Origin of the sequence: Spirochaeta isovalerica (genome assembly GCF_014207565.1) — a bacterium.
In the GTDB taxonomy this organism is placed as follows: domain Bacteria; phylum Spirochaetota; class Spirochaetia; order DSM-2461; family DSM-2461; genus Spirochaeta_F; species Spirochaeta_F isovalerica.
In genome coordinates this window covers 980,418-1,038,088 of record NZ_JACHGJ010000002.1, presented here as the reverse complement: position 1 = coordinate 1,038,088, position 57,671 = coordinate 980,418, and the positions used below count along the sequence as shown (strand labels likewise).

Here is a 57,671-nt window from a genome sequence, read left to right as displayed (position 1 = left end):
CGAGCTGGCGGATATACTGAGAGAGGATTGAAAATGCCTGTAGAGATAAAGCGGGAAACCGCTGAAACGAAAATATTCCTGAAGCTCGATCTGGAAAGCAGAAACAAGCCCGCCATTTCAACGGGTTTGCCTTTTTTCGATCATATGCTTTATGCCATGGCTTTTCACGGGAAGTTTTTTCTTGAGTTAAAAGCCGATGGAGATGTGGACGTTGACCCCCATCATCTAGTGGAGGATACGGGCCTCGTTCTGGGGCAGGCTTTTCTGAAAAGCTTCAGGGACAAAGGGGCAATTAACCGCTATGGACAGGCTAAGATTCCCATGGATGATGCTTTGAGCGAAGTGGTAATAGATGTCTGCAACCGCCCCTATCTGGTTTATAATGTGAGTTATCCTCAGGAAATGTCGGGGAATTTCGCAAATTATCTTTTTAAGGAATTTTTTCAGGCTTTTGTTTCCGAAGCGAAAATCAATCTTCACCTTCTTTCCCACTACGGAGAAAACAGTCATCACATATCTGAATCACTTTTTAAGGCAATGGGAATAGCATTGGAGTACGCATTTCGTAAAACAGGTGCCTCCGGTACGGAAAGTATGTCTACTAAAGGAGTGATTTGAGTCAAATTTTATATATTGATAATATATAAAATCCGCCATATTATACTTGTAAGAGTTTCTGACTCGGATATTTAATTATGAAAAATTACAAAATACCTGAAGAAATTCCTGAAGAGGGATTTCTTAAAATCACCGATGTGAGAAATCACAGTCTGACGGATCATCAGAAAGTCGTATTGATGAGACGGGGGAATGAGTTCTTCAACAAAGGCGATATCGAACAGGCTAAGCGGATTTTTCTGACCATCGGTTACACAGATGGAATAATACGGATTGGCGAGTACTACTATTCCCATAATGAGCCTTTTGAGGCATTTAAAATGTTCAAGCTGGCCCCCGCTCCCCGCAGAGTGGAGAATATGATTGAACAGATGACGAATGTGGTCAGAAACTGGATTGAAGAAAATTAGATAAAATATTTTAAGAAGTATATATAAAAAAAGGATTTTAAAATGATGGATGATTTGTTCGGCAATAAGGCTGATGCGGACCGCAGTGACGGAGAGCTGACACAGGAACAGCTTAACGAGATCAGCGAACTTTCGAAGAAAGGATATCAGCTTCTCAAAGAAGGTCTTCTGGAAAGAGCCGAAGCCTGTTTTTCCGAGATTTTAAGCATGGACCCTTCCAATAATTACGCTCTTGTCGGCATGGGCGACACATTGAGGAAATCCCGTCATTTTCAGGATGCCATCAAATATTATCAGAGCTGTCTTTCCAATCACAGAGGTAACAATTATGCGCTTTTCGGACTGGCCGATTGTTATAAAGCTCTGCATCAATACAATCGGGCAATCGATATCTGGGAAGAGTACCTTATTCACGACGATAAAAATATCACTGTTCTCACTCGTATAGCCGATGCCTACCGGAAAGTTCGAAATTACGAAAAATCCAATGAGATTTATCAGCGCGTCCTGAAAATGGAATCCAACAATTCCTACTGCCTGATTGGTCTGGGACATCTCAATTACGATTTCAGAGATTATGAAAAAGCTCTCTATTACTGGGAAAAAATGCTCGAGCTCAACAAATCGAGAGTGGATATAAGAGTTCTGACTTCCCTGGGGAACTGCCACCGGAAAATGAAAACCTTTGACGAGGGTATCCCCTATTTTGAACAGGCTCTGAAAATGCAGCCCAATAACTTTTATGCTCTTTTCGGTCTTGCCGACTGCTACAGAGGACTTCACATTCCCGATGAGTCTGTTAAGTACTGGAACCGCATTCTCGGGCTTGATCCAAGGAATAAAGTAATTCTCACAAGAGCCGGAGACGCATACCGCAATATGGGCGAACAGGAAAAAGCTCAGGAATATTACACGAATGCTCTCGATATCGAATACGATATCTATGCTGTTCTCGGTTTAAGTCTTATAAATAGAGATAAAGGCAATTACGAAGAATCAGCGACGACCATACGCAATATTATAGATAAAGACCCCAAAAACCCCCGCTTCTACCTTGAATTAGCCGATGTTTACCGCAAATGGGGAAAAGAGAAAGATGCCGTGCAGGTGCTTTCCGATTTTCTTAAAACAGGCAATAAAAATCAGGTAATACAGGATATGTATAATGAACTGAAGGGTAGATAATCCCGCAATATAAAAAAACCGCTACTTTCAGACTGTAGCGGTTTTTTTTATTTCCATTGAACAGGAGTTTATTCCAGGACCGCCTTGATCCTGCGGACGCCGCGGGAGCTGGACTGTTCTTTTTTAATTACGAATTTACCAAGCTCGGCAGTATTCTCCACATGGGGTCCTCCGCAGACTTCCGTTGAGAAATCCCCGATAAAGTAGACTTTCACCTGCTCATCGTATTTTCCGGAGAAAAGAGCTCTGGCTCCAAGAGCTTTCGCTTCCTCGACTGTCATTGTTTTCATGGAAACAGGCATTTTCGCCTGAATCACTTCATTGACCATGTCTTCTACTTTTTTAATCTCTTCATCTGTCATCTTATCGTGATGAGAGAAATCGAATCTGAGACGGTCGGCATTGATATTGCTCCCCTTCTGGGCTACATGATCGCCAAGTACGGTTTTGAGAGCTTCATGAAGGAGGTGAGTCGCCGTATGATAGCGGGTGGACATAACAGAATTATCGGCCAGTCCGCCTTTGAATGCCTGCTCGGCTCCCTTTTTGGATATTTCCTGATGTTTCTTATAGGCTTCGTCAAAACCTTCGCGGTCAACAGTCATGTCATGTTCCGCCGCCAGTTCTTCGGTGAGTTCAAAGGGAAAGCCGTAAGTATCATATAATTTAAATGCCGTTCTGCCCGGCACGACTTTTTTCGGGTTTCTGAGCAGATTGGGAAGAAGCTTCTCGAACTCATGCTCCCCTTTTTTCAAAGTACTGTTGAACTGGGCTTCCTCGATGGCAAACTCGCTGATGATCAGATCGCGGTTGCCTGCGAGTTCTGGATATACCTCGCGGTACATCTCAATAATGACCTCAGCCAGTTTTCCGAGGAACTGACCCTCGATGTTCAATTTTTTCCCGTGGCGCACGGCGCGGCGGATCAATCTTCTGAGAATATACCCCTGCCCGAGATTGGAAGGCTTCACGCCCTGGGGGTCTCCCATTATCATCGTCGATGCCTTGGCATGATCGGCGATGATTCTGAACGAATTATCCAGAGATTCATCATCTTTGTATTTAACACCGGCCATTTCACCGATTTTATCGAGGATAGGAGTAAAAAGTTCCGTATCGTATACAGAGTTTTTGCCTTGGAGCATGGTAATTGTCCGTTCGACACCCATTCCCGTATCGACGCATTTGCGGTCCATCAGTTCATAGGTCCCGTCCTCTTTCTTGTTGTACTGCATGAATACATCATTCCAGATTTCGAAATACTTGCCGCATGAGCAGCCGGGACGGCAGTCTGCACCGCAGGCTTCTTTTCCCGTATCGATGAACATCTCGCTGTCGGGACCGCAGGGACCTGTCGTGCCGGCGGGACCCCACCAGTTATCCTCTTTGGGTAGACGGTAGATTCTCTCTTCCGGTATTCCGAGACCTTTCCAGATTTCAAAAGCCTCATTGTCTGCCGGAGCGTCGTCGTCGCCGGCGAAAACCGTCACGGACAGCTTATTCACATCGAGCCCGAGGTATTCGGGGGAAGTGATAAATTCGTAGCTCATTTTCAGAGCTTCCTCTTTGAAATAATCGCCGAGAGACCAGTTTCCCAGCATCTCGAAAAATGTAGCGTGGGTCGGGTCTCCAACAGACTCGATATCCTGTGTCCGGATACATTTCTGAACATCGGTCAGTCTGGTCCCGGCGGGATGGGGTTCGCCCATGATGTAGGGAACCAGGGGATGCATCCCTGCCGTCGTAAAAAGAACCGTGGGATCATTTTCGGGAATGAGAGATTTGCCGGAAATCTCCTTGTGTCCGCGGGAGACGAAAAAGTCAATATATTTTTTTCTCAATTCATTAGCTTTCATAGACCAGATCATACAACGAAAGCCCTAATTATTCAATTGAGAAGTACATAACTACAAATAATCATCTTCCTCGCGAAGAATGATAAAAGCGCCCTCTTCTTCCCGTTTTCTCAGAAGTTCGAGAAACTCTCTGACTTTAGCTTCGGCATCGCTCTTTTTCACTTTTCCGAGAAGATCGTTTTCTTCATCGATAAGAACCTGCTGTCCCGTCGAAAGGGACTGGCGGATTTTTTCCCGGACTTCGCTGTCCACAGCCCGAAGCATCATGGCGATATCCCTGTCTTTGAATTCGATTAGAATTTTCTGAAGATCATTCCTGTCCATATGGAGCACAGTGTCGATTGTGAATAGCTTTTCTTTAATCTTGCGACTGATTTCCTCGTTCTCTTCCGCCAGAGTTCCGAGTATTTTCTGCTCCTCTTCGATATTCATATATTTCAGTATGCCGGCCAGCGCCGAAGTGCCGTCGATTTCCGTACTGTCCACTTCCCCCTGAGTGCGGATTTTCTCTTTCAGAGAATCCTCCATGCCGGTTATGACTTCCATGGAGATCGATCCCCCTTTTGCAATTCTCTTAATAACAGCCGCACCGATACGGCGGTCCAGGTGACTGATAACCCGGGAAGACAAGGCCGGATCGAGATAGCGCAGTACCAGGGCGACAACCTGGGGGGACTCGTCTTTAAGCAGAAGGATCAGCTGATCGAAATTCAGATCATTGAGAAAAGAGAAGGGACCTTCCACTATTTCCGGAACGGCTTTTCTCAGATATTTTTCAGCTTCTTCCCTGCCGAAGGCTTTGGTGAGAATTTCCGATGCGGCGTCGGCACCGCCGCGAACACGAACGGCGTCCTTTTCCCTGTCGAAGCCGAATTCTTTAAGTAACCCTTCCGCTTCCACTTTATCGACTCTGCCGGTCCGGCTGATCTCTGCGGAAATGGTTTCCACCTCTTCCGGAGATAGATGTCTGAGAACCTTAACAGCTTCATCTTTCCCCAGAAGGAGGAGAAATCTGGCTATTTTGCTGTAATCGGGTTTTTCTTTCGTCAATTTAAGGAATCCGGTCCTCTCTCCGGTAGGGGTTGCTTGTTTTTTTTCAGCCTCCCCTTTTACGGATTCCGTCCGGTAAGCATCTATTGCACGTCTTCGCTTGTCCATAATTGTTATTATACAGGGAAAAAGATATATTTACAGCATGAACAGACTGCTCAAAAAGATCAGAGAATTCGGACTGATCATTTCTCTTGAAAATGTAGAAAGTAATAGCATAATCCCCCTATCCCGCTTATTGAAAAAAGCCCACCTTCCCCTGGTACTCATTCCTTATAAAAGCAGTGAAGAGAAGGACATGGTGAAAGCAGCCAATGAAAGCGAAAATCTCTTTATCGGCTCCGACTGTTCCTCTTCACCTGCAGCTATAGGAAAGTCTTTTGCCTCAGGAGCCCATTTTGCCGTCTGTTCCGTTTTCGAAGATGAAGAGCTCCTCCAACTGAACGGGAAGGGGCTGGATTTTTTCATGCGGATATCGTCACAGGATGAGTTGTTTAGGGCTGTAAAATACGGAGCCCGGGCTGTAATAATCAACAGCGATACTCCGGATTATTTAAATCTGATCCAAGCCGTCACCGAAAGACAGATCCCCTTCTTTCTCGAAGGAATCCTGGATGAGGGGAAGCTCCGTCAATGGCAGCTAATACCATTTTTCATTGCATGGATATCACCTCTACCCCGACCGGAAATGATAGAAGATATTGAAAATCAGGCTTTCTCCCTTATTCAGAAACTACTGGGCATACGGTTCCGGTCACTTTCTCTGACAGCTGACTCGGAGAAACTGAAAGAAGCGGCTGTACTGGCTTCCCTTTCCGCCATTCCCTTGATCAACAATGCGAAACGGGACTGCCTGGAAATTGAAATATATGATATGGACAGGACCATATCCCATTTGAAGTGGCGCAACATTTACATGGATCCGCTTACAGCAGAAATGAAGGGGGAATCTATCCTTTCAACTGAATTATATGAGGAATTTCTGGGCTGGCCTGTCAGACTGACTGCCGCGAAGAGACTTTTTCCTGCAGGATAAAACCTCCCGTGTCGATTATATTAGATATATGAAGGTTCAATTTCTCATCACAGCCTTAGTTCTGCTTCTTTCTCCCCTGTTTTCGCAGGAAATGAAACTCTATGCGCCTTTTCCATCCCGCCTGGAAGCCGTCACTTCCGGTTCAGACATTGTTCTGACATGGAAGGATGCTGTCGATGTCGATGAGGGAACCTATGAAATTTTCAGAGCCGATCGGGCTCTGACGGCCGACAACCTCTATCTGGCGGAAAAAATCGGCACAGTACCCGGCGGAACACAAACGTTCAAAGATAAGCCCCCTTCGGGAGCACAGGTTTATTATGCGGTTTTTGTAAACGATTCGACCCAGGTTTACAAAATCTGCATTCCCTATAGAAACGTTACCATATCCCCTGTGAGCATTGAGGAATCCGATATTGAAGAGACCAGAAGCACAGTCATTTCAAATCTGACAGCACAGATTTTTGATAGCGACGTCGCGATTTCCTATGATTCATCTCTGGAAGAGCGCAGTATCATCCTGTTCCGCAGCACCTCAGTAATCGACAGTTATGACAAAATAATAAAATCAGTGCTCATCGGTGAAGATTCGGGATCCCAGACTTCCATAATAGACAACCCCATTGCCGGCCTGAACTACTATTATGCCGCGATCGATGCCGCGCTTTACAGATCAGGCAGCAGGAATCTTCTGTACTCCGGTAACTATACGACAGATCCGGTGCATATAAAATTCTCTCATGAAATAACAGAAGACAACCGGTTTGTAAAATCCGCCATGCCCCTGCCTCTCCTCAAGATATCATCTGATCTTAAATCGGGGGAGAAACTGGAGGAGCGGAGAAATACCGACTATGACAGGACTCTTGAACCCGAAACGCTGAATCAAATCAGAAGGATGATAGAACGGGAGAAAACAATTCCTGATCAGCCGGAGAAAACTGTTCTGGCCTACAATAAAAATATCAATCCCATTGTGACATCATATTTTGCCGGCGGTTTATATGAAAGATGCGCCGATGCCCTGGAACCTTTTTTATCCAGCCTGAATGATAGGGAAACTCGGGAGCAGAGCCATTTCTACAGAGGGCAGTGCTTCTACTATCTCGGTCGATACAATGAGGCTTTACTCGAATTAATCATGGTTGAAAAAACTTATTACAGAGAAACTGAGCCCTTTTTCAATGCGATTTACCGGGAAATTAAAAGAGATTAGAACCCGGAGTTTTTCTTCCACTCTTCAAAACGTCTCTGCTCATCATCAGCTGCATTATTATCCGCCTGAAGAGTTTCTTCGAAAAGCTTCCTTTCATTTTCCAGCCAATCGTCCCACTGGGTAGGAGTTTCCAGAAGATAATTGATCCGGTTTGAACTTTTATCAGCTCTGCTGTTAATGATCAGGGTGCCTGATTCATTTCTCTGGGCGCTGTAACGGCTCCCGTCGGAACGGACAAGCTCTCCCCCCGATTCACGGCCATTTGAGAATTGCCCTATATAAACATCGCCGTTTCCGTAATGGTATTCGCCTTTACCATGGAAAAGACCGTCTTTGAAGTCACCGATATAATAATCACCGTTCTTAAGATCCATTCTGCCCCGGCCTTCGGGCTCGAGCTCTTCTGCCTGTCCCTGGTACTGACCTTTACTGTAGGCGAGATTTACCGATTGAGACTCTGCCGTTTCCAAACGGGGAAAGACTCTTTTCGCCCATTTGAAACGGGATTTCCAGTATTTCTCATCTAGGTCTGTCAGAACCACACCCCGGACAGGACCGGCGGAAACAGCCTGGATAAGTGTATTCTGACCGATATATATGCCGACATGGGTTATTTCAGACCGATCGCTTCCCGTCGCGTAAAAAACGAGATCCCCGGGGACAATATCATCCAGGTCCACAGTAGAGCCGAAATGGGCTATAGACGATGCATTTCTCGGTAAATCGGGTAAAAATGGTTTGTAGAGATAATTAACAAGGCCGCTGCAATCAAATCCAGAAGGATTGGTGCCGCCGTAACGATAGGGAGAACCCACGAGAGCCGAACCTCTCTCAACGATATCGCGTCCTATATCAACGGAAAAGCACAAAGAACTCCCCCATAAAAACAAAGCTATAAGGGATGCTTTTTTAATCAATATCAACTGCTCCTGTCAATCCTTAGGGATAGAGATACGTTCCAGACTTCATCTTTCAGAAGTGAGAAAGTCCAACGGGGAACATAGCAGGAACACTGGTAGTTTCTTTCAACTTTTCCCCCCTCTCTGGAATAAGTATATAGCGGAAAGGTCCACATTTCAGCGGGAGAGGAAACAGAAAGCGTAACATCGGTGTTATTATCGCCGTCAAAGGTCAACATCTGCTGAACCGATTCGTGGCTGATGCTGTCTTCCGGGACCTCATCTTTATATTCATCATCTATCCGGTAGAGCTTGGGATCAGGGTCGCCGTTTTTATTAAAGGCGATATTGACTTCGCTGCCGAAACAAAGCTCGGCCTTGTGCAGACTGAGGTTCTTTATCTGATAATCCACGTCCACTGAAGAACGCTTGAAAGTAAAGCGCTTCTGAAGCTCGATATTATATTCATAGCCGTTCTTCACAACCGATCCGGTATGGACAAAGGTCACTTTTCTCTGTTCCCGGTTATAATCAACAGCTTCGTAAAGCGCATTGGTAAAAGATCCCTGTTCTATGTAACTCATCTGGCGGAAATCTTCTACACTGTTGCGCTCGTCGAAGAAATGATCAACAAAAGCGTAGCGTCCGTATTTGTCATATCCCTCGTCTCTGATCGTCTCATTGTGATAGGGTTCGGGATAACGGGACATGGTGTTCAGATAATTCCAGCACGACGCGATGTGATCGAACTCAAAGAGAACGGCTCCCCTGCTGTGAACGTAGGCATTGGTAACATGGCCCTGATAGAGAAATTCTTTCTCGCCGTCCATATCGTAATCTATGGAGCTGAGAGAGGTTTTGAAGATCCCCTTCTCCCGAGTTATTTTCTCTCCCTCGATGAGGGAGCTGTATGCCTTATGCCGGACATTGGCATTGTAAATGCCGCCCTGGTTACCGTGCCAGAAAGCCAGATTATTCTGCCCTTTCCACAGCTCTTCCTTGGCAGCCTTCTTTCTGTATTTGTCCCCTCTGACCTGATTGGCCAGAACGCTGACATGCATCATTTTGGAATAGAGGAAATTGCTCTCTTTGTATTTGCTCAGAAATTGACGGAAAAAACCTCCGTAGATCCATCGGGGCTCAATGCCCGACTCAATCAGCTCATTAGTCAGCGTATCGTATTCGACCTGCCGATCAGCCGGAAGAACCCATTTCATAATTTCGCCATAGGAGGTACAGGGGAAATAGGCCTTATTGAAAGAATTCCTCGTCTGACGGACATACCGTCCGGGATGGACAAGCTCTATGTTCTTCCGGTTGTTTCTCAATTCATTGAGAAAACTTTCCAGCCATTGGTGATTGATGGACAGGGAATGACCGTTTTCATATCCGATCTGACGGCCGTTGGGAAAGATGACGACCACTTTGCCGTCTCCGCTGTTGTCACTGCAGATATCTTCAATGATCTTGCGGGGAACGATTTTGCCGAATCCCGACATGATGCGCCGGGAGATAGGAAAGACAGTTATGGTTTTACCCTGGTCTTCTGTAATGGCCGGCATATAGAGTTCATCATCGCGGAAGCCGGCTGCTTCGAAATGAGTATCGTCCAGGAAAGTATAGTCTATTCCGCTCGAGCGGAGCACAGAAGCTAGCTGAGGTTCCCATATCCGACCGGGAAGCCAGCACCCCCGGGCTCTTTTGCCGAATGATTTCCGAAGATAAGTGGTCATCAATTCGATCTGACCGACACGGTCCTGAGCGGGAATCATGGAGAGAACGGGTTCGTAATACCCGCCTCCGAGAAGTTCGATCTGCCTTTTATCAATCATCTCTCCGAGGACCGTGTTGAACTCGGGATGATGTTTTTCAAACCATTCGAGAAGCGGTCCCGAGTAATAGAGGACCGCCGAGATTTCAGGGAAATTGTACAGAAGAGTCAGAAAGGGTTTATAGGCTTTCTGATAGATCTCTTCGATCTGCCCGTTGTCGGAGCCTGGAGAAATACTGTTATGTGTTCCGAAAATCAGTCGTACTTTTTTCATTACCCCGAAATTTACAAAATGCCGGAACGGTCTGATTCCGCTCCGACATGAGATTTAAACAGTAAAAATCGCCTTTTTACTTTTCATCAAGAACGATGATACTCTTGGTTGGACATTTCCCGGCTGCACCAGCGCGACCAGGTCCTCTGTCATTATAACCTACAATCGAAAGATTATCTGTAATTTTATATCCCGCATCGGGAAATTTCCTGGCGCAGATCTGACAGCCGATGCATCCGACGCTGCAGTTTGCCTTCGTATCCTTACCTTTATCTTTCGAGTTACAGGCGACGATGACATCAGCATCTTCGGGGATCATCTTAATAACGCCGGTCGGGCAGACTCCAACACATTTTTCACAACCGATACATTTGTCTTTGTCGACCCAGACAAGCCCCTGATCATCGTAGTCGATGGCATCAACGGGGCAGACCTGCATGCAGGAACCAAGTCCCAGACAGCCGTACTGGCAGCTCTTATCCCCTCCGAAAAGTATGGACGCGGCATTGCAGTCTTTAAGACCCTGATATTTATAACGCGTCTCGGCCGTCCCTTCACCGCCCCGGCAGTGGACCTGGGCTACCATTCTGGGACCGGAAGTATCGACTTCCATTCCCAGCACCCGGCCTATCCCTTCGAGACAGGCCGCTCCTCCGGGCTTACATTTGGTAATATCACTGTCGTTACCGGCGGAAAGGGCTTCCGCATAGGGTTCGCAACCGGCATAACCGCAGGATCCGCAGTTCAGTCCCGGAAGATACCCCATAAGTTCTTCGACAGTTTTATCTTTTTCCACTCTCAGTTTTTTTGCGGCAATGGCGAGCCCGAAGCCCAGGGCACTCCCCAGAAAAGCCACGGAAATGAAACCGAAGAGCGTTCTCAGTATTAAATCAAGCATATTTTCCTTATCCTATGAGGTTCGCGAGCAGGGCTCTGTCAAAGGCCATGAAGGCAAGCGCCATCAGACCACCGGAAACAAAGGCTATGGGAGTCCCTTTGAGAAAGCGGGGAACATTTTCCTTGTCCAGTTTCACGCGGATAGCCGACATGAGAAAAATAGCCAGCAGAAATCCGATACCGCCGGCGAATCCGGCTGTAAAACTTTCGAGGATATTGTATTCCTCTCTCACATTGATGAGGGCGATACCCATAACGGCGCAGTTTGTCGTGATAAGGGGCAGATAGATTCCCAGGGCTTTGTAAAGCGCGGGGGAAAACTTCTGAACCGCCATTTCGACAAGCTGAACCAGCGAAGCGATAACCAGGATAAAGGCGATAGTCTGAAGGAACTCCAGATTAAGCGGCACGAGAATCCCGTGGTAAATAATCCATGTTACCAGAGAGGCCATGGACATGACAAAAGTTACAGCAAAACCCATCCCGACAGCAGAGTCCGAATCCTTGGAAACTCCGATAAAGGGACAGAGCCCGAGGAACTGACTCAGGATCATATTGCTGATAAATACGTAGGTTATTATTATTCCGATATAGCTCATGATCAGTCCTCCTTCTTCCTGCTTTTAAGCCAGTTGAATCCGGCCATGAGAAATCCCATTGCCAGAAGCGCTCCGGGAGAGAGGCTGAAGATTCTGGCCGGCGCATCGATAAGTCCGGGAATCTCGATAACACCGTCAAAGCTACCCATGGGGAACAGTGTGATGGTTCCCGCGCCGAGAACTTCTCTTACCAGAGAAATAACCAGCAGTCCGATGGTAAATCCGATTCCCATACCCAGGGCGTCGATTATGGAATCCTTGACGCTGTTCTTCGAGGCGAAAGCTTCCGCCCTTCCCAGGATGATACAGTTTACAACGATGAGCTTGACGAAAACTCCCAGACTGGCGGAAAGAGCCGGAACGAAAGCCTGCATAAGCATGTCGACGATAGTTACGAAGGAGGCGATGATAACGATATAGGCGGGAATGTGCACTTCATCGGGAATAAAATCCTTCAGAAGCGAAACCATGATGTTTGAACCTATAAGAACGAATATGACTCCGGCTCCCATACCGATGGCGTTCACCACCTGAGTGGAGACGGCCAGTGTCGGACAGAGACCGAGAGCCAGGACGAAAATGGGGTTTTCCTTGAACAACCCTTTCAGGAAATTGAACATCAGTTTTTCCCTCCCAGTAATTTAACATAATCGGAACCGAGCGCCAGAGCCCGGGAGATTCCATTGAATGTAATGGTGCTTCCCGAAACCGCTTCGGCATCTGAGGCGACAAGAGCTCTTTTGCTGACCGGAAGAGGTCTGGCATCAGAACCGGTATTCATAAACATGTTGTAATAGGCCGAATCTTCCGCTTTTTTTCCGAGACCGGGTGTTTCGTTGTTTTCCATAAGTTTGGCTTTGACAAAAGTCCCGTCATTGAGAAATACGGCGAGAATCACCATTTTACCGCCGTAACCGCTTCCGTCCAGTTGAAGGATATATTTGGTGATTTCGCCGTTTTTATCTACAGGGTAGATGGAGGTGATGAGCTCTTTCTCATCAATATCTTCTCCTGCTGCGATCACACCGTGAGCGGCGAGAGAAGCCATAAGCTTCCCGTGAAGATCGTCGCTGTTGGCGGGGAGCTGAAGCTCTCCCACATGATCGCCATCGGAAAGCTCCTTCAATGCGACCTCTTTCTCGACTCTCTTTCTTTCGATAATAACCGGCTCGGTGACAATGTTGACTACACCGAGAACAAGAGAAGCAACGGCGCAGATAATAGCGAGCCGCAATGTCATTTGCATAAGTTTGTTATTCACCGCTCTTCTCCTTTACCTCTCCGTATCCGAAGCGTTTGATTTTTGTATATCTGTCGATTACGGGGACGAAAATATTCATAACGATAATGGAAAGGGAAACGGCTTCGGGAAGGGACCCGAAAATCCTGATCAGGAATGACAGGAATCCGCACCCCAGTCCGAATATGATGTTGCCTTTGCCCGTAAGCGGCGTTGTAGCCATATCGGTTGCCATATAAAGGGCTCCGAGCATAAGTCCGCCGCTGAGAATGTGAAACAGAACGTCTCCCGTGAAAAGCCCCGTTCCCATGCGGACTCCGCCGAACATCCAGATCAGGAAGGCGAAAGATCCGATATAAGCTACAGGGACATGCCAGGTCAGGATTTTACGGGCCAGCAGAACCAGAGCTCCGAGGAGGAGCAGCAGGGCTGAGACTTCTCCGATAGAACCGGGAATGTTACCGATGAAAAGATCTTTATAGGTAACGGGAAGCCCTTCGGACTGAAGGTATTCGATCGGTCCGCTCACATTGAGAGAGGTGGCGAAGTATGCCGATTTCAAAGATCCAAGAGGTGTCGGTCCGGTTACCGCGTCAGCTCCGCCCGTAATGGGAAGAAGCCATTTTGTCATAGGTCCTGTCCATGAAAAGAAGACGAAGACACGACCAGCCAGAGCGGGGTTCATCCAGTTGGCTCCCAGACCGCCGAAACTCCATTTTACAACCACAATGGCGAAAACAGAGGCGACTACGGGAATGAACAGGGGAACCTGCGGCGGCATATTGTATCCCACCAGCAATCCTGTCAGAAAGGCAGAGCCGTCGTTAACCGTGACTTCCCTGTTGATAAGCCCGAGAAGAGCTTCGGCCGCAACTGCCGCGATGATGGAAACGAGAATAACCACGAGTGCGGACATTCCGAAAATATAAACGCCCCAGATCCCGGCGGGGACAAGGGACAATACGACAGTCCACATGATTTTGGCCGTTGAGTCGGCGCTGTGGATCTGGGGACTGCTGCTGACTGTCAGTTTTTTTGTATCAATCATTTATTAGCCCCTTTTTTCTGCATCATAATGGCGCGCAGCTGATTTTTTCCCATGCGGAAGGACTGAACCAGAGGGATGTGGGCCGGACAGACAAAAGCACAGGATCCGCATTCCACGCAGTCGAGAAGTCCCATGTCCTGAGCTTCCTCGAAAAGGAAATTCAGGGAATGTTTGTTAATATCCGAAGGATTGAGTCCCATGGGACAGGCCTGGATACAGCGCCCGCAGGAAATGCAGGAAGTCTGCTTCGCCGCTTTCACTTCTTTCTTCGTGAGAAAGAGAATACCGCTGGTTCCCTTGGTAACGGGCGTATCGAGATCGAAGACGCCGAATCCCATCATGGGACCGCCGGAGATAACCTTGGCTGGCTCTTCAATCAGACCTTCGCACTCCTCCAGAAGCTGGCGGTAGGTTGTTCCGATTTTGACCCGGAATGTTTCCGGCGCCTTGACGGCTCCGCCGCTCACAGTGACGACTCTCTCTACAAGGGGTTTTTCAAAAACAAGAGCTTCGTAAACCGAGTAAATGGTTTCCACATTGAGAACGACCATTCCAATGTCGAGAGGCAATTTTCCGGAAGGAACTTCCCTTCCCGTACAGGATTTGATGATATTCTTTTCAGCTCCCTGCGGATATTTGGTTTTTAGAATATCGATCCGCACATCGAGATCACTTTTCTCCACCGCTTCGGCCATGACTGCGGCCGCTTCGGGTTTATTGCTTTCGATAGCGAATATAATCTCCCTGGGAGTCAGGAGTTTTTTGAGGATTTTCAGACCTTCGAGTATCTCTTCAGCTTTTTCCAGAATCATATTCTGGTCCGACGTGAGATAGGGCTCGCATTCCGCGGCGTTAACCAGCAGATAATCGCACTTTTTCCCTTCCGGGAGAACTAGTTTCACATGGGTGGGGAAAGTCGCCCCGCCCTGACCGGCCAGTCCCATAGAGGAAATTCGTTCGATGATCTCTTTTTCGCTGAGTCCGGTCCAGTCGCTCTGCTTCTGGGTCTTGCCCATCCGCTTGAACTCGCCGCCCAGTTCGATGACGACAGCCCGGGATTTCTTTCCGTGGGGAAGATAGATGTCTTTAATCTCAACGACTTTTCCCGGAATGGAAGAATGGACAGGGACGGAGACATAGCCGGTCGATTTGCCGATCAGCTGCTCCTCTTCGATCGTGTCGCCGACATTTACGATACATTCAGCCGGAGCTCCGATGTGCTGGGACATGGGAATAACGGCGTGAGTGGGAAGCGAGGCATTACGGATAGGCCTGTTTCCCGTACCGGAAATGTTATCAGGCGGATGAACCCCGCCTTTGGGAAATGTTTTAAACTTACTCATGCTACCTGTTCATTTCTCCTTAATAACTTTTTACGTACGCTGAACGATGTATTTTGGGTATTTTTTCTATTGCTGAAATACAACAGCAATAATATTAACATGAAATGAGAAAATTTAAGAAGGGAAAAACCGCTGGAAATCGGCTGATCCTGTTTTTTTTCGACAACTGCCGGTCCTTCTGTAGAAAAAAGGAGGCTCGCCGGATTGTCGTTTTTCAGTAGCGAAACCTGATTCACGAACCATTTTTCGTTATAATCAGCAATGATTTCATATGTTTTCGAAACTACTGTCCCGTCTGTTTCATATAGGGGATAAAGAAGCGGATTTGATGATGACGGATACTCCCAGGTGCTTCTGTAAAGGAAACCCTCCTGGTAGGCTCTATGGGTAAGATACTCGGCGGCGGATGTGATTCCGCCCTTTCCGAAAGTCGTTTCCGTGGAAGTGAGAGTCCATTCCCTACCATCGTGAATATCGGGAAGGGGAATGATGGCGGCTTTCGGTTCATAGCTGTCGAAAGAAAGCAGAAAAGCGGTGGTAATAAACAGAAAAAGAGCTGCCGATCCTATTGTGGTAGAGCGCGGCGCCGCTGCGTGTTTCGATTTTTCCGCCATTATCGTAACCGGTTCAAAGAGCTGATGCTCCGGTTTGGAAAAGCGCAGTCGTCTTGTGCTCCCTTTCGGTTTGTCCGGTTTCAGGCTATTTACCCTTTTATCGAAAAGGGAGATCAATGATCCGGATACGCCGAGAATGAGAAGAAGAAGATATATAAGTGTTTCCGGTCCGATCAATGTCGAAGCGACACCGGCAATAATCAGCGGCAGAAATGGCCGCTGCCTTATCGAAAAAAGATAATGTACAGCAAGCGCTGTCAGAACCGCGCTAAAGCCGTAGAGGTAGACAAAAGGGAACCACCCGGCCGTTCCGGCTGCAGCGGCGAACCGCCTGTCCCGGTTCAAAAACAAAAGAAGCATAGATGCGAGAAGATAAAAAGATATGGGCAGGATGTATTTCAGAGGAGAAAATCCCCCCATCAACCATTGATCCGATGAACCGCCGTAGGCTTTTTTCAAAAGGAAATAGAGCGCATAGGGGGAGAGCCCCTCTTTTTCCACATATACAAGTTCCCGGCTTTGATCATCGACGGTTCCTTCAAAGAGTCCGGCAACGTTCCTGAGATAAGGATCGAAACGGGGATCATCTTTATCGAAGCGGGTACCGACTTCGCTTAAGGGGAGAGAGACCATCGCCGGGATATCATTGTAGAGAACGACCGATCGACTCAAGGATAAAAAAGAGAGACCTTTCTCCTCGAGAATCTGTTCCGCTGTTTCAGAACGGGAGGTCATGATTGTGTAATAGCGATTCCAGTAATCACCGCTCCGGAGATCCATCTTTGCGATATAGACAAAAGAAGCAACCAGACAGGCCGCTATAATAATGAATGCTCCATAGGGCAGAAAACGCCCCTCTCTTCCTGTACTCTCCATCAGAACGGAATTGTCCTTTACCGGCGGGCTCTTTGTCAAGAGAAAGAGCCCGGATTGACACGGGGGCTGTCGAGGTAATAAAATTCTACTCAGAGTGAATAATGAAAAATACGCCTCTTTTACGGCGGGCAGCAATGACAAAGGCCGACGGGCCGACCGGATAATCAGGCAATTTATCCCGGAACGGTCTCTGGGGGGACTCTACAAGGCCTTCCGGAAAGGTCTCATAAGGGTGAATGGCAGGAAGATATCACCGGACTGCAAGATTCAGGAAGGAGATTCTCTGGAGATATACAGAGCTCTTCTGGATGAAAAAGCACCTTCCGTTTCAAAAGACAGCGCCGGAAACGCCCCTTCATTGAATATTTTATACGAAGATGATGACCTTCTGGCTCTTTCCAAACCTGCGGGGATTCTGGTTCACGGCAGCGGAAATTCTCTGGAAAAAGATGTCCGGAATTATCTTAAAGACAAACTTCCCCCTTCCCTGGGATTCAAGCCCGGTCCTCTTCACAGACTGGACAGGAATACGTCGGGTCTCATATTTTTCTCTAAGTCCCTTGAAGGAGCCAGAAGGTTCTCTGAAGACCTGCGCAAAGGCTGTTTTAAAAAATACTATCTGGCTCTTATCGACGGAAAGCTCAAAAATAAGGCAGTCTGGGTCGATAATCTCCAGAGAGACGGAGAAAAAAAAGTCAGTTCCGTAGAAAAAGAGGGGGAGCGGGCCCGGTCCACATTCTATCCGGTGAAAACCGGAGGGGACAAGACTCTCGCGCTGATTCTCATTGAAACGGGACGAACCCATCAGATCCGGGTTCAGGCTTCCCATCACGGGCATCCATTGTGCGGAGACAGGAAATATGGCGGCAGCCCTTTAAAAGAAGGGTATCTGCTCCACAGTTTGAAAATGGTTCCGCAGAAGGGAAGCTTCCTGGCCGAAAGAGACTATCCTGAAGCGCCTCTGCCCCGGAATTGGGAGAATGCCATCAAGAAAGTTTTTCCATCGGTGACGCCCGGACTTCTTATGAAGGAAATAAACGGTTTTTTGGAGGACCAGTGAGCGCAAATCAGGAAGAGAAAGGCAAAGTGACCCGTCTCCTCAATCAGGCGAAATGGATGATTATGGGAGTGAAGGTTTTTGCGCTGGTCGGAAAAAGCGGAACAGGAAAAAGCTTCCGGGCCCGTCTGGTCGCTGAAAAATTCAATATTCCCTATATCATCGATGACGGTCTGTTGATCCACGATAAAAAAATCATCGCCGGCCGTTCGGCCAAAAAGGAAAAGGAGTACGTCAGCGCCATAAAAACGGCTCTATACGACGATCCCCATCACAGGGCCGATATGATCAAAGCTCTGGAAAAAATCAAGCTGAAGCAGATACTGCTGGTCGGGACCTCTGAAAAAATGGTTGTGAAAATAACCGAAAGACTGAACCTGCCGCCTGTAACGCGTTTCATCCACATAGAGGATATAGCCTCTCAGGAAGAGATTGAAAAAGCGATTCATTCGCGCCACTCCGAAGGCAAGCACGTCATTCCCGTTCCCAGCATCGAAGTCCACAGAGATTATGCCCACATTCTGTCCGACTCGATCAGGGTCTTTTTCAAGAGAAACTGGCGGTTCGGCCTGAAAAAAAAGAATCAGGCCCAGATTTTTGAAAAGTCAGTGGTTCAGCCTGCATTCCAGAAAGAGGACAGGGGCAAGATCCAGATTTCCGAAGCCGCGCTCAGCCAGATGATCCTCCATTGCGTCGATGAATTCGATGCGGCGATTCTGGTGAAAAAGATTACTGTGAAAAAAGACCGGGCCGGGTATAAAATTAGTATATCGGTCGAAGCGGCTTACGGAGAGCAGCTGAGCGGCAAGATTCACGATCTCCAGGCATATATACTGGACAGGATAGAGCGATTCACCGGTCTGATGATAGACCGTGTGGAGATTCGTATAGATAAAATCAGAAAGGAATGATCCAAGGAGAACATCATGAAAAAAATACTGATCCCTTTATTGTTGATGGCGGCGGTACTGGCCTACGGCCAGGACAGGACGTACACAGTAGAAACAGAGCACTACAATGTGGAATCCCACATCAGCAGCAGCCATGCCGAACTGATGGGCGCCCAGCTGGAGAGTTTTTACAGCATTTTCAATGATGTATTCCGTTTCGGCAACCTGGAAAACAAACTGAATATCAAGATCCTTCCCAATCTCAGCACCTACCAGAGCTTTACAAGAACTCTTACCGGAACAGCCTATGACAGCTATGTTTACATCCACCATCAGAAAGCTTCGGAAAGAGAATTGCTCATCTACGAAGGAGCCGAGGAAGATCTGATTTTCGCTCTGGCCTATCAGGCGAGCATTCAGTTTCTCATGAACCATGAGGAAAATCCGCCGCTGTGGATAAGAGAAGGTTTTTCCGTGTACTTCTCCAAAAGCTCCGGCCCCGAGCTGGAGAGGAAGTTCGCCGCTCTCAAAGACAGCGATGAGAGAATTGATGCGTCTCAGCTTGTGAAGATGACAAACCTGGAAGCATCGGAAAACTTCACAGCCTTCCGCACTGAAGCCTGGGCTTTTGTCTCCTTTCTCATGAGCACCGACAACAAGGAGTACACCCGCTTTCTCTACGATACCATATCCGCACTGAAAAACCCCGACTTGAAAGAAGTGGCCGTCAGCGATGACATTCAGGAAGGTTTTGACGACTATCTCGAAGGGTTCCTCAATGCGCAGGAGCTGCTCAATCTGGGAATATCCTATTATAACAAAGATGAAACAGATCTTGCGGATCAGACTTTCAGAAAGTTGATCACCATAAGTCCGGAAAGCTGGCAGCCGCTCTATTTCCTCGGACTCCTCTCCTACGATGCAGCCGATTACACCGAAGCAGACCAGTGGTATACAAAAGCTTCGGAGAAAAAAGCGCCTGAAGCGCTTATCGCCTATGTGATGGGCTTGTCCGCCTGGAAAGACGAGAGGATAGATGAAGCCAAGGGACTCCTGTCCAAAGCGGCGAGGCTCGATGCAGCCAAATACGACGAAAAGACAAAAGACATACTGGATTACCTGCAGGGGAATTACCCCGATACGGATCCGGTGACGATCCCCTGATGAAAAGAGCCGCGCGATGCGGCTTTTTTTTTGGTTCCAGCTAATGGGAAACGGCAAGGGATAACATATAGTTCCAGGGATTATCCGATGCCAGATCTTCCGGCCAGTTTCCCCCCGAAAGAATATCGAATTTTCTCGACACTTCAAAGGAAAGCCCGATTTTCCGCTGGAAGAAGAAGGGAAAAAAGATACGGGTTCCTCCCCCCAGATGTACCGTCCAGCTGTTTTTAATATATTCGGGAGTCAGGACCGTGCTTTCCAGGATATAGAACTGATCCTGATTAAATCCCGAACCGACCAGCAAAAAAACATCGAGACGGAAAGGCCCGAAGCGTAACTCCAGCCCCTCCTCGAAGCCGGCAGTGATCTCGGAAAACCGCATACCTTCGGGAAAGTTTACTGAACTGTCAGCCCATCCGGCAATGGCTTTGTAATAGGCGCCGCTGTAGAGAAAGGGCAACGGATCATCGGTTAGAAACTGTTTCATGACTTTCACACCGTTTGCCAGATGGGTAAAAGCCAGAAGCTGAAGTTCCATAAGGGCGTTTTCCGGAGGAGCGTATGAGGGCTTGAGAAACTGGATTCCCATTGCCCCGGTTCCCCATTTATTATTGAAAAACATTGTTTTCTCAATCAGAAACGGCCAGAAATCCAGCTCTGAGGAAAGGCGGAATCCCTTTTCCTTATCCAGAAGAGCATCGTAGGTTTTAGAACCGCTTTCCCCTGCCTTATAGCCATAGCCGAACTCCAGACGGAACGGGATAAAATCGGGTGGCAGAACGATGCCCGCTGCGGCGTAGCCGTTATAGCGGAAAGGATAATGGAGTTCCTGCCTGATAAGAGCATAGGGAGTCAAAAAAAAGGGGATGGAGATTTTCCCTTCAACGGGGAGAGTGACCTGAATCATGGAACCGTCATATTCAGTGGGTATGGACCGGCTGATATCTACATTTTCGTGCCATCCCCCCTGCACTTCATATCCGAAAAAATCTCCGAAAAGAGAGAAGGTTAAACCGGTCTCCAGCACAAGGGAAAAGCCGTCATGATTCATGAGAGGAACGGCATAGGCTCCGGAAAGCGCCAGCCTGTCGACACGGGAGGACCCGGCTTCTGTCTCATCGCGATCGGTGAGAATGCCATATTCCAGACCGGCGGACCAGCGTTCTCGATCCAGATCGAAGCGGAAGGAGTTGGTCTCCCAGTCATCCCACTCGGGAACGAACCCCCACGTAAAAGCATCGTTATAGAAACTGAATATCTGTGCGGATAGGATGCTACCGGTAAAAATGAGAAGGAGAATGAGTAGGGATCTTTTCATAATTCAATTATAAATAACCGAAATAAGAGTTTCAACGATGAGGGATTTATTTAACCGATGAATAAAAATCCAGAGTTCGCTTAATCGATTCTTCAAAGGGAACTGCGGGAGAGTATCCCAGCTTTTCCACGGATTTGCGGTTGGAGAATGCCAGATCCTTATACATGATCCTGATTCTGTACAAAGTGAGAATCGGAGCGGATTTAATCCGGAAAAGTTTATAAATACCTACGAGAAACGCCGTCAGGGGAAGCATGGCCCAGTAGGGTGCGGACAGACGGGGAGCTTTTACCCCAAGGGCATCGGCCCAACGGGAAACCCAATCCTGCCAGCTCATGTTTCCATCGAGAATATTAAAGTTCCCGACTGGTTATAGCTGCTGATTAACCGCTCGATGCCGCTGCAGAGGTTTTCGACGTATACGTAGGAAATCAGTTTTTTCCCTTTATCGATAAACCCGAAACGCCCTTTGTCAATTTCTTTGAGCACATTGATAAAAGTATTTTTGTCATAGGGGCCGTAAATGACAAACCCGGGGCGGATGACATTGGCCACGAGGCCCTTTTTCCTTCCCTTTTCAGCCCATTGCAAAACAAGATCCTCGCCGATTTTTTTTGTTTCGCCATAGGGGAAATTACGCATATCCGCAGGAGTGCTCTCATCGGAGTAGTTGTGGCCGTTCATGGCATGGACCTTGTATTTACCTGTAGAACTTAATAGTTTAACAAGATTGCTCCCGAGAAATCCGTTTGCGCCGGTAATGAGTATATTGGGAACTGACATTATAAAACTCCAAGATAGAAAAGACTGCAGAAAACATCCGTGGATATTCCTGTTATGATATGAACCAGAAATGGATAGAACCACGATTGGGTTTTTTCCGCGATATAACCGAGAAGCAACCCGGCAAATGCCGCACCGGCGATTTCCGGAAGCGGTTTGGTCGCATGAAGCGCCGTCGTGAGAACCGTTACGAAAAGAATGCTTCTCCAGCCGCCCCAATACCGGCTTAAACCGAGCTGTAAAACTCCTCTGAAGAAATACTCATAGGGTATGTAATAAAAGAGGACATAGAGGATTTCATAGAAGATAAAGAACGACCAGCTGCTCAGAACCTCTTTTGAGAGAGGATAAGTCTGAATCATGGAAGGATCTTTCGCATTAAAGTAAAGGATGATGATGACCGGCAGGTAGGCCGCTGTAATAATCAGGCCTGTTTTGCGCTTCCCCGGGGTCAGTCCGAAAAAGCCAAAGGCCTTTTCTATCGGAACAGGTTAACCAGAAAGGGGGAAAATGAAAAGACCCGCCGTAGTGAAGGCGAACCCCCATAAAACATTAGGTAAACTTCTGAGGTACACATCAGATGTATTGGAATAGTAACCGATGAAATCCATACCGCTCAATGCAAAGACAATAGAGGCGGGTACGGTTATTATCAGTATTTCTTTTAAGATAGGCTTTTCTGTTGACTTATTCATCATTTAATTCGTGTTCGCTGTTGTGTTTTTATCCCGTTTTGTGCGGGTGCGGGTCCGCTTGGCCCGGCGCCTGTCGGGATGTTTGACATAATTTCTTCTGGGCATGGATATATTTTTCACTTTAAAAATAAGGCGCACAGCCTCTTCGATATCCCGGTTGGGGGCGATCATGGGAAGAATGACTTCTTTCGCCGCCTTAACCACATCCATATAATCAAGCTCGGGATTTTCGAAAATCCCGTCGGCATCAAGCGACGGCTGAACAAGGCGGCGTATCATTCTGGAGCGGCGCCTTTCCCCTTTGCGGTTGATATTCTCATCGAGGCGCCGGAGAGATTTAAAGAAAGTCTTATAAAACTCCCTGCCGCCCTTTCCGTGAAATCTCTCTTCAATTTCCGGCAGTAGGTAGTGAAACATATCCATTTCCACCGCTTTCTGCATTATGCTCCAGCTGTGTCCCGATTGCAGGATTTTAAAAACTTCTTCGCTCAGCCGCGAGATGGAACAGGACATGAGAAGGGGCGCTGATTTCTTTATGGCCCGCTTCAGTTTAAAGGATATTCTCGAACCGGTCGTTACGGTATATTTGAGGGCCCGGACCATGCGGACCGGATCATCGACAAAAGTGGTTTTCAGGGGGATGATGCTCACGATTCTCCCCTTCCTGATATCTTTGACACCCCCCACATAATCGATGACCTGCTCTTCCTGGGGAGAGTAAAAAAGGGCGTTGAATGTGAAATCCCTTCTGAGAACATCTTCCTCGATTGTGCCGTATATATTCTTTCTGTCCGAAGCTTCGACAGAGCGGAACGTCGCCAGTTCCAGAATTTTTTTATCGGAATAGTAGAGATGGACCAGTTTGAACCGCTTTCCGATTATCCGTGAATTGCGGAAGATTTTTCGGACTCTTGAAGGTTCGGCATCGGTAACCAGATCGAAATCCTTAGGTTCCCTTCCCAGCAGCAGGTCTCTCACGGCCCCGCCGACGATATAAGCCTGAAAACCTTCTCTCCGCAGACGGCCACATGCTCTTATGGCATCGGGGTCAACCTTGTTTATGGGGATGTTATGTTCGTCTTTTGTGTAGATTTCCGCTTGCTTGACAAGCTTGCCGTTCTCATTCTTTGTGTACCTGATAAGCATGATTCCCTATCATCCGATTTATCCCCCTTTAAGTCAATGGAATGCCGTCGGGAAGCGACTTGAATCTGTTCTGAAAAAAAGGCATGATAGGGTTTTAATCGCTGAATGAGGTATGAAGTATGTCAAATAAAATCGAACCCAGAATTCTGAAGGGATTCAGAGACTTTCTCCCGTCCAAAGAGATAGAAAGAAAGAGAATTATCGGTATTCTGGAAAAGAACTTTGAGAGTTTCGGATACGTCCCCATAGACACGCCGGTGCTCGAATACACGGAAGTCCTCCTGGGAAAAGGCGGCGGCGAAACGGATAAGCAGGTTTACCGCTTCGAAGATAACGGAGGCAGAGATGTGTCCATGCGCTTCGATCTTACCGTACCTTTCGCCCGCTATATGGCCAAAAACCGCAACGACCTTCATCTCCCGTTCAAGCGATACCACATCAACAAAGTGTGGCGCGGCGAAAACACCCAGAGGGGCCGGTACCGCGAATTCATGCAATGCGACTTCGACATCGTCGGAATCGATACGGCTTCGGCCGATTTCGAGATTCTCATGATGATGCATGATTCGATGAAGGCAATCGATGTAAACGATATTACGATCCACTTCAGCCACAGAGGTATTTTCAATCGTCTTCTGGACAGATTGGAAATATTAAGCAGTTCCGTCGACATTCTGAGGATCGTCGATAAGCTGGGAAAGATCGGCGAAGAAGAAGTCATGGCGCTTTTGAAAGAGCTGACAACAGAGTCGAATGCAAAAGAAATTCTGGATTTTATCAAGCCCGCGGGAAGCGATGAGGAATCCTTGGCTAAAATGGAAAGAGCCGCGGGTGGCACCTCGGATGATACAGAACGGCTGAAAACAATATTCGGATATATAAAAGAATGCGGAATGGAGGATTCGTTCAAGCTGGACCCCTCCATAACCAGAGGCCTCGACTACTATACAGGGATCGTCTATGAAACATTCCTCGATGAGCTCCCGGGAATCGGTTCCGTATGCTCCGGGGGCCGTTATAACAATCTGGCCAGTCTTTATACGAAAGAAGAGCTGCCCGGCGTCGGAGCCGCAATCGGACTGGACAGACTGCTGGCCGCTCTCGAAGAGCTGGGAAGAGTCTCGGAAAAGCAGAGTGTTACGGATCTGCTGATCCTGGCACTTGATGAAAAACTTTACGGACATTACCACAATCTTTCCCGGCAATTCAGAAAAGCGGACATTAATTGTGAAGTGTTTCATACAAAAAAGAAGCTTAACGCTCAGTTCAAATACGCCGAAGCCAAAAGCATACCCTTTGCTCTGATCTGCGGAGAAGATGAGTTCTCCAGCCGGACCGTCAATATTAAAGATCTGGACAAGAGGGAGAACTGGAACGGCTTAACCGTGGACGAGGCCATTGCGAAATTATCGGAAAATAAAAGATAAATAATTATCTTAATAAAAATCTCATCGGGAGCCGCCTTGTAAAGCACTCCTGATTGAGATTATATTTAAAATTGCTATTATACATTTCTTCAGGAGTTTTCATTCGATGAGAAAGGTACTCGAATTCTCACTACGACATTCCCTGCTGGTTATTACAGTCAGCGTACTGCTCACTCTCATAATGGTTTTCGCCGCTTCGAAGATTCAGATGAATTCCGAAGTGAGCGCTCTGATGCCCGATACCAATCCGGCCAGTGATCTTCTGAAGAAATACGACCCCGAAGAAAAAGAGAAAAACGCCTTTTATATGGCGCTTGAATTTAAAGACGGCATATCCATGGAAGCGCTCCAGACCTATGAGAAAGTCATCGGTGAGATTGTCGATCTGGTCGGCGGTTACAGCGACAATATATTTACGGCAACAACTTTTTTAAAGGAAGGCGGAAGGCTGGCCCCCAAGCCCCTCGTCCCCAAACAGAGGGCTCCGGAAACCGAAGAGGAGTTCCAGCTGTTCCTCTCTCATCTCGATGATGACATTTTTTCCAAAAAGATTTTTTTCAGCGGCGGCGGAAAAATCCTCAACACGTTTTTTTACCATCCCTTAATCGTAGATACGAAAACTGTTACCACCGAGTATTATATAATCACGAAACAGCTCGATCCCTATTTCACGACATATACGACCGGAAATCTCTTCTTTATGGAGAACACGAGCAAATACCTGTCCAAAGATCTGGTTATCCTTCTAACATTTTCGATCATTGTCATCCTCGCCTTCTTTTTCCTGGGTTTCCGTTCGAAACGGGCCATATTTCTCCCCATGGCCATTGTCATTATGGGGACAATCTGGTCGCTCGGAATAATGGGAATACTGGGGTACGAGCTCACGGTCATCAGCGTGGTCATTCCCACCCTTGTCCTGACAATAGGCACCTCCTATACGATACACATCCTCAATCAGTATTATCACGATGCAGAACTGGAGCACCGGGACAACCAGTGGATCATCGAAGCCTCGCTTCACGTCAATAAAACGGTATTGATGGCATCCTTAACAACCATTGTCGGCTTCCTCAGTCTGCTCTTCACCTCCATAGGAGCTTCGCGGGAGTTCGCTATTTCAACAAGCGTCGGCATTGCAATAAGCGCTTTTCTGTCTCTCACCTTTCTGCCGGCCGCCCTCTCCCGGTTCAAAAGTCCGGAGCACCACCAGAAAAACAGGGTTCAGAACGGCCGTTTCACCCGCGCCATGAGCATGGTGAGCCTTTTCGTCAGCCGCTTCAGAATTGTGTTTATCGCTATTTTCGTCATTATTATTCTCCTGTTTTTCTATACATACCCCCGGGTTACCCATCAGTCCGATTATGTGAGCTATTACCCTCAGGAGGATCCGATCGTAGTAGGGCTGAAGTTCATGATGGAGAATTTCGAGGGGGGGCAGAGACTGAACCTGACCATTCAGGCTCCGGAGGACCAACCCAATTATTTTCTAGATTACGAAAACCTGAAAAAAGTTTCCAATCTGGAGGAAACACTGAAAGGATACGATAATATTATGAATATCTCGTCCTTTCCCAGCGTAATTAAAGATTTAAACCGGATGATGAGCGATTCCTATGCCATTCCAGAAAAACGGGGACTGATTCTTCTCCTGTCCAAATACTTCAAGGTGCTAAACCAGGCCACGGAAACCGGCATCAGCAGCAATATGGTCAATAATGATTTCACACGGATCAATCTGACCATTATGATTTTCAACCACGAAAACCAAAGATTTCTTTCAGAAAGCGGCTTGAGGTCTCTTGTCAATTCCATAAACAGAGAAGCGGTGGAAGCGCTGGGCAGCGATATGACTTTCGACCTCTGGGGATCGGATCTGGAGTACCTTCAGCTGGCTGAAACCGTATCGACGGATCAGATGAAGTCCACTGTAATTTCCATCATTATGGTCCTATTAATTGCGGCCTTCTTCTTCCGTTCCCTCCTATATGGTGTTCTGACTCTCATTCCCCTTTTATCAGGGATCATGCTCAATTTCACATTTATGGTTTTTACGGGAATTCCCCTCGATGTCACCACCATGATGGTGACCAGTGTCGCCATCGGAGTGGGAGTGGACGACGCGATCCACTACCTCCTTCAGTTCAGAAAACAGCTGCGGCTCGGCGGCACAATCGACGAAGTGCTTGTGCGGTGCGGAAAAATTTCGGGTCGGCCCATAGCTCTGACCACAATTTCCATTGTAGGAGGACTGATGGTGCTGGCTCTGGCATCATTCAAGGGCATTCTCTATTTCGGAGTTCTGGTTTCCTTTACACTGACCTGCGCCATGATCGGCACGCTGATTATTCTTCCGTCGATTCTTTCGCTGCTTGTCAGTCTGAAGGTTATTAAAAACTGATCAAAGCCAATTGTTCTCACGGTACCACTGAAGAGTGGATCTGATACCTTCGTCAAGAGGGATCGAAGCTTCAAAACCGAAATCCCTCTTTGCCTTTTCGCTGGAACAGACGATAAAAGGCTCTTTCAGCTCAAGAAGCTTCTGATGATTGAGAATCGGTTTGCTGCCGCTTATCCTTGAATACATTTCACTTAATGAAGAGGCTATTTTCAATAGGAAATAGGGAATGACAACGTCAAAAGGCCTCTTTCCCATAGCCCGGATAACGGTTTCGCCGAACTCCTCCTGCCTCATGGGTTTTTGGTGAGCCATGAAATACACTTCCCCGGCGGCTTTCCCGGACAGGGCGGCAGCTGAGATTCCCACGGCAAGATCCTGTACATGTATGACGCTTCCCACTTTATTCCGCTCTCCCAGAATGATATTAATCCCCGTGCGGCTCAACTTGAAACTGGCAAACATGGCGTAATCCCTCGGCCCGTAAACCGCTCCGGGGCGGATAATCGTAACGGGGAGCTTATCCTTAAAACCCAGAATATATTTTTCCGCTTCGAATTTGCTTTTTCCGTACCAGGAGAAAGGGGTGCAGTCATCGCTCTCTGTCATGGGTTTCCCCGTCGAAGAGGCACCGGCTGCGATAATGGTTGATACATAGACGAAGCGCTTTATAGACTTTCGGTGACGTAAAGCCGCTTCAACCATATGGGCGGTGGAACGGATATTCCCCTCGATATACTCCTTTTCCGATCCGGCGAAGAGCGTCCCCGCCAGATGAAATACATATCGGCAGTCTTCCATGGAACGGGCTATATCGTCGGGATCCATAAGGTCGACCAAATCGGTTTCCACATCCTTCCCTTCGAGCCAGCGCAGACTGGATGTCTTTCTGACAGCACATTTGACTTTAATCCCTTTCCTCAGCAGATCATCGACCAGAGTGCTGCCCACAAATCCCGTTGCTCCGGTTACAAAAGCCCGATCCATTTATCACCTCTCCCATTTTCAATTGTACAGATCGTACCATCGGAGAGGTTTTTTGACAACAAGCAAAGGCTTTTGCTTAATCCGGTCCGAACTGTTAGAATTGAATTATGAAACCAAAAGATTTACCTGTCTATAAGCAGAAAGATAAAATACTCGAAGCGCTGGATCAGAATCAGGTTATAGTCGTCGAAAGCCCGACTGGTTCCGGAAAAACAACGCAACTACCGCTTATTCTCCACGAAGCGGGATATACAAATTACGGGGTCGTCGGCGTCACACAGCCGAGACGTATTGCCGCCGTATCGGTCAGCGAGTACATAGCCGACCAGCTCGGAACGAAAGTGCCGGGAATCGTAGGCTACAAAATGCGGTTTGAAGATGAAACGATCTTCGAAACAAAACTGAAAATCATGACCGACGGGATTCTTCTTCAGGAAATGAAGACCGATCCCATGCTCAGAAAGTATTCGGTCATGATGGTTGACGAAGCCCACGAAAGAAGTCTCAACATCGACTTTATTCTGGGATTGTTGAAAAATGTCATCGCCAACCGCCCCGAATTCAAAGTCATCATATCTTCAGCCACTCTGAACACCTCGGTGTTCTCCGAGTACTTCGACGGCTGCCCCATAGTGAGAATAGAAACCCACCCCTACCCCGTTACGGTTCTCTACGATCCGCCGGCCTCTGATGATCCGGAGGAGATGATCGGGAAAATCGTTTCCATAGTAGAGAGAAACGTTCAGGAAAAAGGGGATGTTCTTATCTTTCTCCAGGGTGAGAAGATGATCAAGGACACAACCGCCGCGCTCATGTCTTCGGCAGTAAAACGGAAGTTACATATACAGCAGCTTTACGGCCGCCTCGGCAAGGAGGAGCAGGAAAAAGTTTTCCTCAAAGCTCCACTGGGAAAAACGAAAGTAGTCGTTTCTACCAATATCGCCGAAACAAGCGTCACGATCGACGGAATCACGGTCGTGATTGATTCGGGATTGTCCAAGCAGAATTTTTACAATCCCTCGACCTTCACTTCATCTCTGGTCGAGACCCAGATATCCCAGGCTTCCGCCAATCAGCGCCGTGGAAGAGCGGGACGGACTCAGCCGGGAATGTGCTTCCGGCTCTACGATAAGGATAGTTTCAAACAGCGTCCTCTTTACACCCGGGAGGAAATTTACCGGACCGACCTGGCGGAAGTCGTCTTGAGAATGGCGGAAATCGGAATCCGCGATTTCTACTCCTTCGACTTTATCAATCCGCCGGGGCGCAAGGGGATTATCGGCGCCGTGGAAACGCTGAATCTTCTTGATGCGCTGAATGATGATAACAGCCTCTCCACCATCGGTGAGATGATGGTGAAATTTCCCCTTATGCCCCGTCATGCCAGAATGATCGTCGAAGCCATAATGGTAAGGCCGACGGTCCTCCGGGAAGTGATCATCGCCGCGACATTCCTCTCGACGAACTCCCCTTTTCTCCTGCCTCAGGGAGAGGAGCTGGAAGCGAGGAAAGCCCATCATCGTTTCCGCCGCGAGGGCGGAGATTTCACATCCTATCTCAATCTTTTTGAAAAGTATCAGGAAAGCGATCGCGGGGAAAAATTCTGCGAACGGAATTATCTCGATTTCCGGACGATGAACGATCTTATCAACATTGAGAATCAGCTGGAAGAAATTGTCAGCGACATGGGCGTACCTATCACCGACGGCGGTTCCGTTGAGGATTTTCTCACGACCTGTGCCAAAGGGCTTATTCAATTCGTTTGCGTCCGTTCGGGAAGAGGCGTTTATAAAAGCCTTACGGCGGAAAAAATAATTATCCATCCCGGCTCGGTCATGTTCAGGGAAAATCCCCGCTACATCGTTGCCGGAGAGATTGTCAAAACTTCGCGAACCTATGCCCGCTCCGTTTCTCCTCTGGAAAAAAACTGGATTTACAAAATCAGCCCGGACCTGGCCGACAATATGGTGATTCAGGAAAGAGGCGGAAGCAAAGCCAGAAAAGAATTGAGCAAGGGTAAAAGGGATACAACCTGGGAAATCAATATCGGTTCGACAGTATTCAAACTCGTTCCCGATAAAAGCAAAAACAAAAAAGTGGCCATGATGGACTGGGAAAAGCTCCACAAAGCCCTGAAGCCTTATCCGCCCGATCAATTGCCAGATTACGGACAGCTCAAAGGCCGTCTCTTTTATAAAGGCACGGAATTGATGACCGTGACACGGATCAGTACGATTCTCAAAGCCGCGAAGATGATTAATCCCGCAAAAGATATCATCAATAGTTTTCCAAGAAAAAACTACCGGATTGACAATAATCAGCACCTGGAGGAACTCTCCAATCAGATTACCGATATACTCAAAGCTGTGGACGGGGGAAAGAGAAAGAAGAAAACTCTCGGATTTCTCACTCTCATGACAGACGGGCAGGGCACCTACTGGTTCAAAAGCGGCCGGCAGCTCAATGCCGCGCTCAATGAAAGCCTCGCCTCGCTCGAACTTCTGGCCGACGAAGTATCGGAAGAAACAGATGAGGTCATCTGGAAGCGGATCAATAAGGCCTACCGCTGGCTCGATCAATGGTTTATGGAATAAAAATTTGACAGCAGAATAAAACCGTGTAATCCTTTTCTATATTACTAAACGTCGTTTAGTAGAATAAACAGAATTCACACAATAGAGGATTTATGGTTGCTGTACAAGAAAATGAAATAAATAAAGCGGCGGAGCCTCGCTTTCTGACAGGGTCACGGAATCATGCCGTTCTGATAATCCACGGTTTTACCGGTTACCCCGGAGAATTTTACGAACTGGCCGAAGAGCTGAACAGCGAAGGTTACACCGTGTCTCTCCCCCTCCTGCCGGGTCATGGAAGAAACGTAGAGGCGTTCAGAAAAACAAACTGGCGTGACTGGCTGAACCACGTGGAAGCCGAATATGAAGCCCTGGACGCGAAATACGGGAAAGTATCCATCGTCGGATTATCTATGGGCGGCGTCCTGACTCTCTTACTCTCATCGCGCTTTTCTCCCGACCGGATCGCCCTTCTCGCTCCGGCCATGGCTATCAAAGACAATATTTTTTACCTGACCCCATTCCTCCGTTTTTTCCTGAAGAAAACATCAAAGGACTGGAAGCCGGAAGAAGGTGACAGCGAAGATGTCCGCCGTCTCGGCGTGGAATACTGGTCTACCAATTACATCAACCAGATTGCAAGCTTGAGAAAACTTCAGATAATGGCGGGGAAAAGATTGAACAAAGTCCAGGCCCCGGCGCTGATCATGGTTTCCGAAACGGATGATACGGTCCCTCTTAAGGCGGCATCCATCATAGCAAAGGGCCTGAAGGGAAGAGAAAACAGGACAATCCAATTGACAAACAGTCCCCATGTCCTGGTATCCGGTCCGGAAAAGGAATATGTGAAAAGGGAAGTCATAAAATGGATAAAAGGAGAAACACATAATGAATAAACAAGTGGAAACCCTCCCTATGGGAAAAAAGATAATCTATGCTCTGGGACAGCTGGGCTGGTCTCTCGGATCCTTCGGCGTCATGAATCTTCTCTATTACTTTTACGATTCCAACAGCCAGGGCGACGGTACGCGCATGTTTCCCCTCTATATCGGATCGGCAGCCGTGCTGGGGATTATCGCTTCGCTCAGCCGCGTATTCGACGGCATCACCGACCCTCTCATTGCCGGGCTGTCGGACAGAAGCGGTTCAAAATTCGGCAGAAGACGGATTTATATGGCTCTGGGCGCTTTCCCCTTTGCCCTGATATCCATATTGATTTTTCTTCCCCCATCCGCATCGGCTACAATAAATACGGCATGGTTGTTTGTCTTTACCTTTCTCTTCTACCTTTTTATGACAATGTATGTCACACCTTTCTTCGCTCTTTTGAGTGAACTGGGGCATACACCTAACGAAAGACTGCAGCTCAGCACCATGATTTCCGTAACCTGGGCCATCGGCTTTATGATAGGGAACGGAACATACGCTATACAGGGAATGCTTGAAGGATCGGGAATGCAGCCGGTAAAAGCTTTTCAGACAGTCCTTATAATCTTCGCCATAATATCTACCGTTCTGATGTACCTTCCGGTCCTCTTCATTGATGAAAACAGATACTGCGAGAAGAGAAGCTCAAAAGAGGGATCTTTCAAAGCTGTAATCAGCGCCTTTAAAAACCGGGATTTCCTTTTCTTCACCCTCTCGGACCTCACTTACTTCCTGGCTCTCACCTTCATCCAGACGGGAATAAGCTTCTACATCATTCAGCTTCTGGAGCTGCCTAAGGAAATGGCTTCGACTCTTATGTCCGTCCTCTTTCTTATGAGTTTCCTATTCTATGTTCCTGTCAGCCTGGTTGCCAAAAGAATCGGAAAGAAAAATCTACTGATTATTGGGTTTTATCTCTTTATCTTCAGCTGGCTCTTCCTCTCCTTCTGGGGACTTCTGCCTCTATCCACAACCGCGCAGGCTTTTATCGCCGTGATCTTCGCGGCTCTGCCCATGGCCATCTTCGGTATTCTGCCAAACGCCATTGTAGCCGACATAGCTGAAGCGGACGGTCGGAGAACAGGAAATTTCAAAGCGGCCGTGTATTTCGGCGCAAGAACTTTCATGAGCAAAATGGGCGCTTCCGTCACTCTGCTCATCTTTCCTCTATTAAGCCATATGGGCGGAACAATGGACGGGGCGCCCACGATTTTGGGCATAAGAGCCACGACATACGCGGCCATGGCTTTTCTGATTCTAGGATTGTTTCTCTTTTTGAAATATGATGAGAAATCAACACTGGATCTGCTGGAAAGCGAACCGGAAGGCGAACCGGCCTGATCTGAGAGAGGGAGAGACCATTGGCCAGCAAAGAAAGAATCGAAAGGGAAAAGGTACAGCTGAAGGAGATGCGGGAAAAAGATATTCTCGAAGCATCGGAGAAGCTGTTCCTGGAAAAGGGATTCGCCCGTACGACGATCGGAGATATCGCCCGGGCCTGCGAGCTGACCAATGGCGCCATCTATCTCTACTTCAAGAACAAAAGCGAGATTATCCTTATCATCATGACCAGAATCAGCCGTAGTTTCGGTGAGCTGCTTGAAAAAGCAGACGATCCTTCGGCTTCGGGAATCGTAAAAGCGGAAAGGCTTCTGGGAGTGTACAAGCACTCCTACAGGGAATACCACAATTACCACGTTCTGGACGGCCAGTTCAATGTCATGTTTGATAAGGAATATCCCGATTCACCCTATCTGACTGATTTTTTCCGGGCGAACAGCCGTGTTCTGGAGATTTTTACGGAAATGTTCCGGAAGGGGTTCTCCGATGGCTCAATCCGTTTTCCCGGTCAGGTATCAGCTCCCGATCCGGAACAGTCGGCCCATATGTTTCTCAACGTGCTCAACAGCTATGTGGAGAAACTCAGCCTGCGAAAAGAGCTGATGGAAAAAGAGCAGAACATATCGATGGATGAGGAACTGAACCGGTTTGTCGATTACCTGGTGGCGTCACTCCGGTCCTGACCGGATTCAGAACTGCTTTGTTCTTAAAAGTACCAGCGTACAGGCTTCCTGAACCTGTATACCTTTGTCCAGAAAGATCTGTTTGGCTGCTTCCGACTCGGTCCCGGGGTTGAAAATGACCCTTTTGGGATTGACGGCGAGAATCTTGTCCGCCATCTTCTCTACCATCATACCGTTGACATAAAGCGTTACCGTATGAATCTCATCTTCTATCTCCGAGAGGTCCGCTGTAACGGAGATACCGTTTACTTCCTTTACGGCCGGGTGTACGGGTATGACATTGTATCCGTTTTCCATAAGCATCGTGACAGCTTTGTTGGAATATCGTTCAGGTTTGGGACTTGCGCCGAGAACCACAACATTTTCAGACATTTGAATCTCCTCAGAATATTTGCATCCGTTCTATATATATAACAATTACTATACTAATATATAATCATTTCCCCTTTGAAAGTAAAGCTATATAATCAGTTTCATGACCCCGATCAGCATCACCAGAAAAGCCGCAGGCCGATTTCTCATAACCTACCAGGGACTGGACCGCTATGATAAATCAGGAAGAGAGCAGGCTGTATTAAACTACATGAGAAAAGTCGGCTCCATTCAGTTCGACCCGCTGGATATCTGCGGGCGCAACGCCGAACTCGTCCTTCAGGCCAGAATCAGAAATTTCAAAGCCGATGATCTGTACAGGCTCCTCTATAAAAAAAGAAAACTGACCGAAGGGTGGGATAAGGTCATGTGCATCTACAACATGAGCGATTACCCCGCCTTCAAACGGAGAAGAGACAAAGATCTGGCTTTCTTCAACAGCGAAGCGTGCCGGGAAATCCGAAAAATCTCCGGAAGGATAAAAGATGAGATAAAACAGAGCGGACCTGTTTCCTCTCTTGAACTGGATATTCACGGCAAGATCGACTGGTCCTGGGCGCCGGCGAAGCTATCCAGGGCGGCTCTGGAAACGCTTTTCTTCTCGGGCCAGCTGGCCATAGATAACCGCGTTAATACGCGAAGGGTCTATGATCTGGCGGAAAATATCATACCACCGGAATATATTGACTCTCCCGATCCCCATCCCCGGGAAGAGGATTATCATGACTGGAGAGTTCTGCGCCGGCTTAAAGCCATCGGCCTTTATTATGACAGGAGCGGAGACGGTTGGCTGGGGACGATAAAGAAAAAAGAAAGAGACGCGGCTTTTGCAAGACTGGCGAATAAAGGAGATGTTCTCCCTGTCGAAGTGGAGGGCATGGCCTGGAACTTTTATATCCCCTCTTCTGAAGAGGAAAATCTTGAGAAGATAATCAAGGGAGACCGCCGTCTATCCCGGAATGTCCGTTTTCTTGCGCCGCTGGACAATTTTATGTGGGACCGTTTCCTGATTGAACAGCTTTTCGGCTTTACCTACAGATGGGAAGTGTATAAACCTCAGGATCAGAGGGAATATGGCTATTATGTTCTTCCGGTTCTCTATGGAGACAAATTCATCGGAAGGATAGAACCGGTAAGAACAAAGAAAGACAATACTCTTGAAGTAAAAAACTGGTGGTGGGAGCCGGGAGTCAGGAAAGACAGCAGGATGATGTCTTCAATTGAAAAGGCCCTGGAAGAGTATGTCCGATTTCTCGGCGCCGAAGCCCGGATCTCTGAAATAATGGATCGCATCGCTCACTCCTGAAGGAGTTCCCGGGCTGCTCCCTTTTCATCGAGCTTGAACCGGCTGACCATATAGCGGAGCCTTTCGGCCATTTGCGCCAGCTCCTCCGCTGCCGCTGCCGTTTCTTCTGTGAAAGAGGAACTGTCATGGGTCAGCTTGTCGATTTCATGGACTTTTACATTGACTGCGCTGATACCTTCGGTCTGATGCAGGCTGACCAGGGATATTTCCTTAAGGACTTCCGAAACGGTCCGGACCTGATCGACGATCTGATTGAACTGCTCGGAGGTGACCCGGGCCAGCTCGTTGCCTTTTTTGATCTCTTTCAAGGTCTGCTCGATTATATCCGATGTTTCCTTTGCCGCCCCGGCGCTTTTCACTGCGAGATTCCTCACCTCATCGGCCACTACGGAAAACCCCTTACCGTATTTTCCCGCCCGCGCTGCCTCCACATTGGCGTTGAGCGCCAGAAGATTGATCTGAAAGGCGATGTCATCTATCACTTTGATAACTTTTGACACCCGGGAGGAGGATTCGGAAATGGAGAGGAGTGCGTCAAGAAGCCTGTTCATTTTGACATTTCCCTCTTCGGCATCGACAACCGACCGCTCTGCCATTTCATTGGCCTTCTGTGCCTGCTCTCCGTTTTCCGATGTCTGTTCATTTATTTTGTCCAGGGACATGGTGACATCTTCGAGAGACTGAACCTGATTGATAACTCCCGCCGAAAGATTCTGGCTCGCTTCGGCGATCTGCTGGGATCCCTGAGAGACCTCGCGGACGATGACCGCCACATCGGTGATCATAGCGTTGAGAGACCTTTTCATTTCCAGGAGAGAATGCCCCAGATGGTCCTCATCCGATGCCAGATCTATCTCCGCCGAAAGATCTCCCGATGCGACTTTTTCAATAGCTTCCGCTTTGGCTTTCAGTCTGGAAATCATATGGGAGAAAGATTCCTGGAGCATGGCGATTTCATCATCGACATTCCGCTTCATGGTACTGACATTGAAGTTGCCTCCGGCGATCAGAGCCGATTGCCTGGCCATATGTCCGAGAGAGGAGATAATGCCCCGCATAAAGAAAATAAAGAGGACTATGCCCAGAACGATCAGTCCGGCGGCCATAAAAAGGATAATGAAGCGGGTTCTGTTGAGGCCCCGAAGGAATTCTTCATGATAGGCGCTGGCTCCGACATACCAGTCCAGCTCAGGGATGTATACCGAGCCTGCAATTTTTGTACGGGCCGCCCTCTCTCCCTGGTTTTTCCAGTCATAGTAGTGGATATAGTACCGGCCTTCGCCGAGTGGGCGGGTTCTGTTGAGAATATCCTGAATAAAGAGATTGCCGTCGGAGTCCTTCGCATCGTGGATATCAACACCATCGGATGCCCTGTCTTTGGAAACGACATATTCTCCCTTGCTGTTCAGTACCCAGATATAGCCTGTTTCTCCGATGACTTCAGCGGCTATCATGCTTTTGATTTTTTCAAGAAGATCCGACCTGGTATCGGAGCTGAGGAAATCGCTGTAATAGGAACCCGCACCGATAATGAGGTCGAGCGGTGCTAAATAGGAAATCGCCGCCACTTTCATTCGCGCTTCACTCTCTCCTTCATTGAGCCAGGGATATTCTATCAGATAGATCTCACCTTCCTTCAGCTCTATACCTTCCCGGACCATTTCCTGTATGAATAGGCGTCCCGACGAATCCTTTGCCTCCCAAAGGCTCTCGCCATCGCGGCTCCTTCCTTTCGATACGACATAATTCCCTTCCCTGTCGAGAACGAAAACATAGCCCGTCTTCCCGACCCTGATACGGCTGATCCGGTCATAGGCATCTTCAAGAAAGTCTTCCCCTCCAGCAGCCGCCGCCTGCCCGATCAGCATCGCCGCTACCAGAGAAATAGCCGAAACCTGTTCTTCGATCAATTCCCGTTCTCTGGTCAGGGTGTTCTCCACCTGTTCGAGATTGGATGTGATATAATTTTTCCAGATTAGAGCGTCTTTACCCAGATTCTCTTCGATCTGGTTGAGAGTTTCCTTCCGGAAGGATGTGAAACTGAAAAAGCTGATCGCCCCCAGAGATAAAGCGAGAAGTACGAAATAGAGAAGCGAAATCTGCCAGAGGAGTGAAAATCTGATTTTCCTCATTCGGGACCTCCGCCGAGACATCAATTGATTAATTATTATCAATTTTAAAGTTTTTCCCAACCTTTTTCCTCGTTTTGCGAATAATAGAAGTATATGAGTGATGATTCAGTTCAGGACCTGTACAGAAAATGGCAGAATAAAAAGAGCGAAACAGCCCGGCAGGATTTTTATTCCGCTGTTTGGGTCCGGTATCATTCCAGGCTCCAGGTCTATCTTTCCCCCTGGCTGGGAAAAGGAGCCGAGTGCGAGGACAGAGTCTCAGAAATTCTCCTGGGAGCCTTTGAGCGGATCGAAACCTACAACAGCCGCTATGCCTTTTCAACCTGGATCTACAGTCTTGCAAGAAAGAGATGCATTGACGGACTGAGGAAGAAAAGAATTGTCACGGAAGAGCTGACAGCCGATCACGGAGGGGCGGGAGAAACGCCTGAATCGCTGTTAATCAAAAGCGAAGAGAAGCGCCTTATCGGCGAAGCGGTCTCCCGGCTTTCGGCTGAAGATAGAGAACTGGTATTCCTCTATTTCTACGAAGAGATGAAATACAGGGAAATCGCCGGAATCACGGGTAAGCCCCTCGGGACTGTGAAATTCCGCATGTCGGAGATAAGAAAGCAGATGAAAAGCGAATTATCGGGGAGTTTTGTCTGATGGATGATATGAACAAAGAGTTTAGAGCGTTTTTTGAGGATGAAGTGGCGTCGAGGAAAACTCCTCCGCTGGCAATGCCGGCATCTTCTCCGTTCAAACGAAAGAAAATCGGAGAAAATATCTTTCTGGCCGCCTGTATAATTGGCAGCCTGATTCTTATAGCTCAACCGGCCATTTATGATAACAGACTGCGTAGAAGCAATATTTCCATGAGCAGATATGAAGCCTTTAAAGAAGATTTTCCGCGGATAATCTTTGAAGGATCATTATATTTTCAAGAAAAACAAGGAGTCGAAAATGACTAAACTAAAATTCATTATAGGCATTATATTCATGCTGTTATTCATTGGATTGGTGATGATATTGGCTGGTAACTCGATATTGTTAATCGTGGATATAGCATCCTTTGTCATTACTGTCGCTGTTCCCTATATTCTGGTATCGCTGATCTATTCTCCCAAAGAGCAGAACCGCATGGTTTCCGGGATTCTGTCCACCCTCCCGGCAGATAGACAGTTATTGAAAAAGGGCATTGCCTATTTAAACAGCTTGAAAACACTTATTGTACTGACGGGACTTTTAGGAACTCTTCTGGGGACAATAAGCATTCTTGTCAATCTGGAGAATCCCGATGCACTCGGACCCAATTTTTCAGTAGCCTTAATCACAGTCCTTTACGCCATAATGTATGTGATAATAATCATCGAACCCCTGAAAGCATCAGCCGAAAAAAAGCTGGTCTCAGAGGAATAAATAAAAGTTTTTATTAAGAGATTCTGGCATTTTTCCTGTTGTGCTTTAAAATAACATCATGAGTAATTTTGATGAGCTTCACGACAGGAAAAACAGCCATTCAGTAAAATGGAATGCGGAGTTTTTAGATAAAATGTTCGGGAAGGGGGATGTTCTCCCCTTCTGGGTAGCCGATATGGACTTCCGGGCTCCGGAAAAGCTCATATCGAATCTGAAGGAAAGAGCGGAGCACGGTTTTTACGGCTATGAGTTCCGCCCCGACCACATCAAGGAAAAAATCATAGAGTGGTGCTACCGCCGCCACGAATGGGAAATTGACCCGAAGAACCTGACTTTCGCCCCCAGCGTTCTAAGTGCCATTTCCATTCTTCTCGAGCTGGAAAGCCGTGAAGGCGACGGAGTCATAATCCAGCCTCCTGTCTATTATCCCTTTGAAGAGACCATCATCAATTCAAAGCGCAAACCTGTATATAACAAGCTTATCGAAGAGAAAGGCTTCTACCGTATGGATTTTGATAATCTGCGGGAGTGCGCCGCCCTTGACGATGTGAAAATCATGATTATCAGCAGTCCCCATAATCCCGTGGGAAGGGTCTGGAGTGAAGCGGAGCTGGTGGAAACAGCCACAATCTGCGAAGAAAACGGCGTTCTGCTCATCAGCGACGAAATCCATATGGAGTTTGTCTTCGATCATCTGTTCTTTCTGACGACGGCTCAGCTCGAGGAAAAGCTGCGGCGCAATACGGTTCAGCTTTTCTCGGCGGGAAAGACTTTCAACCTTTCGGGAAACACAATAGGAATAGCCCATTTCAACGACAGGGATCTTCAAAGCCGTTTCAACAGTTTTCTCACCAGGTTTCACCTGAATGGCGTAAACGTTTTTACCACTACGGCTCTTGAAACTGTTTTCACCGAAGGAGAATCCTGGTTTGACGAGTTGCTTCTCTATCTGGAAGATAATCTGGATTATGTGGAAAGCAGACTGAAAGAGGAGCTTCCCGAAGTGAAACTGTTCCGTCCTGAAGGGACCTATCTACTCTGGCTGAGTTTTGCAGAGTTCGGATTCAAAGGAAGAGAACTGGAAAAACTGCTTATGGAAAAAGCCTCCCTGGCCCTCGATCCTGGACGCTGGTTCGGCGAGGACTATGCGTCCTATGCCAGGCTTAATATAGGATGCAGCCGGAAACTTCTCGAAGAAGCCATGGACAGGCTCATAGGCGTTTTCGGCGGGATAAAAAGTTAATAGGCGTCCAGAAGTCCTTTTCTGTAGACATAGCTGGTCAGCTGGGCGCTGTTGGCCAGCCCCATCTTCTTCAGAAGCCTGGTCCGGTATGTGCTCACCGTTTTGACGCTGAGATTGAGCTGATCGGATATTTCGGAAACCGACAGCCCTCTGCCGATCATCAGCAAAACCTGAAATTCTCTTTCCGATAGAGCTTCATGGGGATTCTCACCCACATCACTATTGAGATTTTCCAGCATAAGCTGACTGACCGTGCTGTTGATATAGGTGCTGCCCCCCGCAACAGTTTTAACCGCTTCCACCAGATTTTCCGGAGCCACGGCTTTATTGAGGCACCCCGAAGCGCCCAGCTTCAGCGCCCTTAAGGCGTACTGCTCTTCAGGCTGGATGCTCAGTATCAGAACAGGGAGTTTCTCATAACGCTTTTTCACATCGATGAGGATATCCATCCCGTCGCGGTGCGGGAGGGAAATGTCCAGGATCAGAACATCGTACTTTTCCTTTTCCAGAGCGGACAGCACGGCGGCTCCGTCATCCACCTCATCGAGAATCCTGACCGGCAGATTATCCCTGAGTATCTGGCTCAGCCCCCTGCGGATCAGGGGGTGGTCGTCAGCGATAAGAATCTTAAGCATGGCTTTAATTCTCTCCTTTGCGCTTCATGGGGATTGAAACCCGGACCGTAGTTCCGCCCTTCTCATTGACGGATATGCGGCACTGCCCGTTGAGATACCGGCACCTTTCCTTGATGCCCCGGATGCCGAAGGACCGCGTCTTTTCCAGAGCCTCTTCAGCGATACCGCACCCGTTGTCGGCTATTTTCAAAATTGCCGATTCGCCCCGGACAGCCAGATAGACATTGACGCTGTCGGCACCGGAATGGCGGATCACATTGGTCAGCACTTCCTGGCAGATCCGGAAAAGGGCGGTTTTGATCTCCTCGTTCTCCACGACCATTCGCTCTTCGATATCCCTGTTAATGGTAATGCCCGTATGGGAGGAGAAATCCCTGACCAGCCATGAAACAGCCTCGCCGGTGCAGAGATTGTCGAGAACCTTCGGTCTGAGCCTTGTGGAGAGATCCTTTACCGATTCCAGGCTCATATTGACAAGGCCCAGCATGGAGTCTCTCTGTTCGGATCCGTTGCGGTAGATCTCCATCTTCAGAGCCGAAAGAGTCTGGCCGAGCTGATCGTGCACTTCCCGCGCAACCCAGGTCCGCTCCTCCTCCCGGACATCCTGAATGTGAATGGAGTATTCCCTCAGTTCTCTGTTTTTCTCTTCAAGCCGGTTGAGCCTCGATCTGACTATCAGATAGACCGCCAGGGCAACAGAGGCGAGAAGAATGATGAAAAACAGAGGGGTTTTCCACCAGGGGGGCAGAACAGTAACAGGAAGAGAAGCGCCTTCGTCATTCCAGATCCCGTTGTTATCGGCTCCCTTAACCCGAAAGATATAGTCTCCCGGCGGGAGATTGTTATAGACCATGCTGTTCTGGTTTTCAAGACTGGTCCATTCCTTCTGTAAGCCTTCCATTAGTACGGCATAGCGGTTTCTCTCGGGAGCGGCAAAATCCAGAACGGCAAAGTGGAATGCCAGGATGGAGTCGCCGTGGGGAAGAACGAGAGGCTTTTCCGAACCGATCGTGAGAGATTCATTCATAACCTGTACATCGGTAATGACCACAGGGGGAATGGAACGGTTAACTTCCACCTTCCGGGGAAAGAAGCGGTTGATCCCTCTCGGCCCGCCGAATACCATTTCGCCCGAGTGGAGAAAAACAGAGGCGTTTATGGAAAATTCATTGCCGGGAAGACCGTCCGACTCCCCGAAATTGAGTGTATCCCCCGTGTCGGGGTTAAAACGGGTCAGTCCTCTGTCGGTGCTGATCCACAGATATCCGTCACCGTCTTCGAGTATGGAAAAAATATTGTCGCCCGCAAGCCCTTCGTTTCCTGTGTAATGAGTGAAGGTCTCATCTTCGCGGTTCATCAGATTGAGCCCGCCTGCCGCCGTCCCGATCCAGAGGCGCCTCTTCGAGTCTTCAAAAATCGTATTGACGCTGCTGTCGCTGAGGCTGAGAGCCCGCAGGGGATCGCGGGAATAGCGGACGAAGGTGCCCGATTCGCGGTTATACCGGTTCAGCCCGCCGTCCCATGTTCCCACCCAGAGGACCCTGTCTTTATCTTCATAGATGCAGCGGATGGAATTGCCGTTTAATGTGCTGTTTTCCTCGGGTATGCTGATGTAGCGGGAAAAAGATCCCGTCCTGGTATTCCAGGCGTTGAGGCCGCCTCCTTCCGTTCCGATCCACAGCGTCCGGGTGCTGTCCTCCAGCAGAGACCAGACCGTATTGCTCCCAAGGGAATCGGGGTTGTCCGGTTCGTAGAGAAAAGTGTCGACTTCCCCGGTCTCACCGTCAATTCTGTTGAGCCCGCCGCCGTCGGTTCCGACCCAGAGATTGCCCGCGCTGTCTTCCAGCAGAGCGTATACCTGATCGTTCGAAAGCAAAGCCCGGTTCTTTTCTATTACGCCCTTTTCCGAAAGGCTGTATAGCCCTCCCCCGTCGGACCCGATCCAGATTCTCTTTTCCGAGTCTTCATAAAGAGCCCGGACATTTTCGATCTCCCGGTTTGTGAAACCGATCGTCCGGGGATTGAAGCGGTTCACGCCGCCGTCCCGAGTCCCGATCCAGACCAGTCCGTTGCGGTCTATGAAAATATGGCGGATCTTATCTTTACTGAGACTGTCGCTATTTCCCTTCTCATGCCTTATGGAAGAAAGGATGTTTCCCTCACGGTCTATAATGAATATCCCCTGCCCTTCCGTACCGATCCACAGATGGCCGTCGCGGTCCTCCCGGATGGAACGGACAGAATAATGAAGCGGATCTTCCAATTCGGGATTTGCCACAACGCCGAAGGTCCCCGCCCCGCGGTTGAAGAGATTGAGACCTCCCCCTTCAGTACCGATCCAAAGATGGCCCGCCGAATCCTCCAGAATGGTTCGCACATTATCGGAACTGATGGAAAGCGAATCGGATTTGTCATGTCTGAAGTTGACGAAGCGCCCCTCTTCTTCCATAAAAGCGAGTCCGCCGCCCTGCGTCCCGACCCAGAGACGGCCCTCAGAATCACAGAGAAGCGAGCGGATCACATCGCTGTCCAGGGTCTGTCCTCCATCGGAGGCACGGAATATCCGGAAATTCCTTTCCTCTTCATTAAAGAGGTTAAGCCCGGCGCCGCCCGTACCGAACCAGAGCCGGCCTGAAGAATCCTCGCATATAGCATAGACATTATTGCTGCTTACGCTCGTTCTGTCCCCGGCATCATGGCTGAACAGGGTGAAATCATCGCTGTCGCGGTTGTAGAGATTCAGTCCCCCTCCGTCCGTCCCCACCCAGAGCCGACCTTTCGAATCCTCATGGAGATCAAAAATAACGGGACTGCTGATGCTTCCCGGAACGCCCGGCTCGGGTTTATAGGTCCGCACCTCCCGACCATCATAGCGGCCCAGGCCGCTGAAGGTTCCGAACCACATATATCCGGTGGAATCCTGTTCGATTCTGTAGACAGAATTACTCGACAGACCGTTTTCGAGAGTGAGTTTATAGAAGCGGTAGTTCTCGGCTGCAGCGGTTGAAACAGAAAAGAGAAAGAGAACCGGAAGGATGAGACAATACCGGAGACTGTTAATCATGGCAATACTATATCAATCTGCAGGGCGGTTAGCAAATGTTTTCGCAATAAAGGGTTATTTCCCGTTGGCTCTGTAGGACAAACACTTACAAAATAATCAGCATCCCTCTTACTTTCAGCTTTTCGGGGCGGGTTTACTATAAGTCAGTTAACCAAAACAAGGAGAAATCAATGAAAAAGACTTTGCTGCTTTTTACAGCACTTTTGATTCTGTCTCCCCTCGCGCTCATGGCTAATGGCCAGCAGGGAGAATCAGGCCAGACTGTTCAGTACCCCAAAGGGAATCTGGATTTCGTCGCACCGAGCGGCGCCGGCGGCGGCTGGGACCTGACCATAAGGACGACAGCCAAAGTGCTCAAAGATACAGGACTCGTCAGAGTGCCCATGCCTGTCAGAAACAACCCCGGCGCCGGCGGTTCCGTCCATCTGGCCAGCCTGCAGGAAAAGAAAGGCGATGACAAAACCATCACTGTTTATTCATCCCCGCTCATACTGACCAAACTCGCCGGAACAACCGATCTGGATTACAATAACGTAACCCCCCTGGCCAGACTTATCGCCGATTACGCCGTATTTGTCGTTAAGGCCGATTCGCCCTACAAGAGCATCAATGATGTAATGGATGCTCTGAAAAGCAATGTCAAAAGCGTTAAAATCGGAGGAACCTCTTCAGCCGGTTCAATGGACCATCTCCAGTTCCTCATCATGGCCAAAGCGGCAGGCGTTAAAAACCTGAAAGAGATCGACTATGTCAGCTTCGACGATTCCGGAGCAGCCCAGGTTCTGGGCGGCCATATCGATCTGTTCTCGACAGGACTGTCGGAAGTTCAGGGACTCATCCAGAGCGGAGACCTGAGAGCTCTTGCCCAGACAGCTCCCCACAGAGTGGGAGAAGGCGTTGTGGCGGAAATCCCGACCTGCATGGAAGCGGGAATCAATGAGACATTCGTCAACTGGAGAGGACTCTTCGGACCTCCCGAAATGCCAGAATACGCAGTTGATTACTGGCGCGAGACTCTTGGGAAACTGAGACTGACTCCCGAATGGGAAGCGGCCAGAAAAACCAACGGCTGGGATGATGCCTATATGGACGCACCGGAATTCAGCGAGTTCCTGGTCCAGGCGGACAACAATTTCAGAGATATTCTCAACGAAATCGGAATGCTGCAAAACTAATCCACAGGATTATCGGGAAAACCGCTGCCCCTGTTGCCCGGAGGCGGCGGTTTTCCCTTTCATATCAGGAGCCCAAAATTGAATATTTCATTGTTATCAGGAATTTTAGCTCTCCTCATCGGCCTTATTTATACGGTCATGACATTTCTGCTGCCCGAAGCCTCTATCGGACGTCCCATGGAACCGAAAATCTTTCCCATGGCGCTCGGTATGCTTATGATCATACTCTCCTCTATTCTGCTGGTTCAGGAGACAAAAAAAAGCAGAAAAAGTGAACAGCCCGCCGGAAAATTCACTATTGATTCAAATCTGAAGAATATCGGACTGACATGTCTGTTTTCCATATTGTACGCCATTCTCTTTGACAAACTCGGCTATGTCATTTCGACAATCCTCTTTCTGGAAGGTGAACTTTTTCTCTTCAACGGTGCTAAAAAGTGGAAGATCAACAGCATCGTAGCCGTTGTTTTCAGTCTGTTTATTTACATCCTCTTCTCAAAGCTGCTGGGCGTTTATCTGCCCATGACGCCGGGAATCTGGATTTAAGGAGCTTTGTTTATGGATTCATTAATGTATCTGCTTAACGGTTTTTCCGTCGCCTTCGCTCCCATGAACATCATGTGGGTGACTATCGGAGGCATTCTGGGAACCATTATCGGAATGCTTCCCGGTCTGGGGCCTGCGACCGGCGTGGCCGTGCTTCTCCCCCTTACATTTACCATGGGACCCGAAGCGGCTCTCATTACCATGGGCGGGGTTTATTACGGCGCCATGTACGGCGGTTCCAGAGCTTCAATACTTATCAATACGCCCGGTGACGGCGCCGCTGTCGCCGCCACATTCGACGGATACCCCATGACGCTCAAAGGCAAAGCCGAAGCGGCTTTAGCCATCTCGGCCATAGCCTCCTTTATCGGCGGCATTTTCGCCACGCTCGTTATGGTCGCCGTCGCCATGCCGGTAGCCCGTTTCGCCCTGAAGTTCGGCCCCGCCGAGTACTTCCTCCTTTTCCTCTTCGCCCTATCGGCCACGGCCTCCATGTCCAAGGGAGACAGAGTCAAGGGCTTTCTCTCCATGGCCCTGGGTCTTATGGTAGCCACGATCGGCATCGACGCCCAGTCAGGAGTCAAGCGCTTCACTTTCGGCATACTGGAACTGCAGAGCGGTATTGATTTCCTGGTCATCATAATTGCCGTTTACGCTCTGGGCGAAGTCTTCAAAAGCTTTCAGAATATCGCCGAAGGAAAGAAAAAGGTTCAGAAGGAATTCGGCCGTATCTGGATATCGAAGGAAGAGTGGAAACGCTGTGTATGGCCTATCCTGAGGAGTTCACCTCTGGGATTCTTTATCGGAGCCCTTCCCGGTGCCGGCGGAACAATGGCAGCTCTCATGTCCTATAACAATGAGAAGAGCCTTTCCAAACATCCCGAAGAGTTCGGCGAAGGGGCGATCGAAGGCGTGGCTGCTCCGGAAGCCGCCAATAACGCCGCATCGGTCGGAGCCATGATTCCCATGCTGACACTGGGGATCCCCGGTTCGGGAACCACTGCGGTTATGATGGGCGCACTGCTGATGCTCGGACTCCAGCCGGGACCCATGCTTTTCCAGCAGCAGTCCACTGTCATCTGGGGACTCATAGCCAGTATGTTCATCGGCAACATCATTCTCGCCTTCGTCAATATTCCCATGGCCGGACTTCTTGTGAGGGTTCTGGCGGTTCCACCGAAAATTCTCTACCCCATAGTTCTGGGACTGGCCTTCGTGGGAACCTATGCCATCAGCTATAGCGTCATGGACTTCTATCTGCTCATAATCTTCGGTGTTGTGGGATATTTTCTGTCCAAAGCCAAGATACCGGCGACTCCCATGATTCTGGCTATCATAGTGGGCAACAATATGGAACAGTCCTTCCGGAGGGCTTACAAGATTTCAGATGGATCGCTCAGCATATTCTGGAGCTCTCCTCTGGCCATTGCCCTGATTATCATAACTGTCCTTTCGGTCATTCTTCCCATTATCGGAGATATGAGGAAAAAAAGAGCAGCAGGAAAAGGTCAGACTGCCTGAAAACTGGAAGAGAGTGCCATAGGGCACTCTCTGATTTATTTTAGAATCGGAAAACGATTTCGGTACTTTTTTTAATTGAAATCTACGAATTATGATTTATACTTCCATTTATATTAAAGCTGAGGAGAGAATTCTGGATTTAAGAAGCATTTCTCTAAAAAGCAAAAAAGATGTAGGAACATTTACTGAGTTTCTGAACAGCCGGGACCTTGAGATGGATGAAGATATCGACTATGCCATCGTTCTGGAAGAAAATGATAGGATTATCGCTTCCGGAGCCATGTCCGGCCCCGTCCTTAAATGCATAGCTGTCGACAGAAATTATGAAGGTGAAGGTTATATCGGAAAAATAGTCACCTATCTGCTTCTGAAAGCCCACCACGAAAATATCGATAGTCTTTTTCTCTTTACCAAACCGGAAAACGAACCGGTTTTTTCCGATCTGGGCTTTCATCAGATAGCGAAGGTCGACGGCGAAGCCGTTCTCATGGAAAATATGAAAAACGGCCTGGAAAAATATCTGGATCATCTTTCGGAAAAAAAAGTGTCGGGAGACAGAATTGCCTCCATCGTCATGAATTGCAACCCCTTTACCAAGGGGCATCTCTTTCTGATTGAAAAAGCCGCTTCGGAAAACGATCATGTCCATATTTTTCTTCTCGATGAAAACCGGTCGCTTTTCCCGGCCGATGTGAGAATCGATCTGGTACGGAAGGGGACTTCTCATCTGGATAATGTGACAGTCCATCATTCGGGGCAGTACATCATTTCAGCCGCGACATTCCCCTCCTATTTCCTTAAGGACTCGAAGAGAATTATCGATGCCCACGGCAGAATGGATCTGGCGCTTTTTTGCGACAGAATCGCCCCGGCTCTCGGGATCAACCGCCGCTATGTGGGAGAAGAACCTCTCTGCCCCGTAACAAGCCACTACAACGAACTGATGGCGGAGATTCTGCCTCCTGCAGGTATTGAGCTCATCGTTGTAAAAAGGAAAGAGCAGGATGACGATGTTATCAGCGCCTCCAGGGTCCGGAAGCTTATAGCCGAAGATGACTTTGATGCCATATCGGAAATCGTCCCGCAGACAACTCTTCAATATCTGAAAAGCCCGGAAGCCCAAGCTGTGATAAAAAGGATTAAAGGATTACATAAATGAGAATTGTGAAAAGAGGAATCGCCGGTACGTTGGAATCCAGCGATGTCATGATAACCGTTTCGGAAAATACAGAAGGCGGCATTGAAATCGATCTGAAAAGCATCGTGGAAAAACAGTTCGGCAAACAGATCCGCCGTGTCATCAGTGAAAAAATGGACGAACTGGATGTGAAAGACGCTCTGGTCGAAGTTAACGACAAGGGAGCGCTGGACTGTACGATTAAGGCGCGGCTGGAATCGGCAGCCTACCGCGCTGCGGGAATACAGCATGTCCGCTGGGAGGATAAATAGATGGAAAAGCTTCGCAGAACCATGCTCTATGTTCCCGGTAATAATGCGGGAATGGTCAAAGACGCCCATATCTACCGGTCCGATTCAGTAATGTTCGATCTCGAGGACTCGGTATCCCTTACCGAGAAGGATTCAGCCAGGCTTCTCATTTTCAACGCCTTGAAAACGCTGGACTACGAAGGGATAGAAACAGTCGTCAGAATTAACGGACTCGATACGCCGTTCGGCGAAGATGATATCAAAGCGATGGTCAGAGCCAGACCGGACATAATCCGGATACCCAAAGCGGAAACCGCCGATGATATTCTGGAAGTGGAAAAACTGATCGAGCGGGAAGAGAAAGCAGCCGGCGTCGAACCGGGCACCATAAAAATGATGGCCGCCATAGAGGGACCGCTGGGAGTTATCAACGCTTATCAGATTGCCACTGCGAGCCGGCGGCTTGTGGGTATTGCCCTCGGGGCGGAAGACTACGTAACCAATATGAAAACTAAGCGTTCCCCCGAAGGAACAGAGATACTCTATGCCAGAAGTGCCATTGTTACAGCGGCCAGAGCAGCCGGGATATATGCCCTCGATACGGTTTATTCCGATATCAACAACGAAGAGGGATTTATTGAAGAGGTCAAGTTGATTAAACAACTCGGATTTGACGGTAAATCGGTCATATCCCCCCGTCAGATTGCTCCTGTACATCGGATCTACACTCCCGAACAGAAAGAGATTGATTTTGCCGTCCGGGTTATCGCAGCCATTGCCGAAGCGGAAGAAAAGGGCTCGGGTGTCATTTCCCTCGATGGAAAGATGGTTGACAAACCCATTGTCGACAGAGCGCAGAGAGTACTGGCCATGGCCAAAGCTTCGGGAATTCTGATAAGTGAGGATGAAATCTGATGCCTTTAAATGCAGTAAAAAGAGAAATACCCCAATCCCTGCCGGGATTTGATGTCATAAAACCGTTCGAAGGGGCTTTCGAAAACACCCCTCTGGTCAGGAAGGAAAAAGGGATCCGCAATGTTCCCAAGCTGAACAAACTGGTTGAAACAGTGGAACAGGCGGTTCTGAAAACAGAATTGAAAGACGGTATGACCATATCGTTCCATCATCACTTCCGCAATGGAGACTATATTCTCAATATGGTACTGGATGTCATTGCCAATCTGGGAATCAAAAATCTGACACTGGCTTCCAGTTCCCTGACCGATGCCCACTCGCCCCTCGTCGGGCATATCAAAAACGGCGTGGTGACCCAGATCTATACGAGCGGCCTGAGAGGAGAGCTGGGAGAGTTTATCTCCAACGGAGGCATGGAAAATCCGGTGCTCATCCACAGCCACGGCGGACGGGCCCGCGCCATCGAAACGCGGAAAATCAGTATCGATGTGGCCTTCCTCGGCGTTCCCTCCTCCGATGTCTACGGCAATTCGAACGGATACACGGGCAAATCAGCCTGCGGCTCCCTCGGTTATGCCAAGGTCGATGCCGAATGGGCGAAAAAAGTGGTCCTCATAACCGATTTTCTCGTGGAATATCCCAATACGCCTTTCAGTATCCACCAGGATCAGGTGGACTATATCGTCAAAGTCGATTCGGTTGGGGATCCCAACGGAATCAGCACCGGAGCAACGAGAATGACAAAGAACCCGAGAGATCTGCTCATTGCCCGCAACGCCGCCGACGTGATTGTTTCATCGGGCTATTTTGAGGACGGTTTCTCTATTCAGACAGGTTCGGGCGGCGCCTCGCTGGCGACGACCAAGTATCTTCGCGACTACATGATCGAGAGAAATGTGAAAGCGAGCTGGGGTCTGGGAGGCATTACCAGCCAGATGGTCAAGCTTCATGAAGAAGGGCTGATCACCAAGCTTCTCGATACCCAGAGCTTTGACCTCGACGCCGTTAAATCCATTGCCAACAACCGCTACCACACGGAAATTTCCGCGTCCTATTACGCCAATCCTCTGAATAAGGGGTGCGCCGTTAACAAACTGAATGTGGTTATACTCAGCGCTCTGGAAATCGATGTGAACTTTAATGTCAATGTCCTGACCGGATCGGACGGAGTTTTGCGCGGCGCCTCGGGAGGCCATTCCGATACGGCCGTCGGTTCGGGCCTTTCCATTATAGTGGCCCCTCTGATCCGCGGCCGGACAGCTACGGTCGTGGACAACGTCCAGACCATAATAACGCCGGGCGAGACCGTCGACGTGCTGGTTACGGACCGGGGAATAGCCGTAAACCCCAGAAGACAGGATGTTCTGAAGAGGCTTCGGGAAACCACCCTCCCCCTCTACACAATAGAGGAGCTCAGAGACAAAGCCCAGAGAGTGGCGGGAACCCCGGAAAAAATCGAGTTCGAAGAAAAAGTCGTCGCTCTGGTGGAATACCGCGACGGCACCATTATCGACGTTGTTCACCAGGTCAAATCGTGACTTTTAACAGGCCGGAGGAGCGGATCGCTTCTCTGGCCGTGGAAGCCATGCTCCATGAGGCGGCGGCCGGTCCCAAACCGGGACTGGTCGACCGCTATAACAACGGCGCTCATAAGGATATGGATCTTTTTACCTTCTGCAGCAGCGCCGCGGTTCTTCACCCCTATTTTTCCTCTATGACAGAAACAGGCTTTCATTTCACCGGTTCTGATCTGTTGAACCTTCTGCGGCAGATCCGGCCCATAGGAATCGAAGCGGAAAAGGCCATGTTCGAGGCGACCTCCGGCATCAACACTCACAAAGGACTAATCTTCTCGCTGGGTATCCTCTGCGCTTCGGCGGGATATCTTCTGAAAAACGAGACTCCGGGTAAAAACATCACAGGAGATGATCTCTGCGGAATTGCATCGCAAATGTGCCGGGGCATTGTGGAGAGAGAGCTGGCCGTTTCAAACCGGAAACAGACCCACGGTGAAAAGCTCTTCCAGGATTCGGGAACGACAGGAATACGGGGGGAAGCGGAAGCGGGATTCCCCTCTGTGACCGGGTCGGCTTTACCGGCTTTACGCCGATCTGCCGGAGAGTGGAACAACCGTCTGGTCGATATTCTGCTTCTTTTAATGACAGAAGTCGAAGACAGCAACGTGCTTCACCGGGGAGGAACCGAATCCCTTAAGAGGGTGAAAGAGCAAGCCGGAGAAGCTCTTGAGGCGGGAGGATCCGGGAACCTTAAGGGTAGGGAAATTCTTCACCGGATGGACCGGGACTTCGCAGAGCGCAATATCAGCCCGGGCGGTTGTGCCGATCTTCTGGCTGTTACGATTTTTTTGTATAAACTGGAAAACATCATATAAATTTCATTATCTACTTAGTTGACCTTTTTAGTAGACATTATTATTTTATTCTCATGAAAACATTGAATAGACCATATAGAGTCAATGAAGCCGTCGTCAGAGGGATAGCCCTGCAGGTGCTGTTCCTCAGTCTTCTGACATTGTTTACAGGAAGTCTGATTCCCGCATTTCTCCTTGCGGGAGATTTTGCCATCAGGGTATTTCTCATACCGCGGTTCAGCCCCTTAGCCTATATTTCGGGCAAAATCATCGCCCCCCTGGCCCGTTTCAAAAGAAAACAGATTGTGTTCAAACCCAAAAGATTTGCCGCTATGATCGGACTCAGCTTATCTGCCGCTTCGGTAGTCTTTCTGCTTAACCAGGCTTCCGGACCGGCGCTATTCCTTCTGGGAATGCTCGCCCTCTTCTCTTTTCTCGAAGCGGTGTTCCGTTTCTGCGCGGGGTGCCGGATTTTCGGGCTTTTGATGAAACTGGGGCTGGTGAAAGAGGAGCAGTGTCCCGATTGCGTTTTTCTTGACGGAACAGGTATCTGAACGTCTTGAAATTCAACCGTTAATCCATCAGAATGGTGAACTTCCGGATAAGCGGTTGAGAGGAGAAGATCATGTCGGGAATAGCGGGAAGCGACTGCTCTGTCATAACTCCGGTTGGAGACAGACTGCCCCTCGAACAGATAGAGAAAAATATCATAACCATATACAGGAAACCCATATGGTCGAAATTCACCAAAGCCCTCAAGCAGTTTAAAATGGTGAATCCCGGCGATAAGGTCGCCGTGGCGATTTCCGGCGGAAAGGACAGTCTGCTCCTGGCCAAACTGTTTCAGGAACTGAAGAAGCACTCGGACCACAGTTTCGAACTGGAGTTTATCTCCATGGATCCCGGATTTCATCCCTCAAACCGGAAGCTACTGGAAGACCACTGCGATTACCTGGGGATTCCCGTAAAAATATTCGACAAGCAGCTGTTCGACGTCGTTGATGAAATTGCCAACGATTACCCCTGCTATCTCTGCGCCCGCATGAGGCGCGGAGCCCTCTATGCCTACGCGGAAAGCCTGGGATGCAACAAAGTGGCTCTGGGTCATCATTTCGATGATGTGATAGAGACCATAATGATGAATATTCTCTGTTCGGGGAAATACCAGACCATGATGCCCAAGCTGAAGGCGAAAAACTTCGACAATATGGAACTGATCCGGCCGCTCTGCGAAATCAGGGAGGATGATATCAAGCTCTTTGCCAGCGAAAGCGGTCTGTCTCCCATGGACTGCGGATGCGCTGTCGCGGCTAAAAAGACTTCGAGCAAACGCCGGGAAGTGAAGGAACTGATCAAAACACTCGGAGCAAGCTTCAAAGATGTTGAAAAGAGTATCTATATGTCCGCCCAGAACATCTATCTCGATGCCGTTGTAGGGTGGCGGAACGGGAAAGAGCACTACTCCTTCCTCGATCGCTACGACGATTAAACTTCAAAGAAACTTATCTCTTTGCTCAGCAGTTCTGCCTGGGAGGCCAGCTCTTCAGCTGTAGATGCTATTTCCTCAGCCGCTGCGGCATTGCCCTGGGTAACTTTGTCAAGTTGAGATATGGCTGCGTTTACCTGGATCATACCCTGGCTCTGTTCCATCCCCGAAGCGCTAATTTCCTGAATAAGCTGGGAGGTTTTTTGTATATCCTCAACCAGAGTCTGGATCATCTGGCCGGCTTTTTGAGCTATGCCCAGTGAATTCTCTGCCAGATTGGTTATAACCGATGCCGAATTACCGCTGTTTTCCGCCAGCTTCCGAACTTCCGAAGCCACGACGGCAAATCCTTTTCCGGCTTCACCGGCCCTGGCTGCTTCTATTGCCGCATTGAGTGCCAGCAGGTTGGTCTGATTAGCCATTTCGCTGACGATCCCGATCTTTTCAGAGATTTCCTTCATGGCCGATACCGTTTGCAAAACCGCTTCCCCGCTCTCAGCAGCCCTGGATGATACGCTTCTGGAAATATCGCTTGTTTCTCCGGCAATGCTGCTGTTCTGATCGATACTGGATCCCATCTGTTCCATCGATGATGAAACCTCTTCGGTGGAAGAAGCCTGTTCCGATGCCCCGGCCGACAAGCCCTGAGCGCTGTCGGATAACTGCTGACTGCCATTTGACACGTAGACGGACGAATCTTTGACAATTGTTATGATTTCCTTCAGCTTCAATCTCATGACTTCAAGAGTGTGATTTAAATCACCCATCTCATCTTTTCTCGTTGCGGGAAGGGAGAGAGTCAGGTTTCCACGGCTGATTTCCTCAGCCAGATGAATATTCATGGAAATGGCTTTGAGAAGAGAGGACGATATGAGAATCGAGGAAACAAGGGCGATAGCCACTGATATTATGAATATGATCAGATACTGAACTCTGGTTACAGCTATTTCCCGGCTCATCTGAGTCGAGAGATTTTCCGATCGGACATCCTGCATCTGCCCGAGCTGATCAATGGCGTCGCGCATTTCATCAAAACGTACAGCATTATCTGTCAGATAATTATTTCTTTCCCCTATTCCCGAAAAAACTTTCTCCTGCAGCTCCACGACTTTTCGCATTTCACTTTTCCAAAGCTCAAAATACTCCCTGAACTCTTTATCAATAACAAGCGCCTGCCCTCCGGCAATTCTCGCCGCTTCACTGACCCGTTCCTCGGTTTGTTCCATATTTTCAAGATTGCTGTCATCGAGAGCTTTCAACTCTTCGGGGGTTTGTACGGCGGGGACTTTCAGCTGGGCCACATAAGCCTGATAGGCATCGCGATCGCCGTTCAGGACAAGAGAAAGAGCGCTTTCCAGACTCCTTCTCCGGGAATCGCTGAGATTGACTTTTAAACTGTTATCGATTATTTCCCCGATCCGGTCAATCCTGTCGCGCATTTCACCAAAAGCTTCTTCAGCGGCGAGAGAAGCCGCCCGGATAGCCTGTTCATCATTAAAAAGCTTGAGAGACAGATCAAAGCCCTTCCGGCTCTGTTCCTCCCAGACAGCGTTCTCTCTTTTAAACCGATCCAGCTGTTCCGACATATCTACAGTGAAATTCTCCGCAGGAACTAAAATTCTCTCTTTCGTCTGCTGTAGGTTTTCTTTATTTGAACTATCGAGTTCCCGAAGCTCATCCAGAGTTCGGGAAGTCTGGGCTTCCAGTTCCGTCACATAAACCTGGTAGGCATCACGATCCGCATTGAGCATCGTAGCCCGGTCGTTCTGAAGGGAAATCATTTCATCCATACCGGAATTGATTCTGTTAAAGGCCAGCAGACCGATAAGGAATATAACGGCAATTCCAAGAAGGGGGACTCCACTGATAAAAATAAACTGGACTCTCAGTTTCATAATAATCCTCCATGGAACACAATCTTTCCATTAATTATAATCCTTTCCTCATCAAATTGCTCAAGTTCTATACGGGAAAGAACAGTTTCAAGCATTCTCTAACTTGTGAGAGGCCCTTTTTGAGAGTAATGTTCCCATATGAACAGAATATTGAACTTATTTACTCCATACCGGGGTATGCCCCGGGAGATCTACATCATATTTCTCTCCAAAACAATAAATGCCATGGGAGCTCTTATATTCCCGTTTATGACGCTTCTTCTCAGCAGCAAGATAGGCCTTTCCGGTGCTCAGACAGGTTGTTATATTGCTCTCACTCAACTTCTCTATGCGCCGGCAAGCCTGATCGGCGGAAAACTGGCCGATTCATGGGGCCGCAAACCGGTTCTGATTATTTTCGAGCTTTTATCTGTCGCTTCCTATACTTTCTGCCTGTTTCTCGAACCGGGCATGTCCATGGTTTACGCTCTTATGGCGGCTTCCATGTTTTTTGGCGTCGCCGGTCCCTCACACGATGCCATGACAGCCGACCTGACAACTCCGGAACAGAGGGAAGGTGCCTATTCCCTCAATTATCTGGGATTTAATCTCGGTTTCGCCTTTGCCCAGATGCTGGCCGGTTTTCTCTTCCGCGACTATCTGAAAGTCATGTTTCTTATTGATATCCTGACCGCTCTGGCCGGTATCGGACTTATTGCGTTTTTCGTCAGGGAAACCCATCCGGAAAGCAATAAAGAGACAGCAGATAAGGTAGATGAAGATGCCGGCGAATCACACCGGTCGATTTTCTCTATCCTCGTATCCCGTCCCATGCTTCTTCTCTTTGCCCTGGCGGCATTCGGATATAAATTTGTCTATTCCCAATGGCCCTTCCTCATGCCTCTCCATGCCGAGGCGGCCTTTCCCGGTGACGGAGCCAAACTGTTCGGCATGCTTGGAACGGCCAATGCCCTTATTGTCGTGTTCGGAACACCCCTTATAACCTCGCTGACCGCTAAAAAAAGCAATATCAGACGGATATTTTACGGAGGCGTCCTTTTCACGATCGGTTTCGGCCTTCTGGGGTTATTTGAAACGAGAACAGCATTTTTCCTATCAGTTCTCATATTCACAGCCGGGGAGATTCTGGAAGCGATCAGCACCATGCCTTTTATCATGAACCACACCCCCTCTTCGCACAGAGGACGGATGAGTTCTGTCCTGCCGCTGATTATGGGCGCCGGTTTTTTCGCCGGACCGGTTATCATGGGAAAGATTCTGGATATGAAAGGATTCAGTTTCAGCTGGATCCTCGCCGCTTCGGTCGTGCTTGTATCTACAGTGGCCATGAAGGGAATCGATCTTTCTCAGAAAAGCAGAACGGTTAAGGAGACGGCTTGAAAGAGCCTGCAGGATCAGTTCTCGAAATACCAGAAGGCGTCGATTATGTCCAGATAGACGCCATCGAAGCCTCTGTCCAGAATAAGATCCAGATAGGCGTTTTCATTGCCGAAAATCATAGCTTTCCATAAGGGATACCAGTACCGGACTTTATAATTCCCCTTCCAGTGAGGATTTTCCCGCTCCAGCCAGGAAGGAGGATTTCTCTCCCAGGAAGAGTCCCAGTAATAACGGTAGTCTTCCGCTTCACCTATGCTCATATAGGATATAACCAGTCTGCGGCCGCCTTGAGGTTTGCGCTTCAGTCTTTCGATTTCAACAGCTGTCAGAGGGATTCCGTCATCATCAAACAGATCGATGATAAACATATCATATTCGCTCCGCTCCAGATCGGAGATAAAAGCTTCGCGGGAAGAATAATCAGAGGGATTAATGATGTAGAGGAAATTGGCCGCGTCTTTCAGTTCGTTAATTTCACGG

The 57,671-nt window shown here is 48.5% G+C and carries 54 protein-coding genes (2 of these 54 cut by a window edge); 31 read left to right on the top strand and 23 right to left on the bottom strand.

The window, feature by feature from the left end:
- The 4 genes from hisG to HNR50_RS09465 all read left to right on the top strand — a co-directional run.
- Positions 1-31: the end of an ATP phosphoribosyltransferase gene (gene hisG / locus HNR50_RS09480; protein ID WP_184746224.1), read on the top strand. The gene continues 584 nt to the left of window position 1, outside the view; 31 of the gene's 615 nt are visible here — the last part of the coding sequence; its start codon lies beyond the left edge, outside the window; it ends in the stop codon at positions 29-31.
- 2 nt (positions 32-33) lie between these two features.
- Positions 34-618 (top strand): imidazoleglycerol-phosphate dehydratase HisB, encoded by a 585-nt coding sequence (gene hisB, locus HNR50_RS09475; protein WP_246433918.1) that lies wholly within the window; start codon positions 34-36, stop codon positions 616-618.
- Positions 619-695: 77 nt separating this feature from the next.
- A complete protein-coding gene (locus HNR50_RS09470) occupies positions 696-1,028 on the top strand; it encodes a hypothetical protein (RefSeq protein WP_184746220.1) in 333 nt (110 codons plus the stop codon).
- A gap of 42 nt (positions 1,029-1,070) precedes the next feature.
- The gene (locus HNR50_RS09465) at positions 1,071-2,213 is read left to right on the top strand and encodes a tetratricopeptide repeat protein (RefSeq protein ID WP_184746218.1); all 1,143 of its coding nucleotides are present in this window, start codon (positions 1,071-1,073) and stop codon (positions 2,211-2,213) included.
- Between the two features lie 68 nt (positions 2,214-2,281).
- Here HNR50_RS09465 and HNR50_RS09460 read toward each other — a convergent pair whose 3' ends face one another.
- Positions 2,282-4,069, bottom strand: a complete 1,788-nt coding sequence (locus HNR50_RS09460) for an alanine--tRNA ligase (protein ID WP_184746216.1) — start codon at positions 4,067-4,069, stop codon at positions 2,282-2,284.
- A gap of 51 nt (positions 4,070-4,120) precedes the next feature.
- Positions 4,121-5,227: a flagellar motor switch protein FliG gene (locus HNR50_RS09455; protein WP_184746214.1), complete on the bottom strand. Its 1,107-nt coding sequence runs from the start codon at positions 5,225-5,227 to the stop codon at positions 4,121-4,123.
- Between the two features lie 37 nt (positions 5,228-5,264).
- On the opposite strand from HNR50_RS09455, the gene HNR50_RS09450 reads away from it, so the two are divergent.
- Positions 5,265-6,155 carry a hypothetical protein gene (locus HNR50_RS09450; protein ID WP_184746212.1) on the top strand — a complete coding sequence of 297 codons (891 nt, stop codon included), beginning with the start codon at positions 5,265-5,267 and terminating at the stop codon, positions 6,153-6,155.
- 28 nt (positions 6,156-6,183) lie between these two features.
- Positions 6,184-7,371: a protein kinase family protein gene (locus HNR50_RS09445; RefSeq protein WP_184746210.1), complete on the top strand. Its 1,188-nt coding sequence runs from the start codon at positions 6,184-6,186 to the stop codon at positions 7,369-7,371.
- Here HNR50_RS09445 and HNR50_RS09440 read toward each other — a convergent pair.
- The 9 genes from HNR50_RS09440 to HNR50_RS09400 all read right to left on the bottom strand — a co-directional run bounded on the left by HNR50_RS09440 (position 7,368) and on the right by HNR50_RS09400 (position 16,932).
- Entirely contained in the window at positions 7,368-8,288 is a 921-nt protein-coding gene (locus tag HNR50_RS09440) for an NlpC/P60 family protein (protein ID WP_184746208.1), read from the bottom strand. The two genes, HNR50_RS09445 and HNR50_RS09440, sit on opposite strands and share 4 nt — an antisense overlap.
- Positions 8,289-8,290: 2 nt before the next feature.
- Positions 8,291-10,315 (bottom strand): alpha-amylase/4-alpha-glucanotransferase domain-containing protein, encoded by a 2,025-nt coding sequence (locus tag HNR50_RS09435; protein WP_184746206.1) that lies wholly within the window; start codon positions 10,313-10,315, stop codon positions 8,291-8,293.
- A gap of 76 nt (positions 10,316-10,391) precedes the next feature.
- Entirely contained in the window at positions 10,392-11,213 is an 822-nt protein-coding gene (locus tag HNR50_RS09430; RefSeq protein ID WP_184746204.1) for an RnfABCDGE type electron transport complex subunit B, read from the bottom strand.
- 7 nt (positions 11,214-11,220) lie between these two features.
- Positions 11,221-11,811 carry an electron transport complex protein RnfA gene (locus HNR50_RS09425; RefSeq protein ID WP_184746201.1) on the bottom strand — a complete coding sequence of 197 codons (591 nt, stop codon included), beginning with the start codon at positions 11,809-11,811 and terminating at the stop codon, positions 11,221-11,223.
- A 2-nt stretch (positions 11,812-11,813) separates the two neighbouring features.
- A complete protein-coding gene (gene rsxE, locus HNR50_RS09420; RefSeq protein WP_184746199.1) occupies positions 11,814-12,431 on the bottom strand; it encodes an electron transport complex subunit RsxE in 618 nt (205 codons plus the stop codon).
- A complete protein-coding gene (locus HNR50_RS22375) occupies positions 12,431-13,072 on the bottom strand; it encodes an FMN-binding protein (protein ID WP_184746197.1) in 642 nt (213 codons plus the stop codon). The genes rsxE and HNR50_RS22375 overlap by 1 nt, the downstream gene beginning before the upstream one ends.
- The gene (locus tag HNR50_RS09410) at positions 13,065-14,099 is read right to left on the bottom strand and encodes an RnfABCDGE type electron transport complex subunit D (protein WP_184746195.1); all 1,035 of its coding nucleotides are present in this window, start codon (positions 14,097-14,099) and stop codon (positions 13,065-13,067) included. Before HNR50_RS09410 ends, HNR50_RS22375 begins: the two co-directional genes overlap by 8 nt.
- Positions 14,096-15,442: an electron transport complex subunit RsxC gene (gene rsxC / locus HNR50_RS09405; RefSeq protein WP_184746193.1), complete on the bottom strand. Its 1,347-nt coding sequence runs from the start codon at positions 15,440-15,442 to the stop codon at positions 14,096-14,098. The genes HNR50_RS09410 and rsxC overlap by 4 nt, the downstream gene beginning before the upstream one ends.
- Positions 15,439-16,932, bottom strand: a complete 1,494-nt coding sequence (locus tag HNR50_RS09400; RefSeq protein ID WP_184746191.1) for a hypothetical protein — start codon at positions 16,930-16,932, stop codon at positions 15,439-15,441. Before HNR50_RS09400 ends, rsxC begins: the two co-directional genes overlap by 4 nt.
- A 94-nt stretch (positions 16,933-17,026) precedes the next feature.
- On the opposite strand from HNR50_RS09400, the gene HNR50_RS09395 reads away from it, so the two are divergent.
- The 3 genes from HNR50_RS09395 to HNR50_RS09385 are packed head-to-tail and all read left to right on the top strand — an operon-like array spanning position 17,027 to position 20,043.
- On the top strand, positions 17,027-17,992 hold the full coding sequence (locus HNR50_RS09395; protein ID WP_184746189.1) for a pseudouridine synthase: 966 nt from the start codon (positions 17,027-17,029) through the stop codon (positions 17,990-17,992).
- A 56-nt stretch (positions 17,993-18,048) separates the two neighbouring features.
- Positions 18,049-18,900, top strand: a complete 852-nt coding sequence (locus HNR50_RS09390; RefSeq protein ID WP_184746336.1) for an Asp23/Gls24 family envelope stress response protein — start codon at positions 18,049-18,051, stop codon at positions 18,898-18,900.
- 15 nt (positions 18,901-18,915) lie between these two features.
- Entirely contained in the window at positions 18,916-20,043 is a 1,128-nt protein-coding gene (locus tag HNR50_RS09385) for a tetratricopeptide repeat protein (protein WP_184746187.1), read from the top strand.
- A gap of 40 nt (positions 20,044-20,083) precedes the next feature.
- On the opposite strand, the gene HNR50_RS09380 is transcribed toward HNR50_RS09385, so the two are convergent.
- The 5 genes from HNR50_RS09380 to pcnB form a co-directional block, all read right to left on the bottom strand.
- Positions 20,084-21,361: a hypothetical protein gene (locus HNR50_RS09380; protein ID WP_184746185.1), complete on the bottom strand. Its 1,278-nt coding sequence runs from the start codon at positions 21,359-21,361 to the stop codon at positions 20,084-20,086.
- Between the two features lie 46 nt (positions 21,362-21,407).
- Positions 21,408-21,698, bottom strand: a complete 291-nt coding sequence (locus HNR50_RS09375) for a Rossmann-fold NAD(P)-binding domain-containing protein (protein ID WP_184746183.1) — start codon at positions 21,696-21,698, stop codon at positions 21,408-21,410.
- Positions 21,695-22,144, bottom strand: a complete 450-nt coding sequence (locus tag HNR50_RS09370; RefSeq protein ID WP_184746181.1) for an NAD-dependent epimerase/dehydratase family protein — start codon at positions 22,142-22,144, stop codon at positions 21,695-21,697. Before HNR50_RS09370 ends, HNR50_RS09375 begins: the two co-directional genes overlap by 4 nt.
- Entirely contained in the window at positions 22,144-22,506 is a 363-nt protein-coding gene (locus tag HNR50_RS09365; RefSeq protein ID WP_184746179.1) for a CPBP family intramembrane glutamic endopeptidase, read from the bottom strand. The genes HNR50_RS09370 and HNR50_RS09365 overlap by 1 nt, the downstream gene beginning before the upstream one ends.
- Positions 22,507-22,842: 336 nt before the next feature.
- Positions 22,843-23,985 (bottom strand): polynucleotide adenylyltransferase PcnB, encoded by a 1,143-nt coding sequence (gene pcnB, locus HNR50_RS09360; protein ID WP_184746177.1) that lies wholly within the window; start codon positions 23,983-23,985, stop codon positions 22,843-22,845.
- A 119-nt stretch (positions 23,986-24,104) separates the two neighbouring features.
- Between pcnB and hisS the strand changes: the two genes are divergently transcribed.
- Both hisS and HNR50_RS09350 read left to right on the top strand, forming a co-directional pair.
- Entirely contained in the window at positions 24,105-25,412 is a 1,308-nt protein-coding gene (hisS, locus tag HNR50_RS09355; protein ID WP_184746165.1) for a histidine--tRNA ligase, read from the top strand.
- Positions 25,413-25,518: 106 nt separating this feature from the next.
- The gene (locus tag HNR50_RS09350) at positions 25,519-27,813 is read left to right on the top strand and encodes an efflux RND transporter permease subunit (RefSeq protein ID WP_184746162.1); all 2,295 of its coding nucleotides are present in this window, start codon (positions 25,519-25,521) and stop codon (positions 27,811-27,813) included.
- Here the strand turns inward: HNR50_RS09350 and HNR50_RS09345 are convergent, their stop codons facing one another.
- A complete protein-coding gene (locus HNR50_RS09345) occupies positions 27,814-28,797 on the bottom strand; it encodes an NAD-dependent epimerase/dehydratase family protein (protein WP_184746160.1) in 984 nt (327 codons plus the stop codon).
- 107 nt (positions 28,798-28,904) lie between these two features.
- Here HNR50_RS09345 and HNR50_RS09340 point away from each other — a divergent pair, with 107 nt between their 5' ends.
- The 4 genes from HNR50_RS09340 (at position 28,905) to HNR50_RS09325 (ending at position 34,321) form a co-directional block, all read left to right on the top strand.
- On the top strand, positions 28,905-31,391 hold the full coding sequence (locus HNR50_RS09340) for a helicase-related protein (RefSeq protein ID WP_184746158.1): 2,487 nt from the start codon (positions 28,905-28,907) through the stop codon (positions 31,389-31,391).
- A gap of 92 nt (positions 31,392-31,483) precedes the next feature.
- The gene (locus HNR50_RS09335; protein WP_184746155.1) at positions 31,484-32,266 is read left to right on the top strand and encodes an alpha/beta hydrolase; all 783 of its coding nucleotides are present in this window, start codon (positions 31,484-31,486) and stop codon (positions 32,264-32,266) included.
- A complete protein-coding gene (locus tag HNR50_RS09330; RefSeq protein WP_184746153.1) occupies positions 32,259-33,638 on the top strand; it encodes an MFS transporter in 1,380 nt (459 codons plus the stop codon). Before HNR50_RS09335 ends, HNR50_RS09330 begins: the two co-directional genes overlap by 8 nt.
- A 20-nt stretch (positions 33,639-33,658) precedes the next feature.
- The gene (locus HNR50_RS09325; RefSeq protein WP_184746151.1) at positions 33,659-34,321 is read left to right on the top strand and encodes a TetR/AcrR family transcriptional regulator; all 663 of its coding nucleotides are present in this window, start codon (positions 33,659-33,661) and stop codon (positions 34,319-34,321) included.
- A gap of 6 nt (positions 34,322-34,327) precedes the next feature.
- Here HNR50_RS09325 and HNR50_RS09320 read toward each other — a convergent pair whose 3' ends face one another.
- Positions 34,328-34,693: a CoA-binding protein gene (locus HNR50_RS09320; protein ID WP_184746149.1), complete on the bottom strand. Its 366-nt coding sequence runs from the start codon at positions 34,691-34,693 to the stop codon at positions 34,328-34,330.
- Positions 34,694-34,796: 103 nt separating this feature from the next.
- Between HNR50_RS09320 and HNR50_RS09315 the strand changes: the two genes are divergently transcribed.
- Entirely contained in the window at positions 34,797-35,999 is a 1,203-nt protein-coding gene (locus HNR50_RS09315; RefSeq protein ID WP_184746147.1) for a winged helix-turn-helix domain-containing protein, read from the top strand.
- Here HNR50_RS09315 and HNR50_RS09310 read toward each other — a convergent pair.
- The gene (locus HNR50_RS09310; RefSeq protein WP_184746145.1) at positions 35,990-38,131 is read right to left on the bottom strand and encodes a methyl-accepting chemotaxis protein; all 2,142 of its coding nucleotides are present in this window, start codon (positions 38,129-38,131) and stop codon (positions 35,990-35,992) included. The genes HNR50_RS09315 and HNR50_RS09310 overlap by 10 nt on opposite strands.
- A 93-nt stretch (positions 38,132-38,224) precedes the next feature.
- On the opposite strand from HNR50_RS09310, the gene HNR50_RS09305 reads away from it, so the two are divergent.
- From HNR50_RS09305 to HNR50_RS09290, 4 genes are read left to right on the top strand one after another with little or no spacing between them, the layout of a single operon-like run.
- Positions 38,225-38,779, top strand: a complete 555-nt coding sequence (locus tag HNR50_RS09305) for an RNA polymerase sigma factor (protein ID WP_184746143.1) — start codon at positions 38,225-38,227, stop codon at positions 38,777-38,779.
- Positions 38,779-39,084, top strand: coding sequence for a hypothetical protein (locus HNR50_RS09300; protein WP_184746141.1), 306 nt, complete (start codon positions 38,779-38,781; stop codon positions 39,082-39,084). Before HNR50_RS09305 ends, HNR50_RS09300 begins: the two co-directional genes overlap by 1 nt.
- Positions 39,077-39,532, top strand: a complete 456-nt coding sequence (locus HNR50_RS09295) for a MotA/TolQ/ExbB proton channel family protein (RefSeq protein WP_184746139.1) — start codon at positions 39,077-39,079, stop codon at positions 39,530-39,532. Before HNR50_RS09300 ends, HNR50_RS09295 begins: the two co-directional genes overlap by 8 nt.
- A gap of 58 nt (positions 39,533-39,590) precedes the next feature.
- Complete coding sequence (locus tag HNR50_RS09290; RefSeq protein ID WP_184746137.1) at positions 39,591-40,775, top strand: MalY/PatB family protein; 1,185 nt, start codon at positions 39,591-39,593, stop codon at positions 40,773-40,775.
- Here the strand turns inward: HNR50_RS09290 and HNR50_RS09285 are convergent.
- Both HNR50_RS09285 and HNR50_RS09280 read right to left on the bottom strand, forming a co-directional pair.
- Positions 40,772-41,410, bottom strand: a complete 639-nt coding sequence (locus HNR50_RS09285; protein WP_184746135.1) for a response regulator — start codon at positions 41,408-41,410, stop codon at positions 40,772-40,774. The genes HNR50_RS09290 and HNR50_RS09285 overlap by 4 nt on opposite strands.
- Before the next feature lie 4 nt (positions 41,411-41,414).
- On the bottom strand, positions 41,415-44,474 hold the full coding sequence (locus tag HNR50_RS09280) for a ligand-binding sensor domain-containing protein (RefSeq protein ID WP_184746133.1): 3,060 nt from the start codon (positions 44,472-44,474) through the stop codon (positions 41,415-41,417).
- Positions 44,475-44,644: 170 nt separating this feature from the next.
- On the opposite strand from HNR50_RS09280, the gene HNR50_RS09275 reads away from it, so the two are divergent.
- The 10 genes from HNR50_RS09275 to HNR50_RS09230 all read left to right on the top strand — a co-directional run bounded on the left by HNR50_RS09275 (position 44,645) and on the right by HNR50_RS09230 (position 53,919).
- The gene (locus HNR50_RS09275) at positions 44,645-45,649 is read left to right on the top strand and encodes a Bug family tripartite tricarboxylate transporter substrate binding protein (protein ID WP_184746131.1); all 1,005 of its coding nucleotides are present in this window, start codon (positions 44,645-44,647) and stop codon (positions 45,647-45,649) included.
- Between the two features lie 78 nt (positions 45,650-45,727).
- On the top strand, positions 45,728-46,195 hold the full coding sequence (locus tag HNR50_RS09270) for a tripartite tricarboxylate transporter TctB family protein (RefSeq protein WP_184746130.1): 468 nt from the start codon (positions 45,728-45,730) through the stop codon (positions 46,193-46,195).
- Positions 46,196-46,207: 12 nt separating this feature from the next.
- On the top strand, positions 46,208-47,716 hold the full coding sequence (locus HNR50_RS09265; protein WP_184746128.1) for a tripartite tricarboxylate transporter permease: 1,509 nt from the start codon (positions 46,208-46,210) through the stop codon (positions 47,714-47,716).
- 91 nt (positions 47,717-47,807) lie between these two features.
- The gene (gene citC / locus HNR50_RS09260) at positions 47,808-48,875 is read left to right on the top strand and encodes a [citrate (pro-3S)-lyase] ligase (protein ID WP_184746125.1); all 1,068 of its coding nucleotides are present in this window, start codon (positions 47,808-47,810) and stop codon (positions 48,873-48,875) included.
- Positions 48,872-49,165 (top strand): citrate lyase acyl carrier protein, encoded by a 294-nt coding sequence (gene citD, locus HNR50_RS09255; RefSeq protein WP_184746123.1) that lies wholly within the window; start codon positions 48,872-48,874, stop codon positions 49,163-49,165. Before citC ends, citD begins: the two co-directional genes overlap by 4 nt.
- Positions 49,166-50,059, top strand: coding sequence for a citrate (pro-3S)-lyase subunit beta (gene citE / locus HNR50_RS09250; protein ID WP_184746121.1), 894 nt, complete (start codon positions 49,166-49,168; stop codon positions 50,057-50,059).
- On the top strand, positions 50,059-51,597 hold the full coding sequence (gene citF, locus HNR50_RS09245) for a citrate lyase subunit alpha (protein ID WP_184746119.1): 1,539 nt from the start codon (positions 50,059-50,061) through the stop codon (positions 51,595-51,597). Before citE ends, citF begins: the two co-directional genes overlap by 1 nt.
- The gene (citG, locus tag HNR50_RS09240) at positions 51,594-52,451 is read left to right on the top strand and encodes a triphosphoribosyl-dephospho-CoA synthase CitG (protein WP_221439840.1); all 858 of its coding nucleotides are present in this window, start codon (positions 51,594-51,596) and stop codon (positions 52,449-52,451) included. The genes citF and citG overlap by 4 nt, the downstream gene beginning before the upstream one ends.
- A gap of 53 nt (positions 52,452-52,504) precedes the next feature.
- Positions 52,505-52,984, top strand: coding sequence for a DUF4395 domain-containing protein (locus HNR50_RS09235; RefSeq protein WP_184746118.1), 480 nt, complete (start codon positions 52,505-52,507; stop codon positions 52,982-52,984).
- Positions 52,985-53,055: 71 nt separating this feature from the next.
- The gene (locus tag HNR50_RS09230) at positions 53,056-53,919 is read left to right on the top strand and encodes a tRNA 2-thiocytidine biosynthesis TtcA family protein (protein WP_184746115.1); all 864 of its coding nucleotides are present in this window, start codon (positions 53,056-53,058) and stop codon (positions 53,917-53,919) included.
- Here the strand turns inward: HNR50_RS09230 and HNR50_RS09225 are convergent.
- Positions 53,916-55,811, bottom strand: coding sequence for a HAMP domain-containing methyl-accepting chemotaxis protein (locus HNR50_RS09225; RefSeq protein WP_184746113.1), 1,896 nt, complete (start codon positions 55,809-55,811; stop codon positions 53,916-53,918). The genes HNR50_RS09230 and HNR50_RS09225 overlap by 4 nt on opposite strands.
- A 138-nt stretch (positions 55,812-55,949) precedes the next feature.
- Here HNR50_RS09225 and HNR50_RS09220 point away from each other — a divergent pair, with 138 nt between their 5' ends.
- Positions 55,950-57,191, top strand: a complete 1,242-nt coding sequence (locus HNR50_RS09220) for an MFS transporter (protein ID WP_184746111.1) — start codon at positions 55,950-55,952, stop codon at positions 57,189-57,191.
- Between the two features lie 14 nt (positions 57,192-57,205).
- Here HNR50_RS09220 and HNR50_RS09215 read toward each other — a convergent pair whose 3' ends face one another.
- On the bottom strand, positions 57,206-57,671 hold the 3' end of the coding sequence (locus HNR50_RS09215) for an endo alpha-1,4 polygalactosaminidase (RefSeq protein WP_184746109.1). 524 nt of this gene lie beyond the right edge of the window; 466 of the gene's 990 nt are visible here — the last part of the coding sequence; the start codon falls outside the window, past its right edge; it ends in the stop codon at positions 57,206-57,208.

Coding starts and splice junctions, on each gene's coding strand:
- hisB (WP_246433918.1), top strand. CDS start 34: ATGCCTGTAGAGATAAAGCGGGAAACCGCTGAAACGAAAATATTCCTG.
- HNR50_RS09470 (WP_184746220.1), top strand. CDS start 696: ATGAAAAATTACAAAATACCTGAAGAAATTCCTGAAGAGGGATTTCTT.
- HNR50_RS09465 (WP_184746218.1), top strand. CDS start 1,071: ATGATGGATGATTTGTTCGGCAATAAGGCTGATGCGGACCGCAGTGAC.
- HNR50_RS09460 (WP_184746216.1), bottom strand. CDS start 4,069: ATGAAAGCTAATGAATTGAGAAAAAAATATATTGACTTTTTCGTCTCC.
- HNR50_RS09455 (WP_184746214.1), bottom strand. CDS start 5,227: ATGGACAAGCGAAGACGTGCAATAGATGCTTACCGGACGGAATCCGTA.
- HNR50_RS09450 (WP_184746212.1), top strand. CDS start 5,265: ATGAACAGACTGCTCAAAAAGATCAGAGAATTCGGACTGATCATTTCT.
- HNR50_RS09445 (WP_184746210.1), top strand. CDS start 6,184: ATGAAGGTTCAATTTCTCATCACAGCCTTAGTTCTGCTTCTTTCTCCC.
- HNR50_RS09435 (WP_184746206.1), bottom strand. CDS start 10,315: ATGAAAAAAGTACGACTGATTTTCGGAACACATAACAGTATTTCTCCA.
- HNR50_RS09430 (WP_184746204.1), bottom strand. CDS start 11,213: ATGCTTGATTTAATACTGAGAACGCTCTTCGGTTTCATTTCCGTGGCT.
- HNR50_RS09425 (WP_184746201.1), bottom strand. CDS start 11,811: ATGAGCTATATCGGAATAATAATAACCTACGTATTTATCAGCAATATG.
- rsxE (WP_184746199.1), bottom strand. CDS start 12,431: ATGTTCAATTTCCTGAAAGGGTTGTTCAAGGAAAACCCCATTTTCGTC.
- HNR50_RS09410 (WP_184746195.1), bottom strand. CDS start 14,099: ATGATTGATACAAAAAAACTGACAGTCAGCAGCAGTCCCCAGATCCAC.
- rsxC (WP_184746193.1), bottom strand. CDS start 15,442: ATGAGTAAGTTTAAAACATTTCCCAAAGGCGGGGTTCATCCGCCTGAT.
- HNR50_RS09400 (WP_184746191.1), bottom strand. CDS start 16,932: ATGGAGAGTACAGGAAGAGAGGGGCGTTTTCTGCCCTATGGAGCATTC.
- HNR50_RS09390 (WP_184746336.1), top strand. CDS start 18,049: ATGATTATGGGAGTGAAGGTTTTTGCGCTGGTCGGAAAAAGCGGAACA.
- HNR50_RS09385 (WP_184746187.1), top strand. CDS start 18,916: ATGAAAAAAATACTGATCCCTTTATTGTTGATGGCGGCGGTACTGGCC.
- HNR50_RS09380 (WP_184746185.1), bottom strand. CDS start 21,361: ATGAAAAGATCCCTACTCATTCTCCTTCTCATTTTTACCGGTAGCATC.
- HNR50_RS09375 (WP_184746183.1), bottom strand. CDS start 21,698: ATGAGCTGGCAGGATTGGGTTTCCCGTTGGGCCGATGCCCTTGGGGTA.
- HNR50_RS09370 (WP_184746181.1), bottom strand. CDS start 22,144: ATGTCAGTTCCCAATATACTCATTACCGGCGCAAACGGATTTCTCGGG.
- HNR50_RS09365 (WP_184746179.1), bottom strand. CDS start 22,506: ATGATTCAGACTTATCCTCTCTCAAAAGAGGTTCTGAGCAGCTGGTCG.
- pcnB (WP_184746177.1), bottom strand. CDS start 23,985: ATGCTTATCAGGTACACAAAGAATGAGAACGGCAAGCTTGTCAAGCAA.
- hisS (WP_184746165.1), top strand. CDS start 24,105: ATGTCAAATAAAATCGAACCCAGAATTCTGAAGGGATTCAGAGACTTT.
- HNR50_RS09350 (WP_184746162.1), top strand. CDS start 25,519: ATGAGAAAGGTACTCGAATTCTCACTACGACATTCCCTGCTGGTTATT.
- HNR50_RS09345 (WP_184746160.1), bottom strand. CDS start 28,797: ATGGATCGGGCTTTTGTAACCGGAGCAACGGGATTTGTGGGCAGCACT.
- HNR50_RS09340 (WP_184746158.1), top strand. CDS start 28,905: ATGAAACCAAAAGATTTACCTGTCTATAAGCAGAAAGATAAAATACTC.
- HNR50_RS09335 (WP_184746155.1), top strand. CDS start 31,484: ATGGTTGCTGTACAAGAAAATGAAATAAATAAAGCGGCGGAGCCTCGC.
- HNR50_RS09330 (WP_184746153.1), top strand. CDS start 32,259: ATGAATAAACAAGTGGAAACCCTCCCTATGGGAAAAAAGATAATCTAT.
- HNR50_RS09320 (WP_184746149.1), bottom strand. CDS start 34,693: ATGTCTGAAAATGTTGTGGTTCTCGGCGCAAGTCCCAAACCTGAACGA.
- HNR50_RS09315 (WP_184746147.1), top strand. CDS start 34,797: ATGACCCCGATCAGCATCACCAGAAAAGCCGCAGGCCGATTTCTCATA.
- HNR50_RS09310 (WP_184746145.1), bottom strand. CDS start 38,131: ATGAGGAAAATCAGATTTTCACTCCTCTGGCAGATTTCGCTTCTCTAT.
- HNR50_RS09305 (WP_184746143.1), top strand. CDS start 38,225: ATGAGTGATGATTCAGTTCAGGACCTGTACAGAAAATGGCAGAATAAA.
- HNR50_RS09300 (WP_184746141.1), top strand. CDS start 38,779: ATGGATGATATGAACAAAGAGTTTAGAGCGTTTTTTGAGGATGAAGTG.
- HNR50_RS09295 (WP_184746139.1), top strand. CDS start 39,077: ATGACTAAACTAAAATTCATTATAGGCATTATATTCATGCTGTTATTC.
- HNR50_RS09290 (WP_184746137.1), top strand. CDS start 39,591: ATGAGTAATTTTGATGAGCTTCACGACAGGAAAAACAGCCATTCAGTA.
- HNR50_RS09285 (WP_184746135.1), bottom strand. CDS start 41,410: ATGCTTAAGATTCTTATCGCTGACGACCACCCCCTGATCCGCAGGGGG.
- HNR50_RS09280 (WP_184746133.1), bottom strand. CDS start 44,474: ATGATTAACAGTCTCCGGTATTGTCTCATCCTTCCGGTTCTCTTTCTC.
- HNR50_RS09275 (WP_184746131.1), top strand. CDS start 44,645: ATGAAAAAGACTTTGCTGCTTTTTACAGCACTTTTGATTCTGTCTCCC.
- HNR50_RS09265 (WP_184746128.1), top strand. CDS start 46,208: ATGGATTCATTAATGTATCTGCTTAACGGTTTTTCCGTCGCCTTCGCT.
- citC (WP_184746125.1), top strand. CDS start 47,808: ATGATTTATACTTCCATTTATATTAAAGCTGAGGAGAGAATTCTGGAT.
- citD (WP_184746123.1), top strand. CDS start 48,872: ATGAGAATTGTGAAAAGAGGAATCGCCGGTACGTTGGAATCCAGCGAT.
- citE (WP_184746121.1), top strand. CDS start 49,166: ATGGAAAAGCTTCGCAGAACCATGCTCTATGTTCCCGGTAATAATGCG.
- citF (WP_184746119.1), top strand. CDS start 50,059: ATGCCTTTAAATGCAGTAAAAAGAGAAATACCCCAATCCCTGCCGGGA.
- HNR50_RS09235 (WP_184746118.1), top strand. CDS start 52,505: ATGAAAACATTGAATAGACCATATAGAGTCAATGAAGCCGTCGTCAGA.
- HNR50_RS09230 (WP_184746115.1), top strand. CDS start 53,056: ATGTCGGGAATAGCGGGAAGCGACTGCTCTGTCATAACTCCGGTTGGA.
- HNR50_RS09225 (WP_184746113.1), bottom strand. CDS start 55,811: ATGAAACTGAGAGTCCAGTTTATTTTTATCAGTGGAGTCCCCCTTCTT.
- HNR50_RS09220 (WP_184746111.1), top strand. CDS start 55,950: ATGAACAGAATATTGAACTTATTTACTCCATACCGGGGTATGCCCCGG.